The organism is Lederbergia sp. NSJ-179 (assembly GCF_022867885.1).
Classification (GTDB): domain Bacteria; phylum Bacillota; class Bacilli; order Bacillales; family Bacillaceae_C; genus Lederbergia.
In genome coordinates this window covers 1-57,671 of the sequence record NZ_JALIFP010000002.1, presented here as the reverse complement: position 1 = coordinate 57,671, position 57,671 = coordinate 1, and the positions used below count along the sequence as shown (strand labels likewise).

Sequence of the window (57,671 nt, the reverse complement as noted above, 5' to 3'; positions counted from 1 at the left end):
GTAAAGGAATATCATAAATAATGGTCTGTTTTCCAGAAGCAATCGCATCATTCTTCCAATTTTCCATTTGCTCCCGAACCGCAGGATGAACGATTGCATTTAATGTTTGGCGTTTGTTCTCATTGTGAAAGATGATCGATCCAAGTTTTTCCCGATCTAACCTTCGATCCGACAAAAGAATGGAATCGCCAAAAAACTGCACGATTTTTTTGTAAGCCGGCTGCTCTGGCTCGACAACCTTTCTTGAAGCCAGATCTGCATCTACAATTGTAAAGCCTTTATTCTTAAACAGATGCGATACTGTACTTTTGCCACTTGCAATTCCACCTGTTAAACCGATCATCTTTACCAAAATTTCCGCCTCTTTCCATTCCCTAGTTTAAATTTTTAATATCCCTATCAAGATCAACAAGACACCTGGCATAAAGGCAAAATGATGGATCCAGTTTGTTTTGGAGAAAAAGTTGCCCATTTGTAGGCCTGTTTTTAGAAAAATACCACTCATACAAGCTGCAGAACCAGCGAGAAGCCACGGTGAATAGCCTAACATCGCTGCTCCTATCCCTGCTCCAAAAGCATCCAAAGATAAGGCAGCTCCCAAGAGGAAAGCCTCAATTCCTGTAATCGTCCCAGAAAGGTCAAAATCTGCCCTTGTCGGTTTCTTCAAAATATGAATCACGATACCCAATGATTTAATTTCCCAATGAACCACCATTTTTTCTTCTTTCTCTTGGTGATCCTTTTCCGATCGAAAAAATTGCACGATCACCCAGGCACCGATCATAATTAAGATGATCCCGCCAATTCGATTGGCTGCATCTGGAGATAAAACATGTAAAAGCATACTACCTGCAAACATTGCCGTAAGAAGAGATACCGCCGTGCAAAGAGCAATAATCAATAATGATTTAAAAGGAATCCGCATCTTACGTAATCCATAGGCAACTCCTGTACTAAAGCTATCAAGACTAATAGCGATCGCCAGTAACAGGAGTGATAATGAAAAGCCCATAACCTCACACCTTCCCCATATCAACAGTGGCTAAAGCATTATATGAGAAAAAGGCATAGGAGGTTAAAATATTTAAGTGGGTCTTACCCCTATCGACATTTCTTTCATGGTTCAGGCGTTTGACAAGCCGGGCAAAAATGAGTTCCTCTCCCCGCAACCTTTATTTTTTCAATCAAAGTACCGCAAAACGGACAGGGCTCTCCTTTTCTACCATATACCTTTAACCTTTCCTGATACGTACCACTAAGACCATGGGAATTCATATACGAATGAACAGAGCTACCCCCAGCTTCTATCGATTCGAGTAAAGTCTCCTTCATCTCCTTCTGAAGGGTCAAAATTTCATCCTTTGTTAATGTTTTGGAAACTCGTTCAGGATGAATCCGGGATCGAATCAGCACTTCATCGACATATATATTTCCTAATCCTGTCACAATCGTTTGATCCAATAAAGCAGCTTTGATCAGCCGATCGGTTTTACCTAATTTCTTTTGTAAATAGGCTAATGTACATTCTTCCGAAAAAGGCTCTGGCCCTAATTTGGCCAATGGCAACACATTATTTTCTGTTCCTGCTGCAAATAAATGCATCGTTCCAAATTTACGCACATCCCGATAAAAAAGAGTCGATCCATCCATAAAATGAAACAGAATATGGGTATGCTTGTCAGGCTCATCCTTTTCATCTTGGAGACTATAATTCCCCTCCATCCGTAAATGGGATACTAAGGAATACTCATCCAGTTGAAAAATTAAAAACTTTCCTCGTCTCTGTATCTCTCTAATGACCTGACCTTGTAGAGCATCCTGAAATTGCTCATAGGTTAATGGATGTTTAATTATTTTTGGCCAGTGAACCGTTACTTTCTTAATTTCTTTCCCCGTAACCAATTCACTTAACGATCTTCGTACAGATTCTACCTCAGGCAATTCGGGCATATTTCTCTCCCCTTGTTTATTCTCTAGTGTTTTCTTCCCGTTAAAAACAACGAGACCCTCTACTTTATTTCGCGTCAAACCAAGTAGGTCCGTAAGAGTACTCCACTTTTAACGGAACCGACAGCTCAAGGGCATGTTCCATTACTTCGGGTACAATTTCTTTTAATTGTTCTATTTCATCTTTAGGCGCTTCAAAGATTAATTCATCATGCACCTGTAGTAATAGGCGTGTTCTCAATTTTTCTTTTTTCAGTCGTTCAGCCATTTCAATCATCGCTTTTTTGATAATATCTGCTGCACTTCCTTGTATTGGCGTATTCATCGCAGTCCGTTCCGCAAAGCTGCGAATATTATAATTACGGCTTGTGATCTCTGGAAGATAGCGTCGACGATGAAGGAGTGTCGATACATAGCCATTTTCTCTTGCCTCTTGCACAATGTCCTCCATATAACGTTTGACTCCTGAAAAACTTTCTAAATACCGATCAATAAATTTCCCAGCTTCTTTTCTTGTAATTCCCAAATTCTGTGATAAGCCATAATCACTAATTCCGTATACAATCCCGAAATTGACTGCTTTTGCTTGCCTTCGCATATTCCCATCCACTTCATCTGCCTGCACATGAAAAACATCCATAGCTGTTTTTGTATGAATATCCATATCATGCTGAAATGCCTCCTGAAGCCCTTTATCTTGGGCAATTTCTGCTAAAACCCGTAATTCAATTTGCGAATAATCGGCTGCAAAAATAACCCAATCCTCTTCTGATGGAATAAACGCTTGTCTTATTTTCCGTCCTTCTTCTAAGCGGATCGGTATATTTTGTAAATTTGGATCGGTTGAACTCAGCCTTCCCGTTGAGGTTAACGCCTGATTAAATCTTGTGTGAACCTTATTTGTATCTTTATGAATGACCTTTAATAACCCTTCAATATACGTGGATTGCAGCTTTCCAAGCTGACGGTAGTGAAGAATTTCTGGAATAATCTCATGGGCTTGTTCCAATTTTTCCAATACATCCGCTGAAGTGGAATAACCTGTTTTCGTTTTCTTTAAAACGGGTAAACCTAATTTTTCAAACAAAACGACACCTAATTGCTTCGGAGAGTTAATATTAAAGGTTGCTCCGGCTAAATCATGAATGCGTGCTTCAATTTCATTTAAACGTTCCGTTAATTCGACTTTCATTTCTTGAAGTCTTGATAGATCCACTTTTACACCCGTATATTCCATTTGTGCTAAAATCAGCGAAAGCGGCAATTCCAATTCATAAAAAAGATCTGTTTGTTGATTCTCTTCCAGATCCTTCACACACTCTTCGTATAAAGCCTGAATTGCCACTGCCTTACGGGCAAGATGTTCAGCCACTACCTGTTCGTCCGGGATTTTCCTTTTTGCTCCCTTCCCATAAACAGCCTCATCTGTTTGAACATCCGTATAATGATGACGCTTCGCAACACCCGCAAAGTCAACCGATGATTCAGAAGGATTTAATAAATAGGAGACAAGTAATAAATCAAAATCGATTCCGTTTAAATCAATCCCATGCCATTTTAACGAGACAATCGAACGTTTCCCATCATATACCCGTTTTTTCTTCGATTCATCAGTCGCCCAGTTTTTAAATATTTCTGACTGTAATGCTGTGTCCCTCCGTATATAATAATTCCCGTTTTGTGTAGCAAGACCAAAGCCAATAATTTCTCCCGTATGATAATTTTCGTCTATTATTTCCACATAAAAGGAGCTTTCATCTGTAAAAAGATCCTCTGTGATCGAGTCAACGATTTCGAAGGAAATTTCCTTTACTTCCTCCTCTTCGATTTCTTCGGCTCCCTCCACCTTATCAAGTAAGGAATGAAACCCTAACTCTTTAAAAACCGCGGTCAATTTTTCCGGTTCATAGCCTTCATAAAGCAATTCATCAATGGAAACCTCCACAGGAGCTTCCTTCATAATTGTTGCAAGCTCTTTGCTCATCACGGCTTGATCCTTATGCTCTACTAACCTTTCTTTCAGTTTTTTCCCACTTACTTGATCAATATGTTCTAATAAGTTTTCAAGTGAATGGAATTCCTTTAAAAGCTTAATGGCTGTCTTTTCTCCTACCCCTGGGACCCCGGGAATATTATCAGACTGATCTCCCATTAAACCTTTCATATCAATGATTTGGCTAGGTTTCAGGCCATATTTTTCATAAATATGTTCAGGCGTGTACGCCTCAATATCCGTAATCCCTTTTCGTGTAATCGCTACAGTCGTTTTGTCGGTGCTTAGTTGGGTTAAATCCTTATCACCCGAAACAACTAATACTTCAAAATCATCTTTCTCAGCCTTTGTCGCCAAAGTCCCAATGATGTCATCCGCTTCATAGTTTTCTAGCTCATACCGTTGAATCCCGTACGCATCAAGCAATTCACGTAAAAAAGGGAATTGTTCCGATAACTCAGGGGGTGTTTTTTGTCTTCCGCCTTTATATTCGGTAAAAGTAGAATGGCGAAAGGTTGTTTTACCAGCATCAAAGGCCACTAGAATATGGGTTGGCTTTTGTTCCGCTAATACTTTCATTAACATGGTTGTAAAGCCATAAATCGCATTCGTATGGACCCCTTTGTCATTATTCAAAAGCGGTAAAGCAAAAAAGGCGCGGTAGGCGATACTATTTCCGTCAATCAACATTAATTTTTTCTTCAAGATAAAACCTCCTCTGGAAGCTGACTCGTCCAATTTTCTAGAAGATGTTCAAAAAGTTCGGTAAAAAGACATAAGCGAATTTCTTCGTTGGCTTGTTTCTCCGCTGCTCATGTATTAGGATAGGGATCTTCTGCTAAAACCGCCCACGTCCTGTGGGCAACGCAGAAGTCAGCACATCCTGTGCAAGTCCGCTGCTCGAAACTGCGCCGCCTTGAACTTCTTGGTCCTTTTTATCCTCCTTTTTGAACACACACTGATAATTCTATTTTACATGAAGGCAGAGAAAAAGGAAAAGGAGTGGTCCTAAAGCTAGGATCACCCCTTTACGATTATTTCGTATACCCCATAAGCAAACGAGCATATGGTGAATCAGATGGAAGGATAATGACGGTATCCTCGCCAATCGTTTTCTTATAGGATTCTAACGTTCGGTAGAGATTATAAAACTCAGGATCTTTGGAGAACGACTTATTATATATTTTCGCTGCCTCTCCCTCTCCTTCAGCTCGAATCACTTCAGCATCCGCTTCTGCCTTTGAAAGCATTTCTCTTACCTTTTGATCCGTTTTGGCCATGGTTTCGTTTTTCTTGGCATCTCCTTTAGATAAATATTCCTGAGCTGTTGATTCCCGCTCAGATACCATCCTTGTATAAACAGATTTTTCATTTTCCTCGGGGAGGTCTGTTCTCTTTGTTCGTACATCGACAACCGTTACCCCATACTCATCTCTGGCCAATAGATCATTAACCCGCTCCGTAATCCGATCATTTAAACTTCCACGAGAGGATTTCTCATCATTAATAATCTCATCATAGCCTAATTGTCCTAGTTCAGAGCGAACAACCGAATAAATAAATTCCTCCATTCGTGATTCAGCATTTTCTACTGTTCGCGCATTGGTTATCATTTTGCGCGGGTCATCAATTTTCCATACAGCATAATTATCAATGATAATTCGTTTTTTATCCTTCGTATTAATTTCTGCTTGGGAAACATCATAGGTCATTTGATATTTTGGCAGAGTTGAGACGGTTTGGAGAAACGGAATCTTAAAGGCCAATCCTGGTTTCGTTTTTACCCCAACTACCTCTTGAAACTGCCTAACCACTTTATACTCCCCCTCATGGACAATAAACACACTTGTAAAAAATAAAACGAGGAGGATAATCAAACCAATGAAAAACAAACCTATTTTTGTGAACTTGCGCCATTCTTTTTCGACAGAGCGGCGTTCATCCATATCGATGACATTTTTACTCATTATTGCGATTCTCCTCCTCTTTCGTTGCGTCTGACTGATCCTTTTGTTTTTGATCTTGATCAATTTCATTATTTTTAGGCGGCTTTTCACTTTCTTTTTCCATGGATCTTAGCGGTAAATACTTTAAAGTGTTTCCGTCATCATTCATAATATATATGTCTGCTCCAGGCAGTACCTCTTCGAGCGTTTCAATCGTTAATCGCTCGCGGGTAATATCAGGGTTTGATTTATACTGTTTGTATAAGGAATTAAACACGGCAGTGCTTCCTCGAGCAGCTTCTATTCTAGCTGCCTTCTCCCCTTCTGCTTTTGAAATGATAGCAGATTTTTCACCTTCTGCTTCATTCATCCGTTTGTTTTCATATTTTTGCGCCTCATTAATTTTCGTGTTCATCGTTTCTCGAGCATCGGTTACTGCCGTAAAGGCACTACGAACTTCTTCATTCGGCAATTCAACATCTTTTAAATTTACAGCTAAAATTGAAATACCAATATCATATTTTTCTAATAAACTCGTAAGCAAATCACGAACATCCCCTTCGATTTCTGCTTTCCCTGTTGTTAAAGCATCATCGATTTTGGAACTGCCAATAATACTTCTTAAAGAAGCAGAAGTGGCATCATAGAGGATTTCTTCTGGATTAGCGGAATTGAATAAATACTTCTCTGGCTCCGTAATTTTCCATTGCACGACAAGGTCAGCCAAAACAATATTTTCGTCTCCTGTAATCATTTTAGTTTCATTTTTGTCCCCATCGACATCTTTAAATCCAAAATCTAATTTTTTTGTTTCCCGTGCCAATTTTTTAACATTTTGCACTGGCCACGGTAATTTAAAATGAAGACCAGGTTCCGTTATCGTCTGATCTGCTTTCCCAAATGTAATCATAACAGCTTGGTCAGATTCATCGACTGTGTACCACGATGTGAGAGCAACTAAAGCCAATACAATAACGCCCAAAATCATCCCTATAAAAGTAAAACCCCTTTTTAAACTCATCATATCTTTCCTTTCTCTTCATCTCTCACTCTCTATACGGATAAGTGAGCAAATAGTTTCATATTAAATAGAAACCATTTACTTTTATATCATATATAGAAAGGACCTAAAAAAAGCATCCAGGTCCCAACTATGCATATTATGAAGTTTTAAGAATCGATTTCACTAGGCGGCAGAACGTCCAATACCCCGGTCATCACTAACTGCTCTTCTTCATTCATTACGTTAATCTGAACAGTAAGCATACGTTCTTCCTTATTTACTTCTACTACTTCAAATAAAAATTCGATTGTCTCATAATGGTAGACAGGTTTCAGAAATTGAATGTTCTGACGCAAAATATGAGAACCGGGGCCTGGTAAATATTTAGATATCGCGGAGGTGATCATACCCGTTAGCATAATCGTCGGCACAATCGGCTTTTTAAAATTCGTTTGAGAAGCATAATCATGTTGAATATAGAGCGGATTCGCATCATTCGTCAATCCTAAATACAATAATAAATCCTTATCTTCCATCTTTTCTGTTAAAACAAGCTTCTCACCAGTCGTTATTTCATCGAGTTTCCTGCCAAGCTTTCGATTTTTCCCTAATAACAACATGTGCACCTCCAAGTGGATTTTTAAAAATTATTCAATAACCTTGTTATTTTATGTAAACAAAGCTGCCCTTTTCACGCCGCGGCATGGTCAATTGGACAGCTAAGGATTTTGCATTAACGGGTTCCCTTATTGCAACACTTTCATTACATCACGAACAGAGGCAGCCGATTTTTCTAGGGCGGCTTTTTCATCTTCCTTTAGGTCTAGCTCAATAACCTGTTCGATCCCATCCTTGCCAAGAATCGTAGGGACCCCTAGATAAATACCTTCGAAGCCATATTCACCTTCCAAATAAGCAATCGCTGGAAGAATGCGGCGTTGATCTTTCACAATCGCTTCTACCATTTCAACAAGGGAAGCTGCAGGTGCATAATAGGCGCTTCCATTTCCAAGTAGGTTAACGATTTCACCGCCTCCTTTTCGAGTGCGCTCCACAATCGCTTCAAGGCGGTCTTGAGGAATCAATGTTTCAAGTGGAATACCACCAGCATAGGAATAGCGCACTAGTGGAACCATATCATCGCCATGTCCCCCAAGAACAAATCCGGTTACATCTTTAACAGAGAGATTCAATTCTTGTGCAACGAATGTACGGAAACGAGCCGTATCAAGGACCCCTGATTGACCAATGACACGATTTTTCGGGAAACCGGATGCTTGAAAAACCGTATAAGTCATGGCATCAACTGGATTGGTTAAGACAATAATATGACAATGGGGAGAATACTTCACAATTTCACCCGTCACACTCTTCATCACTTTTTGGTTAGTTTGAACCAAATCATCCCGGCTCATACCTGGTTTACGGGCAATTCCTGCTGTAATGACAACGACATCGGAATCCTTTGTATCTTCATAATTAGATGTACCGGTAATATTCGCATCAAATCCCTGAACAGGGCTGGCTTCTAGCATATCTAAAGCTTTCCCTTTTGTCGGATTTTCCATTTGAGGAATATCGACAAGGACAACATCCCCTAGTTCCTTTTGTGCTAATAGAAAGGCTGTAGTAGCGCCCGTGAAACCGCCACCAATTACAGATAATTTTTTACGTTTCATTGTCATGATCAGTCTCCCTTCCTTTATAGAAATAGGTTTATGCCGTGCCTCGTGCATACAAGAATGCTTGAAAGCGAGCGCCACGCAGAATGCGGGTCGCTCGCCAAGATGAGGCTACAGTTCTTTTTTACATATTTTCAATAAGAGCCGTGGCAAATTCCGATGTTTTCACTTCTGTTGCGCCTTCCATGAGGCGGGCAAAATCATAAGTCACAACCTTCGATTCAATTGTTTTTTCCACTGACTTCGTGATCATTTCAGCGGCTTCATTCCAGCCTAGGTGCTCTAGCATTAACACACCAGAAAGCAATACAGAAGAAGGATTGACTTTATCCAAGCCAGCATATTTAGGTGCTGTACCATGTGTTGCTTCAAAAATAGCATGTCCAGATTCATAGTTAATATTGGCTCCAGGCGCAATGCCAATTCCACCTACTTGGGCAGCAAGGGCATCAGAAATATAATCACCGTTTAGGTTCATGGTTGCAACAACATCGAACTCCTTCGGACGTGTAAGAATTTGTTGGAGGAAGATGTCGGCAATTGCATCTTTCACAATGATTTTGCCTGCAGCTTCGGCATCCGCTTGTGCTTTATTGGCTGCATCTGTGCCTTGTTCCTCTTTGATTTTATCATATTGGTTCCATGTAAATACTTTTTCACCAAATTCTCTTTCAGCAAGCTCATAACCCCAGTTTTTAAAGGCCCCCTCGGTGAACTTCATGATGTTCCCTTTATGGACAAGAGTAACAGATTTACGGCCTTCTTTTAAGGCATAGTTAATAGCTGAACGTACTAAACGCTCGGTTCCTTCTTTAGACACTGGTTTAATACCAATACCAGAAGTTTCCGGGAAGCGAATTTTACTAACGCCCATTTCATTTTGTAAGAAATCGATTAGTTTTTTGACTTCATCTGTTCCTTCTTTATACTCAATCCCTGCATAGATATCTTCCGTGTTTTCCCGAAAAATCACCATATCGCAGTCTTCCGGACGTTTAACAGGTGAAGGCACCCCTTGGAAATAACGGACAGGACGCAAGCATACAAACAGATCAAGTTCTTGGCGAAGAGCCACATTTAAGGAACGGAAACCTCCACCGATTGGTGTAGTCAATGGTCCCTTAATTGCAATTAAATACTCGCGGATCGTTTCAAGGGTTTCATTAGGAAGCCATTCACCAGTTTTATTAAATGCTTTTTCCCCTGCATAAACCTCTTTCCACTCAATCTTTCTTTTTCCGTCATACGCCTTCTCAACAGCGGCATCTAATACCCTTTTCGCTGCCGCCCAAATATCTGGGCCAGTTCCGTCTCCTTCAATAAAAGGAATAACGGGATTGTCTGGTGTTTGAAGCACACCATTTTCCACAGTAATTTTTTGACCTTGTGTCATTTTACTTCCCTCCAGTATATTCTACAGTCTTCATTTTAGCAGAAATGAAAAAGTTTCACTATTTTCTTATCAGAAAGTATAAAAAAGTTAGCCGTCCTATTCCAATGCATTTGGCCTTTCTAGCGATCTTCAAGCGGTTTAAATACTCGCATTCCCGGGCCTGTATATTCAGCGCGAGGACGGATGAGCCGATTGTTTTCATATTGTTCCAGAATATGGGCAATCCATCCAGAAACACGTGAAACGGCAAATACTGGTGTAAAGAGATCGTGATCGATGCCAAGGCTGTGGTAGACAGAAGCTGAATAAAAATCGACATTAGGTGGTAATGGTTTTTTCGATGTTAATACTTCCCGTACCTTCTCAGAGATTTCATACCATTGTGGTTCCCCTGTAATATCGGTTAGTTTTTTCGACATGTCTCGTAAAAACTTAGCACGCGGGTCACCTTTTTTGTAAACCCGATGACCAAAGCCCATGATTTTTTCCTTATTTTCGAGTTTATCTAAAATATATTTTTCTGCTTTATCAACGGATCCAATTTCTGTCAGCATTTTCATAACCTGCTCATTCGCTCCACCATGTAAAGGCCCTTTTAAGGCGCCAATCGCTGCAGTTACCCCTGAGTACATATCAGAGAGTGTGGCGACACAAACTCTTGCAGTAAAGGTAGAGGCGTTTAATTCATGATCTGCATGAAGAACCAATGCCTTATCCATCGCTTCTACTTCAATAGCAGATGGTTCTTTCCCATTTAACATATAGAGGAAATTTTCTGCAATGTTGTAATCCTTGCGTGGTGCAACAGGATCTTCCCCATTGCGGATACGGGAAAATGCTGCAACAATGGTTGGCATTTTTGCCTGCAAGCGAATCGCTTTGCGGAAGTTGGCTTCCTTATCCATCACATCTGCTTCCTCATCAAACAAACCTAAAGTAGACACGGCTGTACGAAGTGCAGCCATTGGATGTACCTTGTCAATCGGATATGTTTTAAAACTATCAATCACTTCTTGAGGAATTTCCATATGGTCAACCAATTGTTGTTTTAAATCCTGCAGCTGTGCTTTATTTGGTAATTCCAAATGCCATAATAGATAAATCACTTCTTCAAAACTGGCATTTTTTGTAAGATCATCAATATTATAACCAACATATGTAAGGGTATCATCGATGATTGAACTTACGGAGGAAGTTGCGGCTACAATTCCTTCCAGTCCACGTGTCGCTGTCATAAAAGTAACATCTCCTTTATTCTTTGGTTGCCAGAATTTGTCGAGCGGCAAACAATTTATGTCTTATACTGAAATCCCATATTCCATTATAGACGAAAAATAATTCTTGTCTATCCAAGAAAATATAGATTTAGCTTCCTTTGCCATTATAACCAAAATTTCCGCTTTTGGAAATGGAAACGCCTTCCCCTATGGCTTTGTCAGGAGTATGTCAATCATCCTTCATAACAAAGAATCGGTTGGGTCCGAAATCACAGCATACAGCCAAAACCTTCCAAAAGCGGTCCTACTTGATAAAATCAAAAATTTTCATCGCCATATAAGCAATGCCCGCACCGATTAATGGACCGACTGCCACACCTTTAAAAACAGCAACAGCCAAAATCGTACCGATGACTAGAGCGGTTGTGATATGAGGGTCTGTGGACAAAAGTTGAATACCATATTTGGCAATTAAGGCAACGGCCATCCCCGCTCCGAGTGCAATCCATGCATATGGCGATTTCACGGCATCCCCCAATTCTTTAAAACCGATATGCCCACTCGCTATTGGAGCGAGAACAGCAATCGTAATAACAGTCACACCCCAATTGATCCCTTTTGTTTGTAATACACCAAATATCTTTTCATCTGCTCCAATAAGCTTTAAAATAATGAGTACAGCTGCTGCAATAATCAATGAATTATTTTTAGCAATAAATCCAATCGCAAGAAGCATAATCATAAATAACAGTGGTTGACTAAACATCTGTTTCCTCCTTCCTAAAAAAATGAGGAGCGGCAAGGTTCGTTGCATAACTACAATCATTTATCCGATCGAGGTGGCCGAATGAAACGCGAAAATGTTTTTAAATGTATTCGTTTTTTCATCGTGATTTTGACAATCATCGTCTCACTTATTGTGCTCTATTTTACAGCTAAATTAACCTATCCTTTTATTATTGCCATTGTGATAGCCATGATCATTAGTCCTGCTGTTCGTTTTCTTGAAAAGAAATGCAAATTTCCGAGAACCCTTGCTGTTTTGACCTCATTGGTTCTTTTAATCTCCTTATTCGGAGGGCTCGTTACATTATTGATCGCTGAAATTGTGAATGGTGCCAATTATTTATCAACTGTCGTTCCTGAACATGCACGAACACTAATTGAATATGTGCAAAATCTATTTGCTAGCCAAATTATTCCCTTTTATGAAAGGCTGGCGAACATGTTTCACTCACTTGACAGTGGTCAGCAGGGAACGATTATGGACAGCATCAGTAAGACTGGTAGCAAAATAACGGAAAGCGCCACAAACTTTCTGCAAAATTTCTTTTTAAAGCTCCCTGTTTTAGTCTCTTGGATTCCTAATGCAGCAACCGTCCTTGTCTTTTCTTTATTAGCGACTTTTTTTATTAGTAAAGATCAGGAAAAATTATTAAAGCTTGTGAGCCAATTGTTTCCCCATAAGTTAAAATATAGTGGAAATAAAGTGTTTATAGATCTAAAAATGGCTTTATTTGGCTTTATAAAAGCTCAATTCACGCTGATTTCCATAACACTTGTCATTGTGCTTGTCGGACTGTTGATCTTACGAGTAAAATATGCGATCACCATTGCTTTAGTGGCAGGAATATTTGATATCTTGCCTTATCTAGGAACAGGAACTGTTTTTGTTCCTTGGATTATCTATGAAATCATGACAGGAAATTACGCATTGGCTCTGGGTCTTGGTATATTATATACGGTCGTCGTTGTCCAAAGACAGTTAATGGAACCTAAAATCTTGTCTTCTAATATCGGGATGAATCCTTTAGCAACCTTAGTTGCCTTATTTGTCGGCTTTAAATTAATCGGTTTTATCGGACTTATTGCCGGACCTGTTATGCTGGTTCTCATTACAACGCTTCATAAAGCTAATGTCTTTAAAGATATATGGTCCTATATCAAAAATGGTGCTATTGATAATAAATAACCACCCCTTTCTTTAAAGTCAAAATAAGTTTATTCAAAAGAAAAAGAGCCTCACTGGCTCTTTTTCTATCTAAATATATATAGTTGCCTGCGGTCTATCCATTTTTTATTATTTTTAGCGAGCATGGCCTGATGAGTTGGTCATTTTCCTTTCAGGTTACTACAATACACTAGCATGGCCATTGTAAATAACTCCTCTTGTTGCATCGACAGTTATTTCTTGGCCATCGTTCAGTAGTTTCGTTGCATTCTCTACGCCAACAATAACGGGAATCCCTAGATTAAGGCCGACAACGGCTGCGTGGCATGTTAGTCCACCTTCCTCCGTGATCAAGGCAGAACATTGTTCCAAAGCAGGGACCATATCACGATCAGTTCCAATCGCAACCATTACACTGCCTTGTTCCACCTTTTCCATTGCTTCATCCGCGTTCCTTGCTATGAATGTCTTGCCAAAGGCTGTTTTTCTGCCGATCCCTTGCCCTTTTGCGAGTACATCCCCTAAAACATGAACCTTCATCAAATTGGTTGCCCCCGTTTCTCCTACTGGGACTCCCCCTGTAATAATAATCAAATCCCCATGTTGAACAAGACCAGAATTAAGGCTTTCGGTTATGGCATCTTCTAACATTTCATCCGTTGTTGTCACTTTTTGTCCCATTTGCGGATAAACACCCCATTGAAGCATTAGACGACGAACGATTGCTTCATCATGTGTAACCGCAATAATCGGGGCTTTAGGGCGGTATTTTGAAATCATTCGCGCCGTATGTCCACTTTCAGTAGGTGTAACAATCGCACTTACATCTAAATTAATTGCTGTATGCGCGACAGATTGACAAATAGCATCGGTCATATTCACTTCACTTTTTTTACTTTGGTAACTCAGTATTTCTTTATGGTTCATCGCCCTTTCCGTCGATACAGCAATATTATTCATTGTCCGAACTGCTTCAACTGGATAGGCTCCCGCTGCTGTTTCACCAGATAACATGACGGCATCTGAGCCGTCTAAAATAGCGTTCGCTACATCACTTGCTTCCGCTCTTGTTGGTCTAGGATTACGCTGCATAGAATCAAGCATTTGCGTAGCCGTAATAACAGGTTTTCCAGCTTCATTACATTTACGGATTAACATTTTTTGAACAAGGGGAACAGCCTCAGTAGGAATTTCAACACCTAAATCTCCACGAGCAACCATTAAACCATCTGAAACCGCTAGAATTTCATCGATGTTATCTACGCCTTCTTGATTTTCTATTTTAGGAATAATATGGATATATTCTCCACCATTTTCTTCTAATAATTGGCGAATTTCAATGACATCTGATGCTCTTCTTACGAAAGAGGCGGCAATAAAATCAATTCCTTGCTCAATCCCGAACAAGATATCCCTAGCATCTTTCTCGGTAATCCCAGGCAAATTCACTGAAACACCAGGGACATTCACACCTTTTTTATTTTTTAATACTCCACTGTTCATGACTTTTGTTATAATTTCATTATTTTCTTTTTGGATCTCTGTTACTTCCAAACCAATTAATCCATCATCTAACAAAATAGTAGAGCCAATATGAACATCATCGATCAATCCAGAGTAAGATAAAGAAAATTTCTCTTCCGTTCCTAATACTTCCTTCATAGAAACAATAACCGTTGAACCTTGCCTTAATTCAATTGCTCCATCTTTCATATCATGAGTGCGAATTTCCGGACCTTTTGTATCCAATAAAATCCCCACATTTTTGCCAGCTTGCTGTGCAGACTTTCGAATTTGAATAATCCGATTTAAATGTTCCTCATGATCTCCATGCGAAAAATTTAATCGTGCCACATTCATTCCAGCTTGAATTAACTCAAATAATGTATCGGAATTTTCGCTAGCCGGCCCTATTGTACAAACTATTTTTGTCTTTTTCATCTCTATTTCCTCCTTGATAAATGCCCATTAAATCGAAAGTTCTTTGGATAACGTATAAATATCCTCATGGAATGAATGTGGTTGATCTAGAATATTCAATATATCATTATCGACAATGACATCTTGGTCAATTCCAACCGCTCTTCCACCCTTATCTTCCATTAATAATTCCACGGCTCTTGCACCAAGTCGGCTTGCCAGCACACGATCAAAACCTGTTGGTGTTCCTCCCCGTTGAATATGCCCTAAGACAGAAACACGAATTTCAATATTAATGGCATTTTTCAACTTTGCAGCAAATTCTGTCCCACTCATAACCCCTTCCGCAACAATAATAATAGAATGTTTTTTACCACGTTCTTGACCTTTGCGAAGACGATCACAAATATCTGCTATATCAAAGTCTGCTTCCGGAATGACAATCGTTTCAGCTCCACCTGCAAGGCCAGAGAAAAGCGCAATATCCCCGGCCCCACGACCCATCACTTCAATAATAAATGTCCGTTCATGAGAGGATGCTGTATCACGAATATTATCAATCGCACTTAGGACCGTGTTTAGAGCCGTATCAAAGCCAATCGTATGACTGGTTCCAGGAATATCATTGTCAATTGTCGCCGGGACGCCAACACAGGGGAAACCAAGCTCCGTTAAGGCCTTTGCTCCTCTATAGGAACCATCTCCTCCGATTACGACCAATCCATCGATATCAAACTTTTTTAATTGTTCTACTCCTTTTAACTGACCTTCTTTCGTCTTAAATTCCTCGCAACGTGCTGATCGAAGTATGGTACCGCCACGCTGAATAATATCTCCGACAGAACCTAATGCCAGTTTTTTGATGTTCCCATTGATTAAACCACTGAACCCTTGGTAAATGGCGTACGGCTCTATGCCATGAAAAATAGCCTTTCTTACAACGGCCCTAATCGCCGCATTCATGCCAGGCGCGTCACCACCACTTGTTAAAACACCAATTTTTTTCATGATAGTCACTCCTCATTATAATCATAAAATTCATTACATTATGTAAAAATCCATATTTGAGGCCTATACATTTGAACGCTCAATATGATACTGTAAATTATTTCTCCACCTTTAAAAATACCACTTTATTGGCGGATTCTCAAATCTTTCACTGCGAAAAAAGAAAAACTGCCCCATATATGCAGAGCGCTCTCTTTCACATCTATATATAGTATCTTATATCATGCATATTTACTATATACAAACGAGAGCCAACATTATAATGGAGCAGCCTTATTTTACATTTAGTGTATTTTTTCAAAATCCTCTTCTTCCGTATACTTTCCCATTTGTCTAAATTTATGATAACGCTCGTCCACAAGTTGTTGAGGGGTAAGATCGATTAATTCTTTCAGTGCACGCTGTAAAACAGGGTCAATGTATTGCGCTTGTTGTTCAACATCTCTATGAGCTCCCCCCTTAACTTCAGGAATCACTTCATCAATAATATGAAGCTTAAGTAAATCCGGCGCCGTTATTTTCATCGCTTCTGCTGCTTTTTTCGCAAGTGATGCATCCTTCCATAAAATACTAGCTGCGCCTTCCGGAGAGATCACTGAATAAATAGAGTTTTCAAGCATAAAGATGCGATTGCCTATACTTATTCCTAATGCACCGCCACTTCCACCTTCACCTGTCACAAGGCAAATGACAGGAACGGTGAGTCCAGCCATTTCAAATAAATTACGCGCGATTGCTTCACTTTGTCCTCGTTCCTCGGCCGCTTTTCCAGGATAAGCTCCTTTTGTATCAACAAAACAAATAACAGGACGATTAAATTTCTCCGCCTGCTTCATTAAACGTAGTGCCTTGCGGAATCCTTCTGGATGAGGCATACCAAAATTGCGATAGATATTTTCTTTTGTATCTCTACCACGCTGATGACCAATGACAGTAACAGGAAGACCTTTATACTTGGCTATCCCCCCTACGATAGCTGTATCGTCACCAAACACTCGATCACCATGTAATTCGATAAAATCAGTAAAAAGATAATCAATATAGTCCAATGTTGTGGGTCGATTCGAGTGTCTGGCAACTTGTACGCGATCCCATGGTGCCATATTTTCGTAAACTTCTCTTTCTAGCTTTTCTAATCGTTTCTCAAGCTTATCAATTTCCTCTGTTAAATCTACATCCGAGTCTTTTGTAAATTCCCTTAATTCTACGATTTTCTTGCGGAGTTCCAAAACAGGTTTCTCAAATTCAGGTCCATTTACCATGTGACTTCACCTTCTTGCTGATGAATATCCAAAATTGTTGCTAATTTTTCTTTCAGTTCCCTACGATGGATAACGGCATCCAATTGTCCATGCTTTAATAAAAATTCTGCCGTTTGAAAATCGTCTGGAAGATCCTCTCGTATCGTTTGTTCAATGACTCTGCGACCAGCAAAACCTATTAAAGCACCAGGTTCGGCAAAGTTAAAATCGCCTTGTGAAGCAAAGCTCGCCGATACGCCCCCAGTTGTTGGATGAGTCATTACCGAGATCATCAGGCCCCCGTGTTCACTAAACCTTTTTAACGCTACACTCGTTTTAGCCATTTGCATAAGAGATAGGGTTCCTTCTTGCATTCTTGCTCCCCCTGATGCAGTGAAAACTAGGAATGGTGCCTTTATTTCCTCAGCTTTTTCAATCGCTCTTGCAATTTTTTCACCGACAACCGATCCCATGCTTCCCATCCGGAAATGGGAGTCCATTATAGCGATAACAACTACCCTCTCCTGAATCTTCCCTGTTCCAGTTACAACCGCCTCATTCAAACCTGTTTTGGCTTTATCTTTCTCCAGTTTTTCCAAATATCCAGGAAAATCTAACGGATTTCCTGTTGAGATTGGTTCTTTAATTTCTTGAAAGCTTTCTTCATCCAATAAACTTTCCACACGCTCATAAGCCGTCATTCGCAAATGATGGTCACAGTGTAAGCACACTTTTAAATTTTTCTTTAAATCCTTTGTATACATAATCTTTTTACATTCCGGGCATTTTGTCATAATGCCTTCAGGAACATCTTTTTTGGCTGTCTCAGACGGTACAGCAGCATATTTCTTTTTTTTCGGTTTGGAAAAAAAGTCCTTAAGCAAATGGTTCTCCCCCAATCGATTTCGCCCGGTCTGACGGAATTTCTTCTCTAAACCGTCTATTTAATTGATTTTCCTGTTGATTCCTATCTATCGTTCCCTCATTCTTTTCCAATTATGGCAAGTTTTTTCGTCCTTTCCCTTACTTCCTCGGGATTGACGGTTATTCGAGCAACACCCGTCTCCATAGCCGCCTGGGCAACAGCGGCAGCGACTTCTGGAGCGACACGTGGATCAAATGGTTCAGGAATAATATAGTCCGTTGATCTTTTCTCATCGGAAATAAGATTGGCAATCGCACTTACAGCCGCTCGCTTCATTTCTTCATTGATATGTGTGGCCCTTACATCCAGGGCTCCTCTGAAAATACCTGGAAAGGCTAATACATTATTTACTTGATTTGGAAAATCAGAACGTCCTGTTCCAATCACTTTTGCTCCTGCCGCTTTCGCTTCATCAGGCATGATTTCCGGCTTAGGATTCGCCATGGCAAAAATAATCGGGTCCTCATTCATTGATTGAATCATCTCACTTGTCAAAGCTCCTGCAACCGACACTCCGACAAAAACATCTGTATCCTTTATAACATCAGCCAGTTTCCCTTTGAGCTTGTGTAGATTTGTATATTTCGCCACTGTTGCCTTTACCTCATTCATGCCTTCTTGACGTCCTTCATAAATGGCACCTTTAGAATCACACATGATCATATCTCGAACACCGAAACTTGTAAGCAGCTTAATAATCGCAATCCCTGCTGCACCAGCACCATTGAGTACGACTCTAATACTATTCATTTTCCTTCCTGTCAGCTTTAAAGCATTCACTAACCCAGCCACTGTTACGATCGCTGTTCCATGCTGATCATCATGAAAAACAGGGATACTCGTTTCTTTTTTTAACCTATTTTCAATCGTGAAACAATGTGGTGCAGCAATATCTTCTAAATTGATACCGCCGAAATTTGGCTCTAGCAGCTTTACGGTTTGAATAATCTCCTCAATATCTGTTGTGTTTAAACAGATCGGAAAGGCATCCACGCCAGCAAAGCTTTTAAATAAAACGGCTTTACCCTCCATTACAGGCAAGGCAGCTCCTGGACCGATATTTCCCAACCCTAACACAGCGGTACCATTTGTGACAACACCCACCATATTTCCCTTCATGGTATAGTCGTAAATGGTTTCAGGCTTGTCATAAATGACTTTGCAAGGCTCCGCAACACCTGGTGAATAAGCTAAGCTCAAATCTTTCGCATTTTTCACATCAACTTTTGATTTAGATTCCAGCTTTCCCTTATGGAGTTTGTGCATATGTAACGCTTCTTCACGTAAAGACAACCCGCTTCACTCCTTCTTTTTGCAATCATCCACGATCATAGTTGAGGCCCGCAGGACGCAGATCACAAAGGTGTGGGGATGTGGCGAATTTAGGCTAACAGGACGTTGGTCAGAACAGCGTGACGCTGTTCATCCATGTGATCCTTACTTTTTGAACATCCTATAAAAGCTTCTCAACAAATATAACATAATTCTATTATTTGAAAAAGTTATTTCAGAACGATATTCTCGCTCCCTAACAGATGCTCTAAATCCCGAAGACATTTTGCTGAAGGGTGAACAGCATCATTTGATCCCAATTTTATCGTTTGTCTCGTCTTTTCATAATGTAGCATCACCATAGTATCTCCTGGATATTTATAAAGAATTTTCCTGAGCGCATAAAGGGTTTCTCGTTTTTGAAGAGAGGAAGGCACTTTAATATATAGTATTTGCTTTTGTGGACCTTCCAACGTCTTTATTGTTTCAGGCTGCTGAACCCGTTGAATAATCAATTGAAGACGATCCTCCCGCTGCTCTGTATTCCCTGAAACAAGCACAACCTTTCCTTCTTGGCAGATCTCTCCAAACCTTCGAAAAGTTTCTGGAAATACGACCCCTTCCATCTCCCCAGAAGGATCACTCATTTTTACAAAGGCCATTAAATCGCCTTTTTTTGTTCTGATTTGTTTTACATTGGTTAGATACACTCCTGCCGAGACATTCCTTAATCCTTGCCGCATATTAAAAAGCGGCATCACTTTAGCAGCATTAAAATGATTTTGATAGATATTTGTAGGATGATCCGAAATATATATTCCTAAATAATATTTCTCATAATTAAGTTTATCCGCCATATCGAGCGCTTCTACTTCCACATATTTAGGTTGTATACGAAACATTTCCTCTCCCTCAAATAGATCCGCTCCTTCGGAAGGGCGCATTAAGTCGGCATGATTTAAGGCGACATCTAAAGTAGCCAATAAAGTACCCCGATCCTGGCCAAACTCATCGAATGCCCCTGCATAAACAAGTGCCTCTAAGACCTTTCGATTAACCGTTTTTTGAGATACCTTCATACAAAAATCAAATAAATCCTTGTAAGGACCTTTTTTTCTCTGTTGTGTAATCTCTCGTAATGCGGCGACTCCAATGCCTTTTATGGCCCCAAGGCTAAAACGAATCCCCTCTTCATTGGCAATAAATGGATAATGACTGGCATTAATAGATGGTGGAAGAATCTGAATTCCCCTCTGCTTTGCTTCATGAATATATTTAGCAATCTTTTCATCGCTGCCAATCACGGAGGTAAGTAAGGCAGCCATAAATTCTTTTGGATAATGAGCTTTCAAATAAGCCAATTGCCATGATATATAACTATAAGCCACAGCATGACTACGATTAAATCCATAATTGGCAAATCGTACAATTAAATCGTAAATTTGGTTGGCTGTTTGCTCATTATGCCCCTTTTTCAAAGACCCTTGTACAAAATGCCTTCTTTCCCGATCCAGCTCCTCTTTCTTTTTCTTACTGACAGCTCGACGCAATAAATCAGCCTCTCCTAATGAAAACCCAGCCATTTTTGCGGCGATTTGCATGATCTGCTCTTGATAGACAATGACGCCATAGGTAAGCGCCAAAATTGGCTCCAAATCCGGGTGGGGATAATGGACTTGCTTCTCTCCATGCTTACAGGCAATAAACTCAGGGATATTGTCCATTGGACCAGGTCTAAATAAGGCATTAACGGCTACAATATCTTCAAATTCTGTCGGTTTAAGTTCTCGTAAAACCTTCCTCATTCCATCAGACTCTAGTTGAAAAACGCCTGATGTATCCCCTTTTTGTAACAAGGCAAATGTTTGATCATCTGCAAAAGGGATGTTTTTGCTTGTTAATTTCTTTCCTATATTTCTTTCAATATTTTTCGTAATCTGCTCCAATAAAGTTAAATTACGAAGACCGAGAAAATCCATTTTTAATAAGCCGATTTCCTCCAAAATCCCCATAGGAAATTGCGTTAAATACGTTCCTGTCTCACCACCACCTTGCAAAGGAATAATGTCTGTTAATGGTTGCTCAGAAATGATCACACCTGCAGCATGTGTGGACGTATGCCGTGGCAATCCCTCTAATTTTAGAGCCGTCTCAAATAATAAGCGATTTCGTTTTGTTTGAATAAAATCTCTTAAACCCTCTGATTCCTGTAAGGCCTGCCTTAAGGAAATTCCCAATCGAGAAGGAATACATTTTGATAGCCTATCTAATTCTGAAGAAGTAAAGCCAAATACTCTCGCCGTATCCCGGATCGCTGCCTTCGCTGCAAAGGTACCAAAGGTAATAATTTGGGCCACATGATCTCTTCCATATTTCCCCATCACATACTCAATCACTTCATCCCGGCGATGATCAGGAAAATCAATATCAATATCAGGCATACTCACTCTTTCCGGATTTAAAAATCTCTCAAAGAGCAACTGGTGTTCAATCGGGTCCACATCAGTAATTCCTAATAAAAAAGCAACAAGCGACCCTGCTGCAGAACCCCTCCCAGGACCTGTTAAAATTCCATGTTCTCTTGCATATTTCATAAAATCCCAAACAATTAAGAAATAATCATTGAATCCCATTCGATTGATAATCGTTAACTCATACTCTAATCTTTCATGATAGCGATGATCTGCAGAGCCCAGACCCTTTTCTAATCCCGCTCTACACAATTTTTGTAAAAACGAAGCGGCTTGTTCATCTGGAGGCAGCGGATACTTTGGTAAAAGCTCGCGCTGCGTTTCAATCATCACATTACATGCATCCACAATTTCAACGATATTGTTCAGTGCTTCTGGGGTATCAGAGAATAACGCCTGCATCTCAGGTTTGCTTTTCAAATAATATTCTTTCTTGCTTTTGGACTCCAATGTTGAAAGCTGCACCCCATCCCGAATCGCTAATAAACATTCTTGGGCAAAGGCATCTGTTTGATCTAAATATTGGACATCATTCGTTGCCACAATCGGGATATCCGTTTGCTTTGCGATCTCTACTATGTTTTTTATTAAGGTTTCATCGTTAGGTTCATGATGATTTTGAATAGAACAGTAAAATTGAGCATGTCCGAAAGCCTCTACATATTTTTCGATCACTTCAACCGCTTCTTTTTTCCGTTCATGAAGAAGTAGCTGCTCTATTTCCCCTTTTTTACCAGGTAATAAGGCAAATAACCCTGACGTATAGGATATTAACTCCTGCCACTGAATATATTCTGCATGTCGTGTTTTAATGATTGTTGAAATTTTTAATAGATTTTGATACCCATCATGATTCTGAGCGAGAAGGATAAGTGGGTACACCGGTTCATCATCCCCATTTTTATACATGGCGGTCATCCCAATGATCGGTTTGATCCCTTCCTTTACACAAGCTTTATAAAAAGGCAAAACGCCATATAAAACATTGCAATCTGTTATTGCAAGTGCGGTATATTCTAATTTTTTCGCTTTTTCAATCAGCGCTGAAATGGAAATCGTACTTGAAAGCAAGCTAAAAGCCGTTGATATTTGCAAGTGGGCAAAACCCATGAATTCCACCCTTTCCGCTATTCTATCTTTTATTATGAACTAGTATGACCGAAAATGAAATGATTCTGCTAGATAGAAGGATTTTTATCCTTGTCTTCTCATACATCTAACGTTTGTCCCATATATTTAAATAAGGATGATGAATTGGGGGATGTTAGCGTGAATGAAGCCTTTTTTCCTGCATTTTTTAATAGTTATTTTATCGCCTTTGGTGTGGTCCTCGGCGGGTCTTTAATTGGGGGTATGGCAGCCTTTGTTACGGGAGAACCTTTGCTTACACAGATTCAGAATATTTCTAACCAGATTAGAATTTGGGCAATCATAGCAGCGATTGGAGGTACATTCGATACCGTTTATAGTTTTGAAAAAGGATTCCTAGATGGAGGAACGAAAGATTTATTCAAACAATTTTTACTCATTATTTCCGCAATGGGCGGAGCAAAATCGGCTTCCCTTATTATCGCTTGGTTAACACAGGAGCATATCACATGAGGATCCCTCCTTTATATCGAAATAGCAACTGGCAACGTCTTTTTGCCGGGATGGCTGTTGGTGGTTGTATAAGCTGGGTGATTTTTCTTTTCATGTTTGGTGTGATGCAGGAAAGAAATAGTGTGATCATAAAAGAGCAAGCAAATAAAATTCACGAGCTTCAAAGTGATATCAAGATATGGCAAGACGATTATAAAGAATTGAATGAGAAGAATGAAGAAATGCTAACGATTCAAAAAATAAAGGTAGAACTGACCAACTATGAAAAATATGATATTACGGATAGCCAAAGCATTTACACCATTGAGGAAGCCATCCAAGAAGACTTAAGACCTTTACTTGCCAAAGATTTAGCCACGGTATATAAAAATAAAGAGATGATTGAAAAAACAATTGAAAATAAAGTAGTAAAGATTAATGGAAAAAAATACGAATTCGTCATTCGAGAAATCCATTATTATACAACGATCCACATTGAAGCGGAATTAAGGTTGGCGGATTAATTGGAGGATAGCGTAAAATATAGACTCCTTTTTAGGCCGCCAACCCACTGATTTTTTTACTTTAGGGGAGTGAGAATACTATTCTGATTGACAAACTTGTTGAATCTCTTTTTTCACCCGCTCTGCTTCCTCCCATGAAGAAACAGATGCACCAGCCGCTAGAGGATGTCCACCCCCACCATATTTCATGGCAATTGTATTAATAACTGGACTTTTTGAACGCAAACGGACACGAATTTCCTCTTCCTCTTCAATAAAGAAACACCAAGCTTTTATTCCCTTGATATTTCCTAAGGAACCGACAAGAATGGAAGCTTCAGAAGGAGTAACATGAAAATCAGCAAGGGTGGACTGTTTTAATTCAACTGTAGCCGCCCCATCCCTATTCATCTGATAATGTTCAAACACATAGCCTTGGAGCTTGATCATTTTCGGTTCCAGCTCATACATATGATTAAAAAGAGTAGTGCGATCAAAATCATACTCGATTAACTCACTAGCATATTGAAACGTACGTTTCGTTGTACTTGGAAATTGAAAACGGCCTGTATCCCCGACGATACCCGCAAAAATCAATCTTGCTGCTTCATCCGTCATTTGTAAGCCTTGTTCTTTTCCAAATTGATACAACTCATAGACCATCTCACTTGTGGAAGAAGCCGTCGTATCTACCCAATAGAGGTCACCATATGGATCTTCATTCGGATGATGGTCAATTTTAATTAATTTTTTCCCAAAAGAGTAGCGATTATCACAAATTCTTTCTTGATTCGCCGTATCACAGACTATCACTAGTGCCCCCGTATATGTTTCACTCGTTATTTCATCTGGTGTGAATAAATAATCCAATTCAGGTTCGCGTTTTCCAGTTACAAATACTCTCTTTTCAGGAAACGAAGCTTTAAGAATTTCCGCAAGTCCTCCCTGCGAACCATAAGCATCAGGATCTGGACGAACATGTCTATGGATTATAATGATTTCATATTGCTTCATCGTATCCAGTATTTGTTGCTTCATCGACTAAACCTCTTTCCTAGTTCAAATATTTTTCAATTGTGTTCTTTCGCATTTGCGTTACAATAAGGATAGTATCGTTTTAAGAGGATGTTCAAAAAGTTCGGTAAAAATGACACTTTTTGAACTCGCCCTTTAAATGGAAACGGAGGATCATCTATGCCGGTTTTAATCTTTTTCATCGTTTTCTCTTTCTCTTTTTATGTCTTTTATAAAATAAAATATGTACGCAGCCGCTTGCCAATGGAAAGAAAGCTGCTAAATGGAAAATCCAGCTTAGCTTTAGGGAGTTTTATTGCCTTTTTTGGTATCAATCAACTCTTTTTATTTCAAACCCCTCTAACCTATGTGATTGGAACCATTTTTATTATTCTCGGTATCGCAAGTGCCTGGGCTGGATTTAAATCGTATCGCTATCATATTCCCTATGCCGTAAGAGAAGCAGAGGAAATGTCAAAGCAAACTTAAGGAGAAAAGCGAAAGCGCCTTGGTAGGATGAACGGCTAAAGGCGCGACAACAGTCGCCACGCCGTTCTGACCTACATCCTGTAGGCCCTATTTTTCTATTAGTTTACACATCATAAGTGCCTTACCAATTAGCTCATCTCTATTAAATACCTCAACATCTACTTTTCCAAATTTCCGACCTACCTCAAGGAGTTTTGGTTCGATCCGCAGTACACTTTCCATTTGTGCTGGTTTTAAATAATAAATAGTCAAATTCTCAACAGCAAGCTCTCCTTTTTTTTGCTGTCTAAAAATTCTTGCAGCTGCCTCCGTCACGATTGAGGTAAACACCCCATAGGAGATGGTTCCCAATTGATTGGTCATTTGTGGAGTCACCTCAAAATCAAAAGAGCCTTTTTCTGTATATTCTCCTGCGGAAAGCTGTTTTGCGATCGTATCATCGATCGTTTCCCCTATATGTGGCTGCCGTTGTATCATTTGTAGAGCTTTTAATACATCTTGTCTACTAATAATTCCGGCAAATCGCTTTTGCTCGTCCACTACAGGTAATACTTCAATTCCTTCCCAAATCATCATATGCGCAACAGAAGCAACACTAACGTTCCTTCCAACTGTCAATGGGTTGCGTGTCATAATTTTATCAATAATCAAAGACTCATTCTGCCCAATAACATCTTTTCCAGTCACAATCCCTACGACACGATTCATGGAATCAAGGACTGGAAAACGACTATGATTGGTTTCCCTCTTTTTCGCATACCAATCTGCAACAGTAGCTTTTATATTCATACTAGCTGACTGTTCAGCAGGTGTTAAAATATCATCGACTAAGATGATTTCTTTTTTGATCAATTGATCATAAATGGCTCGATTAATCATCGTAGCGACCGTGAATGTATCATAGCTCGTAGACAGGATCGGGAGTTTAAGTTCATCGGCCAATTGTTTCACTTCTTCACTCGTATCAAAGCCGCCTGTAATTAAAACGGCGGCTCCGGCTCGCAAAGCGAATTCATGAACCTCAGTCCTGTTTCCCACAATAAGCAGATTCCCTGGTCCTGTATATCTCTTAATAGCTTCCAATTCCATTGCACCGATCACAAATTTCGTTAACGTTTTATATAGACCCGCTTTTCCCCCAAGCACTTGTCCATCAATAATATTCACAACCTCTACATAGGTTAGCTTTTCTATATTTTCCTTTTTCTTCCGTTCTATTCGGATCGTACCCACTCTTTCGATGGTACTTACATATCCTTTGTTCTCTGCATCTTTAATCGCACGGTAGGCTGTCCCTTCACTGACTTTCAGTTCCTTTGCGATTTGCCGAACTGATATTTTTTCCCCGACAGGGAGTCCATCAATATGGCGAATAATTTGTTCATGTTTGGTCGCCAAATTCTTCACCCTTTTCTATACCCGTTTTCTCTATGTCTCATTATAACGGGTAAAGTATCAATCGACAATTTTCTGTCATGATCGGGCACGAATTCTCCCTTTTTTGAGGTTCCTTCCCTGTTCCTTTGATGGGGTGTTGCCATAATTGTGATTAAATAGAAGCGCCGTTAAATTTCCAGCCAAAACAAGGAAAGCAAAAATAAGCCAAGCAATGGCAAACACTCCAGCCGCTCCAGGTTCTGTTGGTGATAGGTTTGGAAGTGCAAAATAAAGCATGGCCACACAAAGCAATAAACACAGTAAATAGCGGTTTCTTCTCAAAAAAATCCCTCCTTTACACCTTTTTGTTATTGTATGCAAGGAGGGGTGAACAAAAAACCTATCTTTGGAAAGTTTCACTTTATATAGGATGTTCAAAAAGTCCGGTAAAAATGACACTGCGAATTTCTTCGTTGGCTTGCTTTTCCGCTGCTCACGTATTAACTGCATACGTTCCGCTGCTCAAAGCTACGCCGCCTCGAACTTCTTGGTCCTTTTTATCCTCCCTTTTGAACACGCACTTATACTTCTATAAAATCACCTGGTCGCATCACCTTTCCCTTTATGTCCTCATCTAATAAATCAATAAAGGTTTGTGGATTTTGCCGAATAGGAGGGAAAGTATCATAATGAACAGGGACGACCATTTTGGCATTGATGTACCTTGCTGCTAAAGCAGCGTCTTCAGGCCCCATTGTAAAATTATCGCCAATCGGTAAGAAGGCAAGATCAATTGAATGACGTTCCCCAATTAGCTTCATATCGGAAAATAAAGCGGTGTCCCCCGCATGGTAAATCGTTTTTCCTTCGGCTGAAAATAAAACGCCCGCGGGCATCCCCATGTAAATAATTTGCTGATCGTCTGTCGTAATCGCGGAGCTATGGAAGGCCTGTGTATACTTCACATGACCAAAATCAAATTCATAACCACCACCAATATTCATTCCATGTGTATTGAATCCTTTCCATCCAAGATAAACAGCTAGTTCATTTGGTGCAATGACCAAGGATTGGCCTTGTTTCGCAATCGTTTCCGTATCCCCGACATGATCACCATGTCCATGTGTTAAAATAATCACATCCGGATGCTCGTTTTCAACCTTTAGATCTGTTAACTCATTTCCCGTAATAAAAGGATCAAAAAGGATCGTTTTTCCATTTGTTTCGATTTTGATAATGGAATGACCATGATAAGAGACCTTCATGCCGCACCACTCCTCTTCATTAAAAATTCTATCTCCTCTATATTACTTCGAGATTTTTGACGAATTCCCTGCTTGATTCTTTTCTTATTTCTATAAAACTGATACGATTCTTAGAGAATAGTTTTTAGGAGATGAATAAGTTGAGTAATCGTTTAACAAAGCTTTCCGCATGGTTAACCAAAGAAAATATTGAAGCTGCCCTTATTACCTCTCCAGACAATATTTTTTATTTGACTGGATTTCGCAGTGAACCTCATGAACGCTTATTGGCTTTAGTTGCTTTTCAAGAAAAGGAACCCTTTATAATTTGCCCTGCAATGGAGAAAGCAGATGCTCGAAATTCGGGCTGGGAATATGAAATCATTGGTTATCAAGATACGGATCAACCATGGGATTTCATGGAACAGCGGATAAAGGCAAGAATCCCAGATATCCAACAAGGGGCCATTGAAAAAAACCATTTAAATGTTCAACGATATGAAGAGTTAATTACCCGTTTTCCCGGGATCATTTTACAAGATGCGGAGCCCATTTTGAATGAGCTTAGAATGCTCAAAACTGCTGAAGAAATGGCCAGCATCCGCAAAGCATGTGAATTAGCTGATTTTGCTGTTGAGGTTGGTGTAAGTGAAATCGCAGAAGGAAAAACAGAACTTGATCTAATCGCGACGATTGAGTATGAGGTAAAGAAAAAGGGTGTTTCGGGAATGTCTTTTGATACAATGGTTTTAACCGGAGTTAATGCCGCCTCTCCCCACGGTACACCTGGTATAAGCAGAATCAAAAAAGGCGATTTTGTGCTTTTCGATTTAGGAGTGATTTATGAAGGATACTGTTCGGATATTACAAGAACGGTTGCTTTCGGGGATATTTCCTCTGAACAGCAAAAAATTTACGAGACGGTTCTAAGCGCTCAAGAAGCGGCCGTTAACGCTGTTAAACCTGGGGTACTCGCAAAGGATCTAGACCGTATTGCCCGCACCCATATTCAGAATGCTGGATATGGCGAATTTTTCCCCCATCGACTTGGACATGGACTTGGGATTAGTATTCATGAATATCCTTCTATTACAGCGACTAATCCGCTTAACATGGCAGCCGGAATGGTGTTTACCATTGAGCCTGGTATTTATGTCCCTGATGTAGCAGGTGTGCGCATTGAAGATGATGTCTTCGTTACGGAAAACGGTGTCGAGGTACTAACGAAATATCCAAAATCATTGCAAATTGTTTAAAAATAGGTATCCCCCAAACCAAATCTATTTTGGTTTGGGGGATACGGCAAAATACTCCCGAATAACGAAAAATACTCTCGCATAGCAGGAAAACATATTGACCCTTATTTCAATAAACTTCTCGCATCTTGATAGGCATATTGAAAGGCATCAGCTACCCCTTGATGGGTGATATGGCCTTTTAAAGTGTTTAAGCCTTGCATTAATGCTTCGTTTTCCTTGCAAGCCCGTTCGAAGCCTTTATTCGCAATTTGCAAGGCGTATGGAATGGTCGCATTCGTTAAGGCAATCGTCGATGTGCGTGGAACAGCCCCTGGCATATTGGCAACCGCATAGTGGACAACCCCATGTTTTTCGTATGTTGGGTCATCATGTGTGGTCACACGATCACTCGTTTCAAAAATTCCACCCTGATCAATCGCAATATCAATCACGACAGATCCAGGTTTCATCGTTTTGATCATTTCTTCTGTGACAAGTTTCGGTGCTTTGGCTCCTGGGATCAACACAGCTCCCACAACAAGATCTGAGTCCTTCACAGCTTCTGCAATATTAAACGGATTCGAAACCAATGTCGTCACTTGTCTTCCAAAAATGTCTTCTAATTCACGCAGCCGGTTGGCATTTAAGTCAATAACTGTTACTTCAGCGCCAAATCCAACCGCAATTTTAGCCGCATTCGTCCCTACAATACCACCCCCAACGATCGTTACTTTCCCCCGCTTGACACCCGGTACACCTGATAGAAGAATTCCTTGCCCGCCATAATTTTTTTCTAAAAATTGAGCGCCAATTTGGACAGACATTCTACCGGCTACCTCACTCATAGGAGTCAAAAGAGGTAAAGTTCGATTTGGAAGTTGTACAGTCTCATAAGCAATGGATGTCGTTTTATTCTCCACCATCTTATCTGTTAAAGCTTTCTCATTCGCTAAATGCAAATAGGTAAACAAAATTAAGTCTTCACGTAAAAAGCGAAATTCTTCTTCAATCGGTGCTTTCACTTTCATAACTAGTTCCTGAGCCCAAGCCTCTTCTGCTGTGCCCACGATATGAGCACCAACCTCTGAATAGGCTTGATCCGTGAATCCAGATCCTTCTCCTGCGCCCGTTTCAATATGTACTTCATGTCCGGCTGAAGAAAGTGTCACAACACCAGCCGGGGTCATGGCAACACGATTTTCATTATTAATCAATTCTTTTGGTATTCCAATTCTCATCATAAAGCCTCCCGTTCGATCGAAGTTCACATATTTTATCATATCATTATGAACCTCGATTGACAGCTATTTTTTAACGAAAAAGATATAAAAATAAACCAAGTACCTGGTCCACTACTCGGCCAATTATTTATCTTCAATCCTCGTAGTGCTCCGTTTAAGTGCGTGTTCAAAAAGGAGGATAAAAAGGACCAAGAAGTTCGAGGCGGCGCAGTTTCGAGCAGCGGAATGTATGCTTTTAAATACATGAGCAGCGGAGAAACAAGCCAACGAAGAAATTCGCAGTGTCATTTTTACCGGACTTTGTGAACATCCTCCTTAAAGGTTTTTCCTATTATTTGTTGGGGAAATAGAAGATATACGAGTGAAATAATGTTAAAATAAAGAAAAGGAGGCTGTGATGATGACTCTTAAATATTCCAATATCCTTGTTGCAGTAGATGGTTCAAAATCAGCGGAATATGCCTTTAAAAAAGCCGTACAGATTGCCAAACGAAATCAGGCAACTCTGATCCTCGTTCATGTGGTTGATACAAGAGCTTATGTGGCCATTGATGCTTATGATGGAACGATGGCGAATCGGGCGGGGAAATATGCCGAGGATCTGCTAGCAGGTTATAGAAAAGAAGCAACGAAACTTGGTGTAGAAAATATAAATGCCATCATCGAATATGGATCTCCCAAAACAGTTATTCCCAGAAAAGTAGCCAAAGAAATCAATGCCGACTTAATTATTTGCGGAGCAACAGGACTGAATGCAGTCGAGCGCCTGCTAATCGGGAGTGTTTCTGAACATATCACTCGTTCTGCCAAATGTGATGTATTAGTCGTTCGTTCGGAAGTCGAGGAAGAAGAAATTTAGATGCAAATGTTCTAGTATTGAATGTATAGATTTTAGAAAAAAGAGGTTGGGACAAAAGTGTTTCTATCAAAAGAAAAATCCGAACAACTAGAAACTATGGTTGGTGGATATCATCTGCTGCGGAAATATACTTCGCTTTCCGTGGGCGGCTGGTGAGCCTCCTCGTGCTGACGCACTGCGGGGTCTCACCGATGCCTTTCCTCCCACAGGAGTCTACGTATATTTCCTCCGCTAAGGTAGGGCATTGTTAGTCTTTAGAGTCGGACGTTTTAGTTTTGTCCCAGCCTATTCTTTAATTTCGCCTGCGCATTTTTCAGTTGTTGCCTCACTTGGGTGAAGCCTGTTCCACCATATGAATTTCTTCGTTTGACAGCTTCTCGAGGAGAGAGGATCGTAAAAATATCTTCCTCAATTTTTGCACAGGATGCTTGCAATTCTTCCAAGGACAAATCTAATAAATAGCATCCCTTTTGAATACAGTTCAAAACTAATTTCCCCACAATCTCATGGGCTTCACGGAAAGGGATTCCTTTCGCAGCTAAATAATCGGCAAGTTCGGTCGCATTAGAGAAATCCTGATGGACAGAAGTTTCCATTACATCCGATTTCACTGTCATCGTTCGCACCATTCCCGCAAAGATTTTCAAAGAACCAATCATTGTATGAACGGTATCGAACATGCCCTCTTTGTCTTCTTGCATATCTTTATTATAGGTTAGCGGCAATCCCTTTATAGTTGTCAACATGCCCATTAAATAACCGATGACTCTTCCCGATTTCCCACGAATAAGTTCTGCCATATCGGGATTTTTCTTTTGCGGCATGATACTACTACCCGTCGCATACGTATCATCCAATTCAATAAAGTCAAATTCTTTACTCGACCAGAGAATAAACTCTTCCGCCAAACGGGATAGATGGGTAATGGTTAAAGAGGAATTACTTAAAAACTCCACAACAAAATCCCTGTCACTGACAGCATCCATACTATTTTCGTATACAGATGAAAACCCGAGTTGTTCAGCCGTGAAATGGCGATCAATCGGAAAGGTAGTCCCTGCTAAAGCACTCGCTCCAAGTGGTGAAATATCAATCCGTTTCAAACTCTCCTGGAATCGTTCATAATCACGTTCCAGCATCCAGAAATAGGCAAGTAAATGATGAGCGAAAGATACAGGCTGTGCCCGCTGCAAATGTGTATAACCTGGAAAGACAGTTTCTACATTTTTTTCAGCTTGTTCGACAAGAGCCGCTTGCAATTCCTTAATATGCTCCATAGTCACTAACACTTGTTTTTTTAAATACAAATGCATATCTGTCGCAACTTGATCATTTCGACTCCTGCCGGTATGTAACTTTCCTCCAACCGGTCCAATTTCCTCCGTGAGCATTTTTTCAAGATTAAGATGGATGTCTTCCTCAGAAACCGAATACTCTAGTTCCCCTGCAAGTGCTTTTTCTTTTAGGTTCAAAAGACCATGAACGATTTTCTCACTGTCTTCAGAGGGTATAATCCCCATTTTTCCCAGCATTTTCACATGCGCAATACTTCCTTCTATATCCTCAAAAACAAGCTCCTGATCAAATGAGATCGAGGCACCGAACTCCTCGATCCATTGTTCAGGAGATTTTGAAAAACGTCCACCCCATGCTTTCTTCATGCTTTCACCTTATTCTTATTATGAATCATGCTGTGAACTTCTGTTGGGAGTCCCCATAGTTTGATAAAGCCAACAGACGCTGATTGATCAAATTCATCCTCGGCTGTATAGGTTGCTAATTTTTCATTATACAAGGAATTTGCGGATTTACGTCCTTCCACAATCGCATGGCCTTTAAATAGCTTCACTCTTGCAGTACCATTGACAAATTTTTGTGATTCTTTCAGGAATGCCTCTAAGGCCGGCTTTAATGGGGAGAACCATAAACCTTCATAAATCATTTCTGTTAATTTCTTCTCGATATTTGGTTTAAAATGCGCCAATTCCTTCACAAGCGTCAGATCTTCCAACTCTTTATGGGCCGTTAAAAGCGTAACTGCACCAGGACATTCATAAATCTCACGGGATTTAATGCCTACTAATCTATTTTCCACATGATCAATTCGACCAACCCCATGCTTACCAGCCAATTTATTTAGGGTTAAAATCAGGTCACTTAATGGATATTTTTTTCCATCCAAGGAAACTGGAACACCATGGACAAATTCAATTTCGATCACATCTGGTTGATCTGGCGTATCCTCTAATGCTGCGGTTAAATCATAGGCATTTTCTGGAGGGGCTGCCCAAGGATCTTCCAAAACACCACATTCATTACTTCTTCCCCATAAATTTTGATCAATGGAAAAGGGACTATCTAGGTCAATCGGAATCGGCACGCCTTTTTCTTTCGCATATTCAATTTCCTCTTCACGAGACCAGCTCCAGTCCCGTACAGGGGCCAATACTTCAAGATTGGGATTTAAAGCTTTAATCGAAACCTCAAAACGGACTTGATCATTTCCTTTCCCTGTACATCCATGGGCAACGGCATCTGCTTGTTCTTGTTCTGCGACTTCGACAAGTTTCTTCGCTATTAAAGGTCTTGATAAGGCAGAGACAAGTGGATATTTTTGTTCATACATCGTGTGGGCTTGAAGAGCTAATAATGCATATTCATTGGCAAATTCTTCTTTTGCATCAATGACAATACTTTTAGAAGCCCCCATATCTAATGCCTTGGATTGGATAAAGGCTAAATCCTTTCCTTCACCAATGTCCAAACAACATGCGATCACATCATAATCTTGATCCAAAAACCATTTTATCGCAACAGAGGTATCTAAACCGCCCGAGTAAGCCATAACGACTTTCTTTTTCATCAAAAACCCTCCTGATAGGTTGTATACTTATGCATAAAAACTTATTTTTAATCATTTTATATATGGATATTATCATATGCGCAAATGAATTTCAATACTTATTCATGAAAATGTATAAAAAAACAGTCCCAATATCTCCGGAAAAACTAAAAACGTCTAGACGAGTTCCCCATCTAGACGTGCATTTCATTTATTCAATTCTCTTATGATATGTCCCAGTTCTTTTAAAATTAATTTGTTCATGGCTAAGGATACTGCTCCGGACGAGCCTGGCATCATGAATATAACGCGATTTCGGTAAATGCCGGCAGAGGCCCTCGACATCATGGCGGCAGAGCCAATATCCTCTGTGTAGCTAAGCATACGAAACAATTCCCCAAAACCGAGCATTTCTTTTTCGTATAGTGGTCTGACTGTTTCAATCGTGATATCGCGTTTGGCTATACCCGTGCCGCCGGTTATTAAAATCACAGCCAAATCTTCCTCTTGACAAGCCTCCTCTACTACCGCCCTAATTTCTAGTGGCTGATCTTTTACAATTTTATAAAAGGCAGTCTGATGTCCTGCTCCCTTCAACAGTTCCATTACTAGCTTACCACTCTTATCTGAATCAGTGGTTCGGTATCACTCACAGTGATCACAGCACATGAAATGGAAGCAGGGGCCTCTTTTCGGTGTTCGTCCACACTCATACGATGCCGCCGCTTTTCTCGTATAAATGCTTGTACTGATAATATTTTAAAGCAAAACGGGTGACTTTCCTTGTCGTCTGATAATTCACGCCAGCCCCGATCATAACAGAAAAAATCGGGATACCAGATATTTTCCGTTTAGAAAACAGTAAGATAATTGCTGTTTTTATGAGCTGCTTTAAAGGTTCATCTATCCAAATCAGTTCTGTAATACGAGCTGGAGTGTCATAGTAAAATTGCTGATCATTCTTTTGAAGGTCTTCCATTAAATCTTCCCAGCCAAACATTTTCATCCGCTCTGGCATTGTGGCAACATGATAGACCTTCAAGGTTTCTAATAAACCTTTCGGTGACTGGACCTCATAGCCAAAAGACATAGCTATAAGCTGGACTGCACGCAAGTTAATCACGAGCATAGCCACAAAGTCACTAGAAATGGCTAGTGTTTGCCCTGAACCTGTCATCCCGCCCTGAAATAAGGAATATAAGCGATGTTTACTTGCCTGTTGTTCGGCTAAAAAGGTGAGTTGATCTACTGGCATATTTCTCATATCGGATATGGATTGAACCTGTTCATCCATCGATTTTGCAACTCCTAAAATACTTTCCGCCGCTTCCTTTTGAAGCTTTGTTCCACGAAGGAGTGAATTTAATTGAAAAAGCCAATCATCTATCTTTAACAAAAATTGATCTTGTACATTTTCAGGCAGAAGGGAAAAGGCCTTATCCAACCATTGATCATAAGTATTTTCTAGATCCGTTGATTCATACTCAAAAAAGGCTTGACGCCATTCATGAAGTTCTTCCCATAGATGCTCCTCTCTTTTGCTCAAGTTCATCCAAAACACCTCAATTTTTTATCGTATTTGAAAGCCGGATAACATCCCTTGCAATCATAATTTCTTCATTTGTTGGTATGACCATAACTTTTACAGGAGAGTGTGGATAATTAACAAATAATTCTTGTCCTCTAACATTATTTAATTCTGGATCCCAATAGACTCCCATAAATTCTAATCCATTCAATACTTTTGCGCGTATGGTAGGACTATTTTCTCCAATCCCCGCTGTAAAAATAATCGCATCAAGTCCAGACATACGTGCGGCATAGGAGCCTAGATATTTATGGATACGGTAGGCAAAGATATCTAAAGCCAATTCCGCCCGATGATTTCCACTGTTCGCTTTCATTTCAATATCTCGTAAATCACTTGAAAATCCGGATAAGCCTAACATTCCAGATTTTTTGTTCAGTACATCAATCACTTCATCGGCTGTTTTTCCCGTTTTTTCCATAACATAAGGAATAAGAGCCGGGTCAATATTTCCGGATCGCGTTCCCATCGTGACACCTGCAAGGGGGGTGAAGCCCATGGATGTATCCAATGACTTCCCACCTTTAATCGCTGCGATGCTTGCACCATTTCCAAGATGACAAGAAATGAGACGTAGCTGACTAAGGGGACGTTCTAATAATTCAGCAGCCCTCTCGGAAACATACTTATGGGATGTACCATGAAAACCATATTTGCGAATGCCATATTCCTTATAATAATCATAAGGAAGGCTGTAGAGAAAGGAATTTTCAGGCATAGTTTGATGAAAGGCTGTATCAAATACAGCGACATGAGGGACATGAGGAAGTGCCTTTTGAAATTCCCTGATTCCCGTTGCATTTGCCGGATTATGAAGTGGGGCTAGTTCGGATAAACTTTCAATACTTTCTAATGTTTTCTGATCGATTAAAGCTGAATCATTAAATATTTCTCCCCCATGGACAACTCTGTGTCCAACTCCATCTATTTCGCTTAGTGATTCAATCACGCCCAGGGAGATAAGGCGATCCAATAATAAAGCAACCGCTTCTTCATGATTCGGAATATCCTTTGTTTCTTTATGTCGATCTGTTCCAATACTGATCGTAAAAACAGAATCCTTTAAACCAACCCGCTCAATCACCCCTTTTGTGATGACCTTTTCCTCCGGCATGTTAAAAAGTTGAAATTTCAAAGATGAACTTCCCGCATTAACCGCAAAAATCTTTGCCATAATCATCAACATCCTTTTTGTACATTCATACAATTTTGTATTTCATTATTTAAACTCATTTTTATTATCCTTAAACCATTTTTCCATTTTCCAAAGAATTTTATCAACGGCTTCTTTTTTGGTCAGGCTAGGAAGGGACGCCAATAAAACTTCATTTGGTGCTTTTATTTCAGGACTTTTCTTTTGAAGAATAAAGATACTTTTAGCTGCCTGATTGTTTTTAAATATGGAAAATGGTAATTGCACAACGGCCTGAATATAGGCTGTATCTTTTAAAAACCGCTGTAATTTCTCCGCCTCTTCGGTTTCAAATAAACCATTTGGAATGAGAAAAAATAAATATCCTCCTGGCTTCGTGTGCCGCAATCCTTGTTCTATGAATAAATGGTGGGCATAGGCATGGCCTTCTGTGGCATTCAATTCATATTGTGCAGCTTGGGCATCATTTGGATAGTAACCTACCGGTAAATCACAAATAACAAGATCAACAGGATCGATCAAAAGGGAGGCCAAACCATCCTGATGAAAAAATTCCGTTTGCTGTCTTTGTAAGTTTGCTCCAATATAAGCTAATCGAATCAAAATTTCATCCACTTCTACCCCGAAGGATTGTACATCAGAGACTTGTTCATACATATTGACAACCGTAGCTAACAAATTTCCTGTTCCAACAGCAGGATCCAAGATAGATAAACGTTCTTGATTGCCGAGAAACTTTTGGGTCAAATAACCGATCAGTAAACCAATAGAGTCAGGTGTCATTTGATGATTCGTCTGAGTCGTTCCCTTCATCCCTTTTAAAATCGCCAATTGATAGGCTCTTCTAATCTCTTCAGATGAATAAGAAGCTAGATTCACCTCTGCATATTCTTTTTGGAGTCTTTTCTTAGTAATTTCACTTATGCTATCCTGCAGAAGTTTCTCCTGAAACAAGTTATCCCCTGTTTCAACTAATGCCTCCAAATAGGTACAAGCCAACTCTTCTTGTAAAATGGTTGATGATTGATCAAAGATGGTAAATAGCTTTTCAGTTGCAGTCATAGACATAATAAAAACCTCCCATCCATGCAATCCTATCTTACGCTCGTAATAGTGTCTGGCATCCTACCACCATTGTATACATGGATCTTTTCTTTATCTCTAGTTTAGCTTTCCCAAGGGTTGGAAACAAGGAAAAAGTACGAATTTAATGAAGTTCACACTTTTGTGAAATGTTTAACATATGAAAAGGGATTCTTTTTTTACTTTTTTTATGTGGGAGTATTTTTTCCCTATGCGGGAATATTTAGGCACTATCCAAGAGTATTTTTCTAAAAGACGAGGAAGTGAGACTATATATTTGTTAAGTAAAAAACTCCGGGTTTCCCCAGAGCTTCATCCATCTTTATTTCGCCGCTTTCGCCGCCTCCAACGCAGAATCATAATCGGGATGGTTGGTCCCCTCGCTAACATATTCCGTGTAAACTACTTTATCATTGCTATCAATAATAAACACGCTACGAGCGAGAAGGCGCAATTCTTTCATCACAACGCCATATGCTTCTCCAAAAGAAAGGTCACGATGATCAGAGTATATTTTAGCGCCACCAAGATTATTTTCTGCCGCCCAACGTGCTTGTGCGAATGGAAGATCCGCAGAAATGGTTAGAACTTGAACATTATCAAGTTTTGCTAACTCTTCATTAAAACGCTTCGTTTGTGCCGCACACACACCTGTATCAACAGAGGGAACAACGCTAATCAGGCGAACTTGTCCTGAAAAATCACTGAGTTTCACCTCAGATAAATCATTGGCAAGCACCGTAAAATCTGGGGCTTGATCGCCAACCTTGACCTCATTCCCCACCAATGTCATCGGGGTACCTTTAAACGTAATCGCTGCCATAAATAATTCCTCCTTAAGCTAGGTATACCTCTATCATTGACTATTATTTCCAATGATGCAAGTGATAAACCTTTCAATTTTGTAAGATCGTTTCTACTATTTGTCACCTATATCCATTTTTCTCTCTCGTTTTTTTCTTTATGATTTTGGATAAAGGAGGAAGATCATATTGAAACAAACGATCCAACCAATTTTAGGGCAAGAACGCCTTGTCCATATTGATGTGATACGAGGGATCGCGATTTTCGGGATTCTACTCGTCAATATGGCCCATTTTAGTTATCCTGACTTATATTTAGGCCAGATAGCGAGTAAGAATTTTTTCACCAGCTCCTGGGGGCCGCTGGATCATGGGACCCGCACATTCCTTGATATATTTGTGCAGATGAAATTTATCATGATGTTTTCTTTTCTATTTGGTTTTGGTATGGTGATCATGTTTGAACGTTCCCTGCAAAAAGGAGAAAAATTTGGTTTTAAATATATGTGCCGTCTACTCGCCTTATTGTTATTTGGCACGATTCATGCCTTTTTCATTTGGGATGGCGATATTTTAACGGATTATGCCCTGCTCGGCTTTTTGTTATTTTTATTTCGAAAACGTAAAGCAAAAACGCTATTTATTTGGGCGATTGTCCTTTACTGCTTGTTTAGTTTACCTTTACTTTTATCATCCTTTTCACCTCCACAGGAAGGGTTGCAGGAATGGCAAAGCCAATATAATGCCGAGATGACAGATGAAGCCAAACAGGCGCTTGATATTTATGCACATGGAACGTTTAAAGAAATCGCCACACAAAGAATCCATGATCGCTTTATGTATATGTCGATGAATGGGATGCTTTCGCTTAATCCGATCCTTTATATTTTTTCCAATCTTCCTTATTTCAGCCTATTTTTACTAGGAGCAGCCTTTGCGAAAGCGAAAATATTGCATCATCCTCAGCAACATCGAAAAACGTTATCGATCCTTTGGTCCATCGGTCTTGTGATTGGCCTACCCTGCAATATTCTTTTTCATGTGTGGGATCAAGAAGGACTTTTATTAATTGGGGCTCCCTTGCTTATGCTCTTTTATCTGATTTCTTTGGTCCGCATGACACAATCCAAAAAGACGGAGCGCTTCTTTCTTCCCTTTGCTGCAGTTGGGAGAACGGCTTTTTCAAATTATATTTTTCAATCCATTATCGGCACTACGATATTTTATCATTACGGACTTGGTCTATATGGAAAGGTGTATCCATTTGCCGGTCTCTTTATATCCATTGCCATCTTTATCCTGCAGCTGTTCCTTAGTCAGCTCTGGTTAAAAAAATTTCGCTTTGGACCTTTGGAATGGATATGGAGAAACATCACCTATTGGCAGATCTTTTCTATCAAAAAAACCAATTAAAATACTTCCAAAAGAATTTAGATATGCCTACTCACGAGTATGCGTTTCTATTGTACAATAGCCATATGTCCTTGTTGGAGGTTGAAAAAATGTATCGAATATATATTGTAGAGGATGATGCAAGGATGGCCGGTCTTGTTGGCCGTTATTTGCAAAAATATGGCTATGCCGTTCAAATTGCTGAGGAGTTTGACTCAATAAAAGAAGAGTTTGTCCAATGTCGACCAGATCTTGTTATCTTGGATATTCATCTTCTCTCTTTTGATGGCTTTTATTGGTGTAGGCAAATTCGCAGCATCTCTCATGTCCCGATTATCTTTTTAACGGCACGTTCTGGGGAGATGGATCAGGTTTTTGCCATAGAGAATGGGGGCGATGATTATATTACAAAGCCTTTTCATTTAGAAGTTTTATTAGCAAAGGTTAAGGGTGTATTACGAAGAACGTATGGAGATTACGCGTCTCCAACCGATTATCATATTTTAGAAGTAGATGGGCTTTTTCTTTATCGGAATAAAAACACAGTGGAATTCAATCATCGGAAAACCGAGTGCAGTCCAAAGGAATTTCGTTTACTTGATATATTGTTATCCAAGCATGGACAAGTTGTGACAAGGAACGAGCTATTGGAGGCGATTTGGGATGAAATCGATTTTGTTGATGACAATACGTTAAACGTCAATATTCGTAGAGCTAGAGAGAAGCTAAAGGAACTTGGGATTGTCGATGCGATTCAAACAATACGAGGCCAAGGATATCTTCTGAAAAATACTTGGGGGCAAACATCATGAGATTCCGTGATTTTTTAGCGGATCGATTGACCTTTATTGTTCTTTACCTTTTCAATACTGTGTTGATCTTGTGCATTGTCAAACTTAGCTTACTAGAAGGAAAAGTCTTTATTTCAACGAAGCATTTGCTTTATATTAGCCTCCTCTCTTTTCTCCTACTCCTTGGGTATGTAACGGTTGATTTTATTCGCAAGAAAGCTTTTTTTGATGAATTAAACAGCGCCTTAAGGAGTGAGGAGCTGGATGCCTTTCTGAATCTACAGCATCCCGTTACAAGGGAACAACGGTTATTTCAGCAGCTTTGTGCAAATTCTTATGCTCTATATGTGAACCAAGTAGGAGATTATCAAGATAAACTTCAGCAATCCTATTATTTTGCAAATCGCTGGGCACACCAAATGAAAACACCTATTTCTGTGATTCAATTATTACTGCAACAAGAAAAAGAAATACCAAGACAGGATTTCATTAGCCAGATAGATGACGAAACACTGAAGGTTGCCGATGGGATTCAAATGATGTTATCGACATTACGCATTCAAAAATTCGAGCTTGATTTTTCAATTGAAAAATTTGATCTTGTCGCTTGGTTGCGAGGATTACTGCATGACAAACGAAAGCAATTTATTCGCTATCATATTTTTCCTAAATTCACGTCAAATGAGACGTTATGTCCAATTGAATCAGACCAAAAATGGTTAACATTTGTATTGGAACAACTGATTCAAAACGCATTAAAATATTCAGAACCTCATACCTATATTCATTTTTTTGTGGAGAAAAAGGAGAAGGAAATCCAATTATCCATCAAGGACGAAGGAATCGGGATCAAACAAGAGGATCTTCCTCGAGTATTCGATGCTTTTTTCACTGGAGCGAACGGGAGAAAAAGGCAGGAATCGACAGGGATGGGGCTTTATCTTGTCAAGCTAATTATTGATAAGTTACAGCACCTGATCACCATCGATTCCCAAGAAAATGCTGGTACTACCATCACCTTGCATTTTTTGTTACATGATGATTATCACAATGTAGCTAGATAATAGGACTAATGACAGAAAGGAGGGGAAGCCAATGCTAGTAAAAGCTAAAAACATCTCAAAAATTTATACATCCAAAAAAGGCAGGTATGCCCATAAGGCGATTGACCAATTTAATCTTGAGGTGGACTATGGGGAGTTTATTGGGATTATGGGACCTTCTGGAAGCGGAAAATCAACATTGTTGAACATCCTAGCTACGATTGATCAACCGTCCGCCGGAACAGTTGAACTGGATGGTGTCAATACCAAATCATTAAATGATCAACAGCTTTCTTTATTTAGAAGGAAAAAATTGGGATTTATTTTTCAGGATTTCCATTTATTAGAAACGTTGACTGTAAAAGAAAATATTCTGCTTCCCCTAGTGTTGGAAAGTATTCCCAAGACCGAAATGGAAAAACGCCTGCACAATTTCTCTACCATTTTAAACATTCGTGATATTTTAGACAAAAGAACCTATGAAATTTCAGGAGGAGAGCAGCAAAGAACGGCTGCAGCCAGAGCGCTTATCCATCATCCACAATTAATACTGGCAGATGAACCGACTGGAAACCTCGATTCCAAAGCGGCTAAAAGCCTAATGGATTCCCTGCAGCAATTAAATCAAGAACAAATCCGCACGATTCTTATGGTCACCCACGATCCCTTTGCTGCTAGTTATTGCAAACGCGTGGTGTTCATCCGTGATGGAAAGCCGTATACGGAAATTTATCACAGTGGGCAAAGACAAGCGTTTTTCCAAAAAATTCTCGATGTATTGTCGATGATGGGAGGACATGAAGATGACCTTCCGCCAACTTCTATATAAAAATTTACTGAGGAATTTGCAATCCTATGCATCTTTTATCCTCAGTAACATCTTTACGGTGTTTATTTTCTATTTGTTTCTAGCATTTGTCTTACATCCAAATTTGGCTAGTCAAGACATCCATCCAATTATCTATGTATTATTTATAAGCTGTAATATAGCCATCATCTTTTTTACCATTTTTTTCTCGATCTATTCTTATACAGCGATGATGAAATCACGAAAAAAGGAATTTGGTTTGCTTAAGATGGTTGGCCTCAGCAACAAAAAAATCGCGAGGCTTGTCTTTTTTGAATTTACAGCGGTTTCCTTTCTTTCGATCATAATCGGTATCCTTACAGGGATCTTGTTATCAAGGCTTTTTTTCATGTTCGTCAATGTGATTTTACAACAAGCTGAACCTTTATTATTTTCAGTCCCTCCGTTGGCGGTCATCGTAACCTTGTGTCTCTTCCTTTTTTTATTTGAAGGGATCACACTAATTGGGTTAAGAGAGATTCACAAAAGTGAGATCATTCACCTTATGAAAGCGGCCCACCTCCCGAAAGAGCCACCCGTCTTTTCACCTAAACTGACGTTATTAAGTGTGGTTCTTTTGCTTACTGGCTACTTAATTGCTGCCTTTTCAAATTTATTGATCTTGTTTTTTTCGATGATTCCTATTTTAGTACTTGTCATTACTGGAACGTATTTACTTTTTATGCAGGGAACAACGGCCATTCTACAAAGATTACGAAATTCTCCACTTTTCTGGAAAAATATAAATATGACAATGATTAGTGCGCTCATTTTTAAAATGAAGGATAATGCAAGAATATTAAGCGTAGCTGCAGTTCTTAGTGCGACTGCTATGTCTAGTATGGGCTTATTATTTTGGTTTACTCAATACTCTAATGTGGAAATTCGCGGTCCTCAGGATCTAATGGTGATTCAAAAAGGCGTGGATAATCAGGATAGCCCACTCATTTCTGAAAAAAAGATAAAAGCTCTTGCTGAAAAGCATCAGGTTAATATCAAGGCATATGAACAAACCGTTGTGCTGCCCACATCCATTCTGATCAATCATCAGGAAAAAACGGCTTGGGTCATTTCTGATCAAGATTACAATCGACGAATAAAACCTATACAACGTTCCGCACAAGCTGTAGATGTAGAAGCAGGGAAAACGGTTTTTATTTCCCCATTTGAACCATTTGAAGGAAAAGAGTGGGGAGCTACCAAATTTACGGGGAATCAAGTAGATATAAGATTTGCCAATCAACCCCCACAAAAATTAGAGCTTCAAGCAAGTCTTTTTGCGGTGACAATCATTCGGGGAGGAGGTTATCAGCCGCCTTATTTACTGGTGGTTGATCAATCACTTTTTACGGATTTACAAGCAAGTATGGATAGGCAAGAGCTGATGGTTCTTCATGATTATTATTTCGCCAATCTTATCCATGCGCCTGATTTACTAAAGGCAATTCAAATCTACAGAACAAATGATGATTCAGTCCTGCTATTGGATGGATTTAGCGATTTTCTTGAAATCAATAAATGGAGTACCCTCTTATTATTGATTGGCCTTTTTATTGCTTGTTTATTTTTTCTGACCACGAGCAGTCTGATTTATTTCAAACTATATACAGAAATGGAGGAAGAGCGTAAATCGTATATAACCTTAAAAAAGCTTGGTTTTACACAAGGAGAAATGAAGAAAATGGCCTCCATTCAGATCGCCATTCTGTTCTTCTTACCGGTCCTTGTTGGTTCCTTGCACACGGTTTTCGTTTATGTAAGTGCTAACCTTACTTTAGGTGCAGAAGGGATTTGGAAAGAAGGCCTGATTGCTATTGCTGTCTATTATCTTTTCCAAGCTATTTATTATGCCATTACTCGACAAATCTATTTAAAAAGGGTAATTGCTTAATATGAAAAGACATTGTGGCCTTTATTCGTCGTTGGGATGAAATTATTCGTCGTCACGTTGTTTTATTCGTCATCGCTCTACTTTTATTCGTCGTCATGCTGCTTTTATTCGTCGTTAAGGTTTTCAGGTCTATAATATCTCGCTATAGCATAGCTTGATTGACTTTATCAGATCAAAAAGTGCCTCTTGCAAACCATGCAGAGGCACTCTCTTTTCCGATCTAAATATCAAAGTCTAAATCACCTTTATGATCCGGATTTTGCTGGTGTTGATTGTTTTTCTTGATCATCTTTTGGATTTTTTCGATTGCTTCAGGCGCACAATCAATCATTTTTTCTAATAAATGCGTATTTTGTTCCAAATGAAGCATATTCACTCCATGTTTGTTCACGACTAGAAAGGCAATCGGTGTAATGGACACGCCGCCGCCACTTCCTCCCCCAAAAGGGTACTTGGAGCCGCCTTCTTCCTCAGATGATTGATCATCAGAGGAACTTCCCGATGAACCACCTTGAAATTCACTTCCTCCCATCGCAAAACCAAAACCAACTTTTGAAACCGTCAAAATCACTCCGCCATCCGGTGTTTCAACCGGTTCCCCGACGATTGTGTTGACATCAATCATTTCTTTTAAATTTTCCATCGCTGTTGTCATTAACGCATGAATCGGATGCTCAGGCATTTAAAGTCCTCCTGTCTTTTTCAGTATGAGAAAATTGTTGTTTTTTATATTTTTTCCATTGTCTAGCTAATCGATAGGCTGTCCATATAGCATTTCCTACTTTTATTTGCATCATACATTGGCAGGTTGACTCAAAAGTCATTTGCTGATAATTAGGTTGTACATCCAGGAGTGGCTTTTGATAAAAAGAAAGGTAATTTCTTACCCATGATACGAGTGTTCCTTTCAGCGACCAAATCGCACCCGAAGCTACCCCTGTATCGGCTGCATCCCCAAGTCCAATGGTGGTCCTCCATTCAAACTGCTTTATTTTTATTTTGTTCAAAAAACGGGCAAGAATCTTTTGAAAAGGCTTGAAATTTTGAGGAAAATTTGCTAAATCATGAAGAAAGGAAGGTAGATCTTTGAAATCTTGATCTTCAGTTTCATCTATTTGGATGGATAGAAGATCAGATAAATCAAACACTTTTTGAAAGTGAAGCAACCCAAAAAAAATACTTGCTTTTATCCTTATTTTTATATTGGATAGACTTAAAATGGTGGATATGGACATTTGAATCGTTAATAAGAGAACGAAAATAAAGATAATTATAAAAATAAAAAAGCAGAGAATGAAAACAACAAGCCACTGCATAGCTTATCCCCCCTAGAAGAGCCTGAAGCATTGGAACTAAACATTCAGTATTTCCACTTATCAAAAAAATAAACCCGCTTATCAAAAAGCGGGTTCTGTCATTTGTCTTCGTTCATGCACGACAGATGTGTCAGCGAATATATCATGCAATCCTTGTTTTTTCGGTGTAAAAGCAACAATGGCATAAAGAATGGTAATGGTTGCTGATATATAGCGTCCAATTCCTTCTCTAAAAATGATTGTGGCCCAACTTAACCGGTCTCCTTTTAACGGAACAACTCTTAAGCCGAAAACCATTTTTCCTATTGTTTGTTGGAAATACCTTGTCATCAGAATAAAATAAGCATAGAAGACAATTCCAGACGCGATTCCATAGGCAGATAGAATCCCTGTATCAGCTAAGGAAATCCCGAAACCACGAAAAACAGGCTTAATCAATATTCCATTTAAACTGAATATAATGACCAAATCAAGGAGGTAGGCCCAGAAACGCATCCAAAATCCTGCATACTCTGTAGGAGCATGGACTTCTAATCCTTGTTCCATACTCTTATTCCCTCGGTTCAAACTCGTTTTCCCGGATAATGTCTGGCCAGAAGTTTCCACATTGGTTTGTTCGGATCGATTCTCTGTCATTAATACCACCTCCTATTATTCAGAATAAAGATACATAAGTCTTGGTGCATTTGGTTGGGCCAATAGCTTTGTGATCCCTTGCATTTCCGCTTCCTTTCCACCGATTTTTTGAACAGCCGCTCCAAACAAAGAACCAAAACCAGCACCTGCACTATAGCGAATCACTTGAGCTCCCTTAAGTTTATTATCCTTTTTCATTTGGGCGATCACATCTTCTTGATAACCGAACTCATCAATTAATCCAACTTCTTTTGCTTGGCGCCCATCATAAACTCGTCCGTCTGCGAGCTCTCTCACTTTTGATTCCGGCATATCCCGTCCTTCAGAAATAACTCGAACAAATTCGTCATATGAATTTTTTAACATGGAATCGAGAATATCCTTTTCCTCTTTTGTCATTTCACGATATTGGCTCATAATATCTTTATATGGCCCGCTTTTAATCGTTGTAAAATCAATCCCCAGCTTGTCAGCCAGCTCGGCAATATTCATTCCTTGCATAATCACTCCCAATGAACCGGTCATCGTTTCAGGACTGGCGAAAATTTTATCAGCGGGAGCCGATATATAATACCCGCCAGATGCAGCCATTGAACCCATCGAAACGTAGATTGGCTTCTTGGTTTCCTTCTGAATCTGAACTAACTTATGATGAATTTCCGCTGACTCATTCGTACCCCCACCTGGAGAGTTCACACGAAGGACAATTCCTTTCACCGTGTTATCGTCCTTCACCTGATTAAGCTGTTTCATAAATTCCTTATGTACATAACCAGCCGTTTGAAAAATTGATGCCTCCCCTGTATCTTGGATCGTCCCATCTACCTCCAATACAGCAATCTTTTGCGCGGGATTTCCAGTTTCTAACACTTCCTCTGTAAAAGCCTCGTTTATTCCCATTCCTTCACTAAAAAGCTTAGAAAAGTCTGTAAACAACAAACTACTAGCAAAATTTACAATGATGGAAACAAAGAAAACTAAGGCAGCTACACCAATGGCGAGCCATCTTTTTCCGTTCATATAAAATTCCTCCTTCTGAAATGTGACTATCTTTTCATACGTTCTTTCTTTCAAAAAGTTTCATCGTCATGATAAACTAAATACAATCTACTATTCAAATAATCCAATTTTGATCAGGAGGAGCAGTGTAATGGACAAACGAAATAATATTTATTTTTTCCATAAAAATAATAAAGAAATAACGGAAAAGATCATGAATTTGCAAGAAGCAGCGGAACGGTATGGATTTAATGTAGTGAATGATTATCGCCAAGCAAATATCATTGCCAGTATTGGCGGGGATGGAATGTTCCTACAAGCTGTACGGAAAACAGGGTTTAGACAGGATTGTTTGTACGCTGGAATCGCGGTTGGCAGTAATCAAGGTCTTTATTGTGATTTTCATATTGACAATATTCATGACATGATTGATGCCGCTACAACGGAACAGGTAGAGGTAAGACGTTATCCAACCATTCAAGTAAATATTGATGGGGAAGGCTCGTTTCTCTGCCTAAATGAATTTACCATCCGGTCTGGCATTATTAAAACATTTGTAATGGAAGTATTTATTGATGGACTGCATTTTGAAACTTTCCGAGGTGATGGACTTGTTATCGCTACACCAACGGGAAGTACAGCCTATAACAAATCCATTAGAGGCGCGGTTGTCGATCCCTTATTACCTTGCTTACAAGTGACGGAGCTTGCGTCCCTCAACAATAATCAATATCGAACTTTAGGTTCTCCTTTTATTTTAAGCGAAGATCGAAGTTTGCAATTAAAAGTCGTACAAGACGGGAATGATTATCCTTCCATGGGAATGGATAACGAAGCTTTAAGTATTCAGCATGTTGAAAAGGTAGATATTCAATTAAGCAAGAAACAAATCAAAACAATCAAATTAAAAAATAACTCCTTCTGGGAAAAAGTAAAAAGAACTTTTCTCTAAGAAAAGCGCAAGCGCCCGTTTAATGGATGAACGGCTAAGTTCGCGCCGTCCTGGCGCAACGCCGATCTGACCAACATCCTGTTGGCCTCCGACAAGCAAATGTTCCTGAACCTAAGGGCGATCTTTCCCTTCATAGGTTTAGGGTTATTTGACCTCGAGGGGCTAGGCGCTGGAGCTAGATCCAACACTAGCCAATATTTATGCTTTTTAACCTTATAATAAAGAGAGGCGGGAATGAAATCCCGCCTCAAGCCATAATATGTGAAATTATTGGTTTCTTCCACCCATTTGTTGTTGTGCAACTTGAACAAGACGTTTTGTAATTTCTCCACCAACAGATCCATTGGCACGTGAAGTAGTGTCTGCTCCAAGGTTCACACCAAATTCTTGAGCAATTTCAGTTTTCATCTGATTAAGAGCTTGTTCAGCTCCAGGAACTAGAAGTTGGTTGCTGTTATTGTTTGCCATGTGTCTTCACCTCCCTGTAAGTGTAGATTGTGCGAAAACACATGCCTTCATTCAAAAATGGTATTGGTAATTGTTGTATCCTCTCATTAAATCTTGCTTTCCTAGTCCCACTTGTTTCCCTTTCCTATCTATTGATAAAAATCATAAGAGACTTTCCAAATCTGTAGACGATCGTGCTCTAGCACTAATCATCATCGTTTCCGTCTTGTTCACGGCTTCTTCAAGTAAAGGAGTCCAATCCACTTTTTCCTCAAGCATTTCCATTTTCGCTAATTTCGGTCTTGTTTTTGGTGACGGCGGAGTGAAGATTGTACAGCAATCCTCATAAGGACGATTCGATATCTCAATCGTATCAATGTCCTCCGCAATTTTGATGATTTCTAATTTATCCATGGCAATAAGCGGGCGAATAATAGGGGTATTGGTGACAGCATTAATCGCTAGCATGCTTTCCATCGTTTGACTAGCTACCTGTCCAAGACTTTCTCCTGTTACAATCGCCAGTGCTCCTTGCCTTTTCCTAATTTCATCGGTAATTCGAAGCATCATTCTTCTTGTGGCTGTCATTGAAAAACCTGACGGAATTTCTTTATGAATGACTTCTTGAATCGTTGTGAATGGAACAATATGCACCTTCACACTACCCGAATATTGCGCCAGTTTCCGCGCTAAATCCAACACTTTTTGCTTGGCTCGTTCACTTGTAAACGGTGGGCTATGAAAATGCACCGCCTCAATCCCAACCCCTCGTTTCATCGTAAGGAAACCCGCGACAGGGCTATCAATCCCTCCTGAAAGCATGAGCATGGCCTTTCCTGAGGATGCAACAGGAAAACCTCCTGCCCCATAAATCAGTTGACCAGAAATATAAGCGGCATCTTTTCTTATTTCAACCATCAGATTCAAATCAGGATTTTTCACATCGACTTTTATATCATCCATATGAATTAAAATATGCGCTCCTATCGCATGATTTAAACCATTCGTATCATATTCAAACGTTTTATCTGTCCTACGAGCAGAAACTTTAAATGTATTTCCTGGGGAATGGACTTGCTCGGCAATGTGTAAGGCAGCCGCTCGTATGTCTTCAATCTTTTTGTCTGTTTTTATTACCGGACTAAAGGATTGAATCCCAAAAACCTTTTGTAGTTGGCCGATAATGGGCTCGACAGGTTCCCCATTCAGTACGACATACATTCGATCCCATCCAGATTCGATCTGAATATTTTCAAAATCTCTTAACATAAATTGAATATTTTTCTTTAATTTATGGATAAAATGTTTACGATTCCGCCCTTTCAGCGACATTTCCCCATAACGAATCATTATTCTATCATAATTCATCCAATCACCTCACTACGCTCTTTAATCTCGGGATGACTTCCTTTAATGCCTCTAGAAATTGTACGGCCTCTGTTCGTGTATTCTCATAGGAAAGACTGATGCGAACCGCTCCTAAAGCCATTTCATCAGAAACACCCATAGCTTTTAGTGTTTGACTTGGTGTTTTTTCCTTTGAAGAGCATGCACTAGTAGTGGAAATCATAAATCCGTTTTCCTCTAACGCATGAACGAGAACTTCACCTTTTAATCCTGGTACCGAAAAATTGATAATATGTGGGGCCGCCTTTTTTGGAGTATGAACGATAATATGGTCATTGTTTTCAAGCTCATGATATAAGAATTCTCTAACTTTTAACAGAGAATGTCCCTTTTTCACTCGATTTTCTTCTATCATCCGAAAAGCCTTCGCCATGGCCACGATCCCACCCGTATTTTCAGTACCACTCCGCCATGTCTGTTCTTGATTTCCCCCTGTGAAAATTGGCTCCAATCTGATCCCACTTCGTTTATACAGAAACCCAGTTCCTTTTAAACCATGAAATTTATGAGCCGAAAACGTACATAGGTCAATCCCTGAATCATGAAGTGGCAAAACAACTTTTCCTGCCCCTTGAACATGATCAACATGGAAAATAATTTTCGGGTATTTTTTTAACATTTTTCCAATTTCTTTAATAGGCTGGATCGTGCCTACTTCATTACTTACATGAATTAATGAAACAAGAATCGTTTTGTCGGTGATCGCTTTTTCTAGATCATCCGGACAAACCATTCCATTCGAGTCGACCGGTAGCCTAGTAACTTGAAATCCCCATTTTTCTTCCAATTGTTTCATTGAATTTTGAACAGAGGAATGTTCGATTTCGCTTGTAATCATATGATTTCCTCTACCTTTATATTCTAAAGCTGCCCCTTTGATGGCCAAATTATTTCCTTCCGTACCCCCGGAAGTGAAAATGATTTCCGACGGCTTCACAGATAGCCCATCCGCAATTTGTTGTCTAGCACTTGTCATTAACTGTTCTGCTTTGCCACCATAATGATGCAGTGAAGAAGGATTGCCGTAATATTCTCGATTTACTTTTACAAAAGAATCTAACACCTCTTCATAAGGTTTTGTTGTAGCACTATTATCAAAATAGATCAAAATGACACCTTCTATTATATTGAGATTATTTTTTCCAATTATTTATCATACCATAGTTATTCATAAAAAATAAGGGAGCATCTTTGCCCCCTTTTTTAGATCGTTTAGGAATGAGAATATTCATTACTTTCGTATATTTCCTCAATTCGTTTTAATGCACCTGGTTCAACCTTTTCTACAGCCGTTGCTGCCTGTTCCAGGGCCGCCATGTATTCATAATTTCGGAATAATTGTTCTGCTTCTTTAAGATTGAAGGCTAATTCGGGATTTTGTCTTCTATAGCGGTTCGCATATTGAATCACACGTTCTGCAAGCTGGGCTGTTTCAATATACTCTTCTGTCTTTTCATATAGATGATCAACAGTGTCTTTCGCTTCATTTAGGAACTTTTGGACTTGCTTCATATTCAATGGTTTTTCATTTAGACTTTTATACACATTTTCAATTTGCTCTTCAGCCCGATCATATAAAGAATCGCAATCTGCTGGTAGTCCAGGCATATAACTATTATGAACAAGTCGGATAATTTCTTTGATTTTCCTTTGACATTCATAAACGCTTTCTTTTGCCTCCAATTCATCTTTACGTAAATTATGGAGACGTTCTGTAAATTCCTGCTGTTCCTGCTTCATCTTTTGCAACTGTTCCTGAATCTCCTTTAACTCTTCTTCCAATAGCGAATAGGCAGTCATTTTATCTGTTAATTTCGCTTTTAAAAGTTCATATCGTTTAACCATTTGGCTGAGAGTTTTATCGAATTTTTTCGGTATTTCAAGATCCTCATCTAATAATTGATAACTATTTTGAACAATCTGTGTTTCATGATTGATTTCATCGCTCGTATCAATTAATTGCTCAAGCATATTTTCGGCCTTCTCCGTTTCTTGCAAAATATAGTGTTTCGCATATACTTCTTTTTCCAATAAATTATAAAGAGTTTCCACTTTGTCCTTCGTTACCTGAATGCCCTCTTCAACAGTTTTTACTTCCGCCTTATGGAGAAATTCCTGATAGAGAATAATTTCGTTCATCAATGTTTCTATTTGTTTTTCCATTTGAAGATGGTCCAAAATAAACCCTTGCTGGGTCATCTCTTTATAGCCATCCTTTATATCATCTATTTGGGATGGAAGGATCGTTTGACATTCGGTTAAAAGGTCAGGCACTTTTTCCATTTTCTCTACTAATTGTTCCATTTCTGTCGAAAGAGCAAGCACGACCTCACGTGCTTGTAAATAATTCCCTTGATCCGTTAAATTTTCATAATTTTTGACTTTATCTCCCACAGATTCGAGTAATTTTTCAAGTTCTTCCCCTGCTTCCCCAAAGAGATGGCGATGGGCTAAAAGATATTTTCTACTCTCTTGATATTGTTCTAATAAGCCGGCAATTTCTTTCCTGTTTTTTTCTTCACTGCCAACAAGTTCATCTAATTCATTCAGAATAAAATCCATTTCTTTCTCAATATTTTTCAGTAATTCACTTACCTTCTCACTTTCCTCTTTCGCTTGCTTAAAACGGTATTTATCTGTGAATTCTTCGGCAGCAAAGATCATTTCGTCAACTTGAGGAAGCTGGGAGTTTAGAATATCATCCCAAGAGTCCCTCCAACGTTCAAACATTTCCTCGGTTTCTCCCGTCATATTCAATTGCTTCACCTTTGCCATTTCCTCTGCAATAGGCCGGTTCATCAATTCTAATTTTTGTGAATCCAGTCGATCAATTTCTTTATAATATCTTTTTCTTATTATGTATCCAACTACGAATAAAATCAGGATGATCAAAATCGCAGAAATCAAGATCTCTACACCGTACTTCATTGTTAGCCCCCTGTTTCTCAGTCATTCTTTCATACATATATGTAAATGAAATTGAATTTTATATTATGTTCCTCTATAATACCATGTCAACGACAATTTTTGACTATGAAAAGCATTTTTTTATGATAAAATAAGGTAAAATTTCAATAAACAAGGGTATTTTCCATTCCTTAGCGATTAGGACAACAGACGTAACAAACTTGTAAAAACGCTCTCATAACCTAGTTTATGCTAATATTGCCGAATATTGTTACATATGAAGGGAAGGAATCAGCTGGGGCTTACGATTGAAGAGAAAGAGGCACGAATCGATGCATTAACACATTATTTTTCGGAGGCAGAAGAGAGATACAGCAAGATAGAAGTACAATTTTGAGAACCGAATAAGGCAGAGAACATGCAGACACTTTCACTATTCCCGCAAAAAATGAAAGTGCCCAATGTCCTAATAGCCCATTGAAGCAGTGGATTCCATGGACTTTAAAAATGTTTGCGATCCTGTCCATGAGTCTAACCATTTACTAATCGTTAAGTGATATTTATCGATAAAATAGGGCTCCTGGGGTCCCATCCCCCAGACTTCAGATACATATAAACTATTCACATATGGCATCATAAGTATTCCTTTTAATTGAATGATTAACATACTAATAGGAAATACTATTTTCTGCTCTTTCAGGGTAGGCAGGATTAAATTTTTCAAGAAATAGCGCTCCTTCATTAAATAAGAAGAAATGATTTCCCGTGAGGTTTGTGAATCAATGCTCACTTCCCTCCAAACAAAGCGTGCAAGTAATTTATGTTCACTTTGAAATAATAAAATTCGCTTAATCGCTCTTTTTAAACAAATATCTGCTTGATCTTTATCTAATTTTCCCACCTCCTCTTCCAAACATTTTAAGTAAGGTTCAAAAAAGCGAATAAGACATTCCTCTAGCAGCCCTTGCTTCCCTTTAAAATAATAAGAAATATTGGCTGGATTAATCTTTGCTTCAGCCGCAATATCCCGAATCGTGGTCCCCTTATATCCCTTGGCATAAAACAATTCAATGGCCGCTTCTATAATCGCTTCTTTTGTTGTTCCTTGCTGAGTCGTCATTTTTCTCCCTCCGAGCTCTTGAACAATCCAGTTGAATATGATAAAAATAATGCAAATCTATTTTTCCATTTACTCGACCTTAGCATTTAGAAGTCCAGCATCATCATGTTTTGGATATTTTTTAGATATTAGAGGATGTTCAAAAAGTCCGGTAAAAATGACACTGCGAATTTCTTCGTTGGCTTGTTTCTCCGCTGCTCATGTATTAGGATAAGGATCTTCCGCTAAAACCGCCCACGTCCTGTGGGCAACGCGGAAGTCAGTACATCCTGTACAAGTCCGCTGCTCGAAACTGCGCCGCCTCGAACTTCTTGGTCCTTTTTATCCTCCTTTTTGAACACGCACTATTATTTGATTTCGATAGGGGAAGAAAAATTCCTCTGAATACTTATCGACAGTTTCCTTATTCACTGTCGAAAGATAGAGAAGGAGGAAGGATATTGTTTAAAGTACAAGCCTATGAGGGGAAACTAGCGGATCAATATGAACTGGTAATTAAACAGTTGGAAGCTCTTTTAGAAGGAGAACCAAATTCAATGGCCAATCTTAGCAATGCCTCTGCAGTTCTAAATCAATTTTTGGATCGAATTAATTGGGTAGGCTTTTATTTGGTGGAAAATAATGAACTTGTGCTAGGACCTTTCCAAGGGTTACCCGCTTGTGTTCGGATTCCAATCGGAAAAGGGGTTTGTGGAACTGCTGCCGCAATGAAGAAAACTGTTGTCGTGGAAGATGTACATGCTTTTCCCGGCCATATTGCCTGTGATTCGGCATCCCAATCGGAAATCGTCATTCCCATTTTAAAAAATGGAGAACTATATGGTGTGCTAGACATCGACAGTCCAGAAAAAAATCGATTTGATCATGTAGATGAAAAATATTTGGGGAAATTTGTGCAAGCACTGGAAAGATTTCTGTAAATTTAAAACGGAGCTACCTTTTGGTAGCCCTATTCTCAATCCTTTTGGGAATAGATTTTTATTTGATTTTTACCAGAATTTTTCGCTTCATATAAAGCTGAATCCGCTCGTCTAAATAAATCCGATACGTTATCGGATTTACTTGCTGACCAACTGGTGATACCACAAGATATGGTAACAGGCGGATTTGTATTTTCCGAAATATGTTTTCGTAATCTTTCTGCAACATGTAACCCAGTTTCCAATGAAAGGCCTGGGAGATAAACAGCAAGCTCCTCCCCACCCCAGCGAGCGGCAATATCCGTTGTACGAATACAGGCTTGAATCAGTTGCGCTACTTGCACTAACACATTGTCACCCGTTTGATGTCCAAACGTATCATTCACATGTTTAAAATCGTCTAAATCAATTAAAATAAACGATCCCTCTCTATCGATCAACCTTGATTTTTTAATTGCATCATCCAGATACCCTCTGGCAAACAATTGAGTGAGTTGATCGGTAATTACCATTTTTTCAAGTTCCTCTCGTAAAAACACATTCGTAACGCCTAATGAGGAACGTTGGACTAACGTTTGGAAAAGGCGGAATTTTTCGAATGTAAAAGTATAGGGTTCTTCCCCGATAAGAATGACAAACCCGCTCCAAGATTGATTATGAAAGGATACGGACATTAAGGAACCTATACGATTAGTAAGCTGTTTGGGCAAATTTTCGGTTTTCCCCATAAATAAGCTCTCTTCTTCACACCCTACCTGCTCAAAAATAAAATTAACGAGACGTCTCCCTGTTTTCCCTTTAAAAAAAGACGTACTTTCTGGCAAAACCATCGGCCTTTTATCCATTACAACTACATAACCTACATCAGAGGTGTGAAATATATGAGTAATCTGCTTATGCAAATAACGAATCGCTTCCTTATAGCTACCAATAGAATTCAGTATTTGGGCAATTTCATCAATCAATCGTAAATTTTCAATCAGCTTTTGCGATTGCTGATATAGTTTTGCATTTTCCATCGCATTACCAGCCGTATTGGCTAAAAGACGAATGAAATCGATTTGCTTGTCTTCAAATACGGATTGTAATTGAGCTTTAACTTGTAAAACCCCATATACGCCTTGTTTTCCCTGTAATGGTGCAAAAATAGAAGGATACTCTGTTGAATCTATTTCAATTGAAGCATTCACATAAGCCGCAATCGCTAAATCATCCGCTGAATGGAATTCAAGGCTTTTCACCGACAATTCCTCATCTACTTCCTCGTCATTTGCTAAAATTAAATAGTAATCGTTTTCAGAAAAAACCTTCTTTAATGTATGAATAATTTCGGCAAGCACTAAGTTGGTGTCCATGGATGAATGGCATTTCTCTGTCACTCTGAACAACTCTCTAAACATCATTTCCTCTAATGATTGTGAGCCTTCTTGTTTATACTCCATTCGAACCTCCTGCCTGGCATTATTTATAAGACTTTCTATCGATTCACATACTTTTTTTATTTATAATATAAGTCTATATGATTATAGCAAAAAAATAGAACTTTATACCTACAAAATAGAAAGATATTATTAAACAATAAGTCCAAAGGAAGGGTGGATCTACAAAAGAGCGAAGGTTCCGCAAAAACGTAGTTCCAAAGTATGTGCCGGATCTACGAAAATGAGAAGGGAATGCTAAAACGTAGATCCAAAGCGTGGTTGGATCTACGAAAATGAAAAGGGAATGCTAAAACGTAGATCCAAAGCGTGGTTGGATCTACGAAAATGAAAAGGGAATGCTAAAACGTAGATCCAAAGCGTGGTTGGATTTACGAAAACGTAAAGGGAATGCTAAAACGTAGATCCAAAGCGTGGTTGGATCTACGAAAATGAAAAGGGAATGCTAAAACATAAAAAATGAGGTAATTGCGATGTCTCACACCTCAAGTGAGACAAGGGGTTAAGGAGAGACCAGAATTTATTTTCCCCCAAAATGTGACGGTATAATGCACTTTTAAGAGAAGGGAATGGAAAAAAT

51 protein-coding genes and 1 pseudogene (1 of these 52 running past the window's edge) are annotated in these 57,671 nt (G+C 39.4%); 13 read left to right on the top strand and 39 right to left on the bottom strand.

Going from position 1 to position 57,671, the window contains the following annotated elements; all coding sequences use genetic code 11:
* The 11 genes from coaE to MUB24_RS02245 all read right to left on the bottom strand — a co-directional run.
* A protein-coding gene (gene coaE / locus MUB24_RS02295; RefSeq protein ID WP_244700698.1) for a dephospho-CoA kinase crosses the window boundary here: on the bottom strand, positions 1-352 show its 5' portion. The gene continues 251 nt to the left of window position 1, outside the view; the window shows 352 of its 603 coding nt (coding positions 1-352); its start codon is at positions 350-352; the stop codon falls past the left edge of the window.
* Positions 353-379: 27 nt separating this feature from the next.
* On the bottom strand, positions 380-1,012 hold the full coding sequence (gene ytaF, locus MUB24_RS02290) for a sporulation membrane protein YtaF (RefSeq protein ID WP_244700696.1): 633 nt from the start codon (positions 1,010-1,012) through the stop codon (positions 380-382).
* Positions 1,013-1,116: 104 nt separating this feature from the next.
* Positions 1,117-1,950 (bottom strand): DNA-formamidopyrimidine glycosylase, encoded by an 834-nt coding sequence (gene mutM, locus MUB24_RS02285; protein WP_244700694.1) that lies wholly within the window; start codon positions 1,948-1,950, stop codon positions 1,117-1,119.
* 64 nt (positions 1,951-2,014) lie between these two features.
* Positions 2,015-4,645 carry a DNA polymerase I gene (polA, locus tag MUB24_RS02280; RefSeq protein WP_244700692.1) on the bottom strand — a complete coding sequence of 877 codons (2,631 nt, stop codon included), beginning with the start codon at positions 4,643-4,645 and terminating at the stop codon, positions 2,015-2,017.
* A 329-nt stretch (positions 4,646-4,974) separates the two neighbouring features.
* Positions 4,975-5,907, bottom strand: a complete 933-nt coding sequence (hflC, locus tag MUB24_RS02275) for a protease modulator HflC (protein ID WP_280516842.1) — start codon at positions 5,905-5,907, stop codon at positions 4,975-4,977.
* A complete protein-coding gene (gene hflK / locus MUB24_RS02270; protein ID WP_244700691.1) occupies positions 5,900-6,910 on the bottom strand; it encodes an FtsH protease activity modulator HflK in 1,011 nt (336 codons plus the stop codon). The genes hflC and hflK overlap by 8 nt, the downstream gene beginning before the upstream one ends.
* Before the next feature lie 146 nt (positions 6,911-7,056).
* Complete coding sequence (locus MUB24_RS02265) at positions 7,057-7,506, bottom strand: MaoC/PaaZ C-terminal domain-containing protein (protein ID WP_244700689.1); 450 nt, start codon at positions 7,504-7,506, stop codon at positions 7,057-7,059.
* 129 nt (positions 7,507-7,635) lie between these two features.
* The gene (mdh, locus tag MUB24_RS02260; RefSeq protein ID WP_244700687.1) at positions 7,636-8,574 is read right to left on the bottom strand and encodes a malate dehydrogenase; all 939 of its coding nucleotides are present in this window, start codon (positions 8,572-8,574) and stop codon (positions 7,636-7,638) included.
* 121 nt (positions 8,575-8,695) lie between these two features.
* Positions 8,696-9,964: an NADP-dependent isocitrate dehydrogenase gene (gene icd, locus MUB24_RS02255; protein ID WP_244700683.1), complete on the bottom strand. Its 1,269-nt coding sequence runs from the start codon at positions 9,962-9,964 to the stop codon at positions 8,696-8,698.
* A gap of 119 nt (positions 9,965-10,083) precedes the next feature.
* Positions 10,084-11,199 carry a citrate synthase gene (gene citZ, locus MUB24_RS02250; RefSeq protein WP_244700680.1) on the bottom strand — a complete coding sequence of 372 codons (1,116 nt, stop codon included), beginning with the start codon at positions 11,197-11,199 and terminating at the stop codon, positions 10,084-10,086.
* 286 nt (positions 11,200-11,485) lie between these two features.
* Positions 11,486-11,947: a DUF441 domain-containing protein gene (locus MUB24_RS02245; RefSeq protein WP_244700677.1), complete on the bottom strand. Its 462-nt coding sequence runs from the start codon at positions 11,945-11,947 to the stop codon at positions 11,486-11,488.
* Positions 11,948-12,028: 81 nt separating this feature from the next.
* Between MUB24_RS02245 and ytvI the strand changes: the two genes are divergently transcribed.
* Positions 12,029-13,153, top strand: coding sequence for a sporulation integral membrane protein YtvI (gene ytvI, locus MUB24_RS02240; protein WP_244700674.1), 1,125 nt, complete (start codon positions 12,029-12,031; stop codon positions 13,151-13,153).
* Positions 13,154-13,312: 159 nt separating this feature from the next.
* Here ytvI and pyk read toward each other — a convergent pair whose 3' ends face one another.
* The 6 genes from pyk to dnaE form a co-directional block, all read right to left on the bottom strand.
* Complete coding sequence (gene pyk, locus MUB24_RS02235; protein WP_244700671.1) at positions 13,313-15,073, bottom strand: pyruvate kinase; 1,761 nt, start codon at positions 15,071-15,073, stop codon at positions 13,313-13,315.
* Positions 15,074-15,100: 27 nt separating this feature from the next.
* On the bottom strand, positions 15,101-16,060 hold the full coding sequence (pfkA, locus tag MUB24_RS02230; protein WP_244700668.1) for a 6-phosphofructokinase: 960 nt from the start codon (positions 16,058-16,060) through the stop codon (positions 15,101-15,103).
* A gap of 284 nt (positions 16,061-16,344) precedes the next feature.
* On the bottom strand, positions 16,345-17,322 hold the full coding sequence (gene accA, locus MUB24_RS02225) for an acetyl-CoA carboxylase carboxyl transferase subunit alpha (RefSeq protein WP_244700665.1): 978 nt from the start codon (positions 17,320-17,322) through the stop codon (positions 16,345-16,347).
* Positions 17,316-18,185, bottom strand: a complete 870-nt coding sequence (gene accD, locus MUB24_RS02220) for an acetyl-CoA carboxylase, carboxyltransferase subunit beta (protein WP_244700662.1) — start codon at positions 18,183-18,185, stop codon at positions 17,316-17,318. The genes accA and accD overlap by 7 nt, the downstream gene beginning before the upstream one ends.
* 98 nt (positions 18,186-18,283) lie before the next feature.
* On the bottom strand, positions 18,284-19,519 hold the full coding sequence (gene ystJ / locus MUB24_RS02215; RefSeq protein WP_244700659.1) for an NADP-dependent malic enzyme: 1,236 nt from the start codon (positions 19,517-19,519) through the stop codon (positions 18,284-18,286).
* A gap of 209 nt (positions 19,520-19,728) precedes the next feature.
* The gene (gene dnaE, locus MUB24_RS02210; protein ID WP_244700656.1) at positions 19,729-23,079 is read right to left on the bottom strand and encodes a DNA polymerase III subunit alpha; all 3,351 of its coding nucleotides are present in this window, start codon (positions 23,077-23,079) and stop codon (positions 19,729-19,731) included.
* A gap of 159 nt (positions 23,080-23,238) precedes the next feature.
* Between dnaE and ytrH the strand changes: the two genes are divergently transcribed.
* Together ytrH and ytrI are read left to right on the top strand one after the other, a co-directional pair.
* Entirely contained in the window at positions 23,239-23,571 is a 333-nt protein-coding gene (gene ytrH / locus MUB24_RS02205; RefSeq protein ID WP_244700654.1) for a sporulation membrane protein YtrH, read from the top strand.
* Positions 23,568-24,074 (top strand): sporulation membrane protein YtrI, encoded by a 507-nt coding sequence (gene ytrI / locus MUB24_RS02200; protein ID WP_244700652.1) that lies wholly within the window; start codon positions 23,568-23,570, stop codon positions 24,072-24,074. Before ytrH ends, ytrI begins: the two co-directional genes overlap by 4 nt.
* 78 nt (positions 24,075-24,152) lie before the next feature.
* Here the strand turns inward: ytrI and MUB24_RS02195 are convergent, their stop codons facing one another.
* The gene (locus MUB24_RS02195) at positions 24,153-25,091 is read right to left on the bottom strand and encodes a DHH family phosphoesterase (RefSeq protein ID WP_244700650.1); all 939 of its coding nucleotides are present in this window, start codon (positions 25,089-25,091) and stop codon (positions 24,153-24,155) included.
* A gap of 156 nt (positions 25,092-25,247) precedes the next feature.
* On the opposite strand from MUB24_RS02195, the gene MUB24_RS02190 reads away from it, so the two are divergent.
* Positions 25,248-25,556, top strand: coding sequence for a YtpI family protein (locus MUB24_RS02190; protein ID WP_244700648.1), 309 nt, complete (start codon positions 25,248-25,250; stop codon positions 25,554-25,556).
* Positions 25,557-25,643: 87 nt separating this feature from the next.
* On the opposite strand, the gene MUB24_RS02185 is transcribed toward MUB24_RS02190, so the two are convergent.
* The 3 genes from MUB24_RS02185 to MUB24_RS02175 form a co-directional block, all read right to left on the bottom strand.
* Positions 25,644-26,954 carry a DRTGG domain-containing protein gene (locus MUB24_RS02185; protein WP_244700646.1) on the bottom strand — a complete coding sequence of 437 codons (1,311 nt, stop codon included), beginning with the start codon at positions 26,952-26,954 and terminating at the stop codon, positions 25,644-25,646.
* 75 nt (positions 26,955-27,029) lie between these two features.
* Positions 27,030-27,275, bottom strand: a complete 246-nt coding sequence (locus tag MUB24_RS02180; RefSeq protein ID WP_244700644.1) for a hypothetical protein — start codon at positions 27,273-27,275, stop codon at positions 27,030-27,032.
* 239 nt (positions 27,276-27,514) lie between these two features.
* Positions 27,515-28,198 (bottom strand): metal-dependent hydrolase, encoded by a 684-nt coding sequence (locus MUB24_RS02175; protein ID WP_244700641.1) that lies wholly within the window; start codon positions 28,196-28,198, stop codon positions 27,515-27,517.
* Between the two features lie 140 nt (positions 28,199-28,338).
* On the opposite strand from MUB24_RS02175, the gene MUB24_RS02170 reads away from it, so the two are divergent.
* The gene (locus tag MUB24_RS02170; RefSeq protein WP_244700638.1) at positions 28,339-29,433 is read left to right on the top strand and encodes a M24 family metallopeptidase; all 1,095 of its coding nucleotides are present in this window, start codon (positions 28,339-28,341) and stop codon (positions 29,431-29,433) included.
* Positions 29,434-29,537: 104 nt separating this feature from the next.
* Here the strand turns inward: MUB24_RS02170 and ald are convergent, their stop codons facing one another.
* Positions 29,538-30,653 carry an alanine dehydrogenase gene (gene ald / locus MUB24_RS02165; protein WP_244700634.1) on the bottom strand — a complete coding sequence of 372 codons (1,116 nt, stop codon included), beginning with the start codon at positions 30,651-30,653 and terminating at the stop codon, positions 29,538-29,540.
* 403 nt (positions 30,654-31,056) lie between these two features.
* Here ald and MUB24_RS02160 point away from each other — a divergent pair, with 403 nt between their 5' ends.
* Positions 31,057-31,515, top strand: a complete 459-nt coding sequence (locus MUB24_RS02160; RefSeq protein ID WP_244700631.1) for a universal stress protein — start codon at positions 31,057-31,059, stop codon at positions 31,513-31,515.
* Between the two features lie 269 nt (positions 31,516-31,784).
* Here MUB24_RS02160 and argH read toward each other — a convergent pair whose 3' ends face one another.
* The 7 genes and pseudogenes from argH to tpx form a co-directional block, all read right to left on the bottom strand.
* Positions 31,785-33,176, bottom strand: a complete 1,392-nt coding sequence (gene argH, locus MUB24_RS02155) for an argininosuccinate lyase (protein ID WP_244700628.1) — start codon at positions 33,174-33,176, stop codon at positions 31,785-31,787.
* Positions 33,173-34,378, bottom strand: a complete 1,206-nt coding sequence (locus tag MUB24_RS02150) for an argininosuccinate synthase (RefSeq protein WP_280516840.1) — start codon at positions 34,376-34,378, stop codon at positions 33,173-33,175. Before MUB24_RS02150 ends, argH begins: the two co-directional genes overlap by 4 nt.
* A 186-nt stretch (positions 34,379-34,564) precedes the next feature.
* Positions 34,565-35,070 (bottom strand): annotated as a pseudogene (locus MUB24_RS02145) (MogA/MoaB family molybdenum cofactor biosynthesis protein).
* Complete coding sequence (locus MUB24_RS02140; RefSeq protein WP_244700621.1) at positions 35,067-35,909, bottom strand: EcsC family protein; 843 nt, start codon at positions 35,907-35,909, stop codon at positions 35,067-35,069. Before MUB24_RS02140 ends, MUB24_RS02145 begins: the two are co-directional and overlap by 4 nt.
* A 10-nt stretch (positions 35,910-35,919) precedes the next feature.
* Positions 35,920-37,119 (bottom strand): acetate kinase, encoded by a 1,200-nt coding sequence (locus MUB24_RS02135; protein ID WP_244700617.1) that lies wholly within the window; start codon positions 37,117-37,119, stop codon positions 35,920-35,922.
* Between the two features lie 45 nt (positions 37,120-37,164).
* Positions 37,165-38,166 (bottom strand): class I SAM-dependent methyltransferase, encoded by a 1,002-nt coding sequence (locus MUB24_RS02130; RefSeq protein ID WP_244700614.1) that lies wholly within the window; start codon positions 38,164-38,166, stop codon positions 37,165-37,167.
* Positions 38,167-38,503: 337 nt separating this feature from the next.
* Complete coding sequence (gene tpx, locus MUB24_RS02125; protein WP_244700612.1) at positions 38,504-39,004, bottom strand: thiol peroxidase; 501 nt, start codon at positions 39,002-39,004, stop codon at positions 38,504-38,506.
* 169 nt (positions 39,005-39,173) lie between these two features.
* Here tpx and MUB24_RS02120 point away from each other — a divergent pair, with 169 nt between their 5' ends.
* From MUB24_RS02120 to MUB24_RS02100, 5 genes are all read left to right on the top strand, one after another.
* Positions 39,174-40,397: a DUF418 domain-containing protein gene (locus MUB24_RS02120; protein ID WP_280516839.1), complete on the top strand. Its 1,224-nt coding sequence runs from the start codon at positions 39,174-39,176 to the stop codon at positions 40,395-40,397.
* A gap of 89 nt (positions 40,398-40,486) precedes the next feature.
* On the top strand, positions 40,487-41,188 hold the full coding sequence (locus MUB24_RS02115) for a response regulator transcription factor (protein WP_244700609.1): 702 nt from the start codon (positions 40,487-40,489) through the stop codon (positions 41,186-41,188).
* Positions 41,185-42,231 (top strand): ATP-binding protein, encoded by a 1,047-nt coding sequence (locus MUB24_RS02110; RefSeq protein WP_244700606.1) that lies wholly within the window; start codon positions 41,185-41,187, stop codon positions 42,229-42,231. The genes MUB24_RS02115 and MUB24_RS02110 overlap by 4 nt, the downstream gene beginning before the upstream one ends.
* Before the next feature lie 31 nt (positions 42,232-42,262).
* Positions 42,263-43,039 (top strand): ABC transporter ATP-binding protein, encoded by a 777-nt coding sequence (locus MUB24_RS02105; protein ID WP_244700603.1) that lies wholly within the window; start codon positions 42,263-42,265, stop codon positions 43,037-43,039.
* Complete coding sequence (locus tag MUB24_RS02100; protein WP_244700600.1) at positions 43,014-44,948, top strand: FtsX-like permease family protein; 1,935 nt, start codon at positions 43,014-43,016, stop codon at positions 44,946-44,948. Before MUB24_RS02105 ends, MUB24_RS02100 begins: the two co-directional genes overlap by 26 nt.
* 220 nt (positions 44,949-45,168) lie before the next feature.
* Here the strand turns inward: MUB24_RS02100 and ytfJ are convergent, their stop codons facing one another.
* The 4 genes from ytfJ to sppA form a co-directional block, all read right to left on the bottom strand.
* Positions 45,169-45,630: a GerW family sporulation protein gene (ytfJ, locus tag MUB24_RS02095; RefSeq protein WP_244700597.1), complete on the bottom strand. Its 462-nt coding sequence runs from the start codon at positions 45,628-45,630 to the stop codon at positions 45,169-45,171.
* Positions 45,623-46,264, bottom strand: a complete 642-nt coding sequence (locus MUB24_RS02090; RefSeq protein ID WP_244700594.1) for a DUF2953 domain-containing protein — start codon at positions 46,262-46,264, stop codon at positions 45,623-45,625. Before MUB24_RS02090 ends, ytfJ begins: the two co-directional genes overlap by 8 nt.
* An 81-nt stretch (positions 46,265-46,345) precedes the next feature.
* Complete coding sequence (locus tag MUB24_RS02085) at positions 46,346-46,900, bottom strand: RDD family protein (protein ID WP_313898416.1); 555 nt, start codon at positions 46,898-46,900, stop codon at positions 46,346-46,348.
* Between the two features lie 15 nt (positions 46,901-46,915).
* Positions 46,916-47,920 (bottom strand): signal peptide peptidase SppA, encoded by a 1,005-nt coding sequence (sppA, locus tag MUB24_RS02080; protein ID WP_244700591.1) that lies wholly within the window; start codon positions 47,918-47,920, stop codon positions 46,916-46,918.
* A 130-nt stretch (positions 47,921-48,050) separates the two neighbouring features.
* On the opposite strand from sppA, the gene MUB24_RS02075 reads away from it, so the two are divergent.
* The gene (locus MUB24_RS02075) at positions 48,051-48,851 is read left to right on the top strand and encodes an NAD kinase (protein ID WP_244700588.1); all 801 of its coding nucleotides are present in this window, start codon (positions 48,051-48,053) and stop codon (positions 48,849-48,851) included.
* Positions 48,852-49,118: 267 nt separating this feature from the next.
* On the opposite strand, the gene MUB24_RS02070 is transcribed toward MUB24_RS02075, so the two are convergent.
* The 5 genes from MUB24_RS02070 to refZ all read right to left on the bottom strand — a co-directional run bounded on the left by MUB24_RS02070 (position 49,119) and on the right by refZ (position 54,732).
* A complete protein-coding gene (locus MUB24_RS02070; RefSeq protein WP_244700586.1) occupies positions 49,119-49,319 on the bottom strand; it encodes an alpha/beta-type small acid-soluble spore protein in 201 nt (66 codons plus the stop codon).
* A gap of 141 nt (positions 49,320-49,460) precedes the next feature.
* A complete protein-coding gene (gene thiI, locus MUB24_RS02065) occupies positions 49,461-50,666 on the bottom strand; it encodes a tRNA uracil 4-sulfurtransferase ThiI (protein WP_244700583.1) in 1,206 nt (401 codons plus the stop codon).
* Positions 50,667-50,670: 4 nt separating this feature from the next.
* Complete coding sequence (locus tag MUB24_RS02060) at positions 50,671-51,813, bottom strand: cysteine desulfurase family protein (RefSeq protein ID WP_244700580.1); 1,143 nt, start codon at positions 51,811-51,813, stop codon at positions 50,671-50,673.
* A 104-nt stretch (positions 51,814-51,917) separates the two neighbouring features.
* Positions 51,918-53,633: a septation ring formation regulator EzrA gene (gene ezrA / locus MUB24_RS02055; RefSeq protein WP_244700577.1), complete on the bottom strand. Its 1,716-nt coding sequence runs from the start codon at positions 53,631-53,633 to the stop codon at positions 51,918-51,920.
* A gap of 445 nt (positions 53,634-54,078) precedes the next feature.
* Positions 54,079-54,732: a forespore capture DNA-binding protein RefZ gene (refZ, locus tag MUB24_RS02050; protein WP_244700574.1), complete on the bottom strand. Its 654-nt coding sequence runs from the start codon at positions 54,730-54,732 to the stop codon at positions 54,079-54,081.
* Between the two features lie 440 nt (positions 54,733-55,172).
* Here refZ and MUB24_RS02045 point away from each other — a divergent pair, with 440 nt between their 5' ends.
* Positions 55,173-55,652 carry a GAF domain-containing protein gene (locus MUB24_RS02045; RefSeq protein WP_244700571.1) on the top strand — a complete coding sequence of 160 codons (480 nt, stop codon included), beginning with the start codon at positions 55,173-55,175 and terminating at the stop codon, positions 55,650-55,652.
* A 35-nt stretch (positions 55,653-55,687) separates the two neighbouring features.
* Here MUB24_RS02045 and MUB24_RS02040 read toward each other — a convergent pair whose 3' ends face one another.
* Positions 55,688-57,094 carry a sensor domain-containing diguanylate cyclase gene (locus MUB24_RS02040; RefSeq protein WP_244700568.1) on the bottom strand — a complete coding sequence of 469 codons (1,407 nt, stop codon included), beginning with the start codon at positions 57,092-57,094 and terminating at the stop codon, positions 55,688-55,690.
* Between the last annotated feature and the right edge of the window lie 577 nt (positions 57,095-57,671).

Excerpts from the sequence above, each read along its gene's own strand:
- ytaF (WP_244700696.1), bottom strand. The coding sequence starts at position 1,012 with ATGGGCTTTTCATTATCACTCCTGTTACTGGCGATCGCTATTAGTCTT.
- mutM (WP_244700694.1), bottom strand. The coding sequence starts at position 1,950 with ATGCCCGAATTGCCTGAGGTAGAATCTGTACGAAGATCGTTAAGTGAA.
- hflC (WP_280516842.1), bottom strand. The coding sequence starts at position 5,907 with ATGAGTAAAAATGTCATCGATATGGATGAACGCCGCTCTGTCGAAAAA.
- hflK (WP_244700691.1), bottom strand. The coding sequence starts at position 6,910 with ATGATGAGTTTAAAAAGGGGTTTTACTTTTATAGGGATGATTTTGGGC.
- mdh (WP_244700687.1), bottom strand. The coding sequence starts at position 8,574 with ATGACAATGAAACGTAAAAAATTATCTGTAATTGGTGGCGGTTTCACG.
- icd (WP_244700683.1), bottom strand. The coding sequence starts at position 9,964 with ATGACACAAGGTCAAAAAATTACTGTGGAAAATGGTGTGCTTCAAACA.
- citZ (WP_244700680.1), bottom strand. The coding sequence starts at position 11,199 with ATGACAGCGACACGTGGACTGGAAGGAATTGTAGCCGCAACTTCCTCC.
- MUB24_RS02245 (WP_244700677.1), bottom strand. The coding sequence starts at position 11,947 with ATGTTTAGTCAACCACTGTTATTTATGATTATGCTTCTTGCGATTGGA.
- ytvI (WP_244700674.1), top strand. The coding sequence starts at position 12,029 with ATGAAACGCGAAAATGTTTTTAAATGTATTCGTTTTTTCATCGTGATT.
- pyk (WP_244700671.1), bottom strand. The coding sequence starts at position 15,073 with ATGAAAAAGACAAAAATAGTTTGTACAATAGGGCCGGCTAGCGAAAAT.
- pfkA (WP_244700668.1), bottom strand. The coding sequence starts at position 16,060 with ATGAAAAAAATTGGTGTTTTAACAAGTGGTGGTGACGCGCCTGGCATG.
- accA (WP_244700665.1), bottom strand. The coding sequence starts at position 17,322 with ATGGTAAATGGACCTGAATTTGAGAAACCTGTTTTGGAACTCCGCAAG.
- dnaE (WP_244700656.1), bottom strand. The coding sequence starts at position 23,079 with ATGGGTTTTGCCCACTTGCAAATATCAACGGCTTTTAGCTTGCTTTCA.
- ytrI (WP_244700652.1), top strand. The coding sequence starts at position 23,568 with ATGAGGATCCCTCCTTTATATCGAAATAGCAACTGGCAACGTCTTTTT.
- MUB24_RS02195 (WP_244700650.1), bottom strand. The coding sequence starts at position 25,091 with ATGAAGCAACAAATACTGGATACGATGAAGCAATATGAAATCATTATA.
- MUB24_RS02190 (WP_244700648.1), top strand. The coding sequence starts at position 25,248 with ATGCCGGTTTTAATCTTTTTCATCGTTTTCTCTTTCTCTTTTTATGTC.
- MUB24_RS02175 (WP_244700641.1), bottom strand. The coding sequence starts at position 28,198 with ATGAAGGTCTCTTATCATGGTCATTCCATTATCAAAATCGAAACAAAT.
- ald (WP_244700634.1), bottom strand. The coding sequence starts at position 30,653 with ATGAGAATTGGAATACCAAAAGAATTGATTAATAATGAAAATCGTGTT.
- MUB24_RS02160 (WP_244700631.1), top strand. The coding sequence starts at position 31,057 with ATGACTCTTAAATATTCCAATATCCTTGTTGCAGTAGATGGTTCAAAA.
- argH (WP_244700628.1), bottom strand. The coding sequence starts at position 33,176 with ATGAAGAAAGCATGGGGTGGACGTTTTTCAAAATCTCCTGAACAATGG.
- MUB24_RS02150 (WP_280516840.1), bottom strand. The coding sequence starts at position 34,378 with ATGAAAAAGAAAGTCGTTATGGCTTACTCGGGCGGTTTAGATACCTCT.
- MUB24_RS02140 (WP_244700621.1), bottom strand. The coding sequence starts at position 35,909 with ATGAACTTGAGCAAAAGAGAGGAGCATCTATGGGAAGAACTTCATGAA.
- MUB24_RS02135 (WP_244700617.1), bottom strand. The coding sequence starts at position 37,119 with ATGGCAAAGATTTTTGCGGTTAATGCGGGAAGTTCATCTTTGAAATTT.
- MUB24_RS02130 (WP_244700614.1), bottom strand. The coding sequence starts at position 38,166 with ATGTCTATGACTGCAACTGAAAAGCTATTTACCATCTTTGATCAATCA.
- tpx (WP_244700612.1), bottom strand. The coding sequence starts at position 39,004 with ATGGCAGCGATTACGTTTAAAGGTACCCCGATGACATTGGTGGGGAAT.
- MUB24_RS02115 (WP_244700609.1), top strand. The coding sequence starts at position 40,487 with ATGTATCGAATATATATTGTAGAGGATGATGCAAGGATGGCCGGTCTT.
- MUB24_RS02110 (WP_244700606.1), top strand. The coding sequence starts at position 41,185 with ATGAGATTCCGTGATTTTTTAGCGGATCGATTGACCTTTATTGTTCTT.
- MUB24_RS02105 (WP_244700603.1), top strand. The coding sequence starts at position 42,263 with ATGCTAGTAAAAGCTAAAAACATCTCAAAAATTTATACATCCAAAAAA.
- MUB24_RS02100 (WP_244700600.1), top strand. The coding sequence starts at position 43,014 with ATGACCTTCCGCCAACTTCTATATAAAAATTTACTGAGGAATTTGCAA.
- ytfJ (WP_244700597.1), bottom strand. The coding sequence starts at position 45,630 with ATGCCTGAGCATCCGATTCATGCGTTAATGACAACAGCGATGGAAAAT.
- MUB24_RS02090 (WP_244700594.1), bottom strand. The coding sequence starts at position 46,264 with ATGCAGTGGCTTGTTGTTTTCATTCTCTGCTTTTTTATTTTTATAATT.
- MUB24_RS02085 (WP_313898416.1), bottom strand. The coding sequence starts at position 46,900 with ATGACAGAGAATCGATCCGAACAAACCAATGTGGAAACTTCTGGCCAG.
- sppA (WP_244700591.1), bottom strand. The coding sequence starts at position 47,920 with ATGAACGGAAAAAGATGGCTCGCCATTGGTGTAGCTGCCTTAGTTTTC.
- MUB24_RS02075 (WP_244700588.1), top strand. The coding sequence starts at position 48,051 with ATGGACAAACGAAATAATATTTATTTTTTCCATAAAAATAATAAAGAA.
- MUB24_RS02070 (WP_244700586.1), bottom strand. The coding sequence starts at position 49,319 with ATGGCAAACAATAACAGCAACCAACTTCTAGTTCCTGGAGCTGAACAA.
- thiI (WP_244700583.1), bottom strand. The coding sequence starts at position 50,666 with ATGAATTATGATAGAATAATGATTCGTTATGGGGAAATGTCGCTGAAA.
- ezrA (WP_244700577.1), bottom strand. The coding sequence starts at position 53,633 with ATGAAGTACGGTGTAGAGATCTTGATTTCTGCGATTTTGATCATCCTG.
- refZ (WP_244700574.1), bottom strand. The coding sequence starts at position 54,732 with ATGACGACTCAGCAAGGAACAACAAAAGAAGCGATTATAGAAGCGGCC.
- MUB24_RS02040 (WP_244700568.1), bottom strand. The coding sequence starts at position 57,094 with ATGGAGTATAAACAAGAAGGCTCACAATCATTAGAGGAAATGATGTTT.